61 protein-coding genes and 1 riboswitch (2 of these 62 running past the window's edge) are annotated in these 57,671 nt (G+C 34.6%); of the genes, 33 read left to right on the top strand and 28 right to left on the bottom strand.

Translation table 11 applies throughout. The annotated features are described in order from the left end of the window. The 5 genes from pruA to ABC346_RS15830 form a co-directional block, all read left to right on the top strand. A protein-coding gene (gene pruA / locus ABC346_RS15850; RefSeq protein WP_413235768.1) for an L-glutamate gamma-semialdehyde dehydrogenase crosses the window boundary here: on the top strand, positions 1-761 show its 3' end. Its footprint begins 787 nt before the window's first position; the window shows 761 of its 1,548 coding nt (coding positions 788-1,548); its start codon lies beyond the left edge, outside the window; the stop codon is at positions 759-761. Between the two features lie 88 nt (positions 762-849). Further along, complete coding sequence (locus ABC346_RS15845) at positions 850-1,848, top strand: proline dehydrogenase family protein (RefSeq protein ID WP_413235767.1); 999 nt, start codon at positions 850-852, stop codon at positions 1,846-1,848. 213 nt (positions 1,849-2,061) lie between these two features. Beyond that, on the top strand, positions 2,062-3,549 hold the full coding sequence (gene putP, locus ABC346_RS15840) for a sodium/proline symporter PutP (RefSeq protein ID WP_413235766.1): 1,488 nt from the start codon (positions 2,062-2,064) through the stop codon (positions 3,547-3,549). A gap of 361 nt (positions 3,550-3,910) precedes the next feature. After that, positions 3,911-4,948 (top strand): lactonase family protein, encoded by a 1,038-nt coding sequence (locus ABC346_RS15835; protein ID WP_413235765.1) that lies wholly within the window; start codon positions 3,911-3,913, stop codon positions 4,946-4,948. Positions 4,949-5,228: 280 nt separating this feature from the next. Next, a complete protein-coding gene (locus tag ABC346_RS15830; protein WP_413235764.1) occupies positions 5,229-6,836 on the top strand; it encodes a M20/M25/M40 family metallo-hydrolase in 1,608 nt (535 codons plus the stop codon). 261 nt (positions 6,837-7,097) lie between these two features. Here ABC346_RS15830 and ABC346_RS15825 read toward each other — a convergent pair whose 3' ends face one another. Beyond that, entirely contained in the window at positions 7,098-8,471 is a 1,374-nt protein-coding gene (locus ABC346_RS15825; protein WP_413235763.1) for an FAD-binding oxidoreductase, read from the bottom strand. A gap of 124 nt (positions 8,472-8,595) precedes the next feature. Between ABC346_RS15825 and ABC346_RS15820 the strand changes: the two genes are divergently transcribed. Further along, positions 8,596-8,814 carry a twin-arginine translocase TatA/TatE family subunit gene (locus ABC346_RS15820; RefSeq protein WP_011065764.1) on the top strand — a complete coding sequence of 73 codons (219 nt, stop codon included), beginning with the start codon at positions 8,596-8,598 and terminating at the stop codon, positions 8,812-8,814. A gap of 209 nt (positions 8,815-9,023) precedes the next feature. On the opposite strand, the gene ABC346_RS15815 is transcribed toward ABC346_RS15820, so the two are convergent. From ABC346_RS15815 to ABC346_RS15800, 4 genes are all read right to left on the bottom strand, one after another. Continuing rightward, a complete protein-coding gene (locus tag ABC346_RS15815) occupies positions 9,024-10,709 on the bottom strand; it encodes an EAL domain-containing protein (RefSeq protein ID WP_413235762.1) in 1,686 nt (561 codons plus the stop codon). A 303-nt stretch (positions 10,710-11,012) separates the two neighbouring features. After that, on the bottom strand, positions 11,013-11,621 hold the full coding sequence (locus ABC346_RS15810; protein ID WP_413235761.1) for a peptidylprolyl isomerase: 609 nt from the start codon (positions 11,619-11,621) through the stop codon (positions 11,013-11,015). A gap of 180 nt (positions 11,622-11,801) precedes the next feature. Then, a complete protein-coding gene (locus tag ABC346_RS15805; RefSeq protein ID WP_413235760.1) occupies positions 11,802-13,052 on the bottom strand; it encodes a DNA polymerase IV in 1,251 nt (416 codons plus the stop codon). Positions 13,053-13,228: 176 nt separating this feature from the next. Continuing rightward, positions 13,229-13,327, bottom strand: a complete 99-nt coding sequence (locus ABC346_RS15800) for a YjcZ family sporulation protein (RefSeq protein ID WP_413235759.1) — start codon at positions 13,325-13,327, stop codon at positions 13,229-13,231. A 230-nt stretch (positions 13,328-13,557) separates the two neighbouring features. Here ABC346_RS15800 and dacB point away from each other — a divergent pair, with 230 nt between their 5' ends. The 5 genes from dacB (at position 13,558) to ABC346_RS15775 (ending at position 19,290) form a co-directional block, all read left to right on the top strand. Next, positions 13,558-14,928, top strand: a complete 1,371-nt coding sequence (gene dacB, locus ABC346_RS15795) for a D-alanyl-D-alanine carboxypeptidase/D-alanyl-D-alanine endopeptidase (RefSeq protein ID WP_413235758.1) — start codon at positions 13,558-13,560, stop codon at positions 14,926-14,928. Between the two features lie 129 nt (positions 14,929-15,057). Next, positions 15,058-15,465 (top strand): Spx/MgsR family RNA polymerase-binding regulatory protein, encoded by a 408-nt coding sequence (locus ABC346_RS15790; RefSeq protein WP_413235757.1) that lies wholly within the window; start codon positions 15,058-15,060, stop codon positions 15,463-15,465. Positions 15,466-15,966: 501 nt separating this feature from the next. Next, complete coding sequence (locus ABC346_RS15785) at positions 15,967-16,656, top strand: hypothetical protein (protein WP_413235756.1); 690 nt, start codon at positions 15,967-15,969, stop codon at positions 16,654-16,656. A 191-nt stretch (positions 16,657-16,847) separates the two neighbouring features. After that, complete coding sequence (locus tag ABC346_RS15780; RefSeq protein ID WP_413235755.1) at positions 16,848-18,056, top strand: NAD(P)/FAD-dependent oxidoreductase; 1,209 nt, start codon at positions 16,848-16,850, stop codon at positions 18,054-18,056. Positions 18,057-18,393: 337 nt separating this feature from the next. Continuing rightward, positions 18,394-19,290, top strand: coding sequence for a VanW family protein (locus ABC346_RS15775; RefSeq protein WP_413235754.1), 897 nt, complete (start codon positions 18,394-18,396; stop codon positions 19,288-19,290). A gap of 71 nt (positions 19,291-19,361) precedes the next feature. Here the strand turns inward: ABC346_RS15775 and ABC346_RS15770 are convergent, their stop codons facing one another. Next, the gene (locus ABC346_RS15770; protein ID WP_413235753.1) at positions 19,362-19,898 is read right to left on the bottom strand and encodes a YceI family protein; all 537 of its coding nucleotides are present in this window, start codon (positions 19,896-19,898) and stop codon (positions 19,362-19,364) included. Between the two features lie 244 nt (positions 19,899-20,142). Here ABC346_RS15770 and ABC346_RS15765 point away from each other — a divergent pair, with 244 nt between their 5' ends. The 8 genes from ABC346_RS15765 to ABC346_RS15730 all read left to right on the top strand — a co-directional run bounded on the left by ABC346_RS15765 (position 20,143) and on the right by ABC346_RS15730 (position 29,166). Beyond that, positions 20,143-20,382, top strand: a complete 240-nt coding sequence (locus ABC346_RS15765; RefSeq protein WP_413235752.1) for a phage holin — start codon at positions 20,143-20,145, stop codon at positions 20,380-20,382. Positions 20,383-20,640: 258 nt separating this feature from the next. Further along, complete coding sequence (locus ABC346_RS15760) at positions 20,641-22,419, top strand: M3 family oligoendopeptidase (RefSeq protein WP_413235751.1); 1,779 nt, start codon at positions 20,641-20,643, stop codon at positions 22,417-22,419. 59 nt (positions 22,420-22,478) lie between these two features. Beyond that, positions 22,479-22,582, top strand: a riboswitch (TPP riboswitch). A gap of 123 nt (positions 22,583-22,705) precedes the next feature. Beyond that, positions 22,706-23,275 (top strand): energy-coupled thiamine transporter ThiT, encoded by a 570-nt coding sequence (gene thiT / locus ABC346_RS15755; RefSeq protein ID WP_413235750.1) that lies wholly within the window; start codon positions 22,706-22,708, stop codon positions 23,273-23,275. A gap of 136 nt (positions 23,276-23,411) precedes the next feature. After that, complete coding sequence (locus ABC346_RS15750) at positions 23,412-24,824, top strand: hypothetical protein (RefSeq protein ID WP_413235749.1); 1,413 nt, start codon at positions 23,412-23,414, stop codon at positions 24,822-24,824. Between the two features lie 309 nt (positions 24,825-25,133). Further along, positions 25,134-26,867: a carbon starvation CstA family protein gene (locus ABC346_RS15745; protein WP_413235748.1), complete on the top strand. Its 1,734-nt coding sequence runs from the start codon at positions 25,134-25,136 to the stop codon at positions 26,865-26,867. Positions 26,868-26,969: 102 nt separating this feature from the next. Continuing rightward, on the top strand, positions 26,970-27,227 hold the full coding sequence (locus ABC346_RS15740; RefSeq protein ID WP_017796495.1) for a cory-CC-star protein: 258 nt from the start codon (positions 26,970-26,972) through the stop codon (positions 27,225-27,227). Between the two features lie 21 nt (positions 27,228-27,248). Beyond that, positions 27,249-28,172: an ArsA family ATPase gene (locus tag ABC346_RS15735; RefSeq protein WP_413235747.1), complete on the top strand. Its 924-nt coding sequence runs from the start codon at positions 27,249-27,251 to the stop codon at positions 28,170-28,172. 13 nt (positions 28,173-28,185) lie between these two features. Then, positions 28,186-29,166, top strand: a complete 981-nt coding sequence (locus tag ABC346_RS15730) for a zinc-binding dehydrogenase (protein WP_413235746.1) — start codon at positions 28,186-28,188, stop codon at positions 29,164-29,166. A 224-nt stretch (positions 29,167-29,390) separates the two neighbouring features. Here ABC346_RS15730 and ABC346_RS15725 read toward each other — a convergent pair whose 3' ends face one another. The 7 genes from ABC346_RS15725 to ABC346_RS15695 form a co-directional block, all read right to left on the bottom strand. Beyond that, the gene (locus tag ABC346_RS15725; protein WP_413235745.1) at positions 29,391-30,248 is read right to left on the bottom strand and encodes a DUF421 domain-containing protein; all 858 of its coding nucleotides are present in this window, start codon (positions 30,246-30,248) and stop codon (positions 29,391-29,393) included. Between the two features lie 11 nt (positions 30,249-30,259). Beyond that, positions 30,260-30,463: a DUF1657 domain-containing protein gene (locus ABC346_RS15720; protein ID WP_413235744.1), complete on the bottom strand. Its 204-nt coding sequence runs from the start codon at positions 30,461-30,463 to the stop codon at positions 30,260-30,262. A 13-nt stretch (positions 30,464-30,476) separates the two neighbouring features. After that, the gene (gene spoVAE / locus ABC346_RS15715) at positions 30,477-30,827 is read right to left on the bottom strand and encodes a stage V sporulation protein AE (RefSeq protein ID WP_413235743.1); all 351 of its coding nucleotides are present in this window, start codon (positions 30,825-30,827) and stop codon (positions 30,477-30,479) included. Beyond that, positions 30,824-31,840 (bottom strand): stage V sporulation protein AD, encoded by a 1,017-nt coding sequence (gene spoVAD, locus ABC346_RS15710; RefSeq protein WP_413235742.1) that lies wholly within the window; start codon positions 31,838-31,840, stop codon positions 30,824-30,826. Before spoVAD ends, spoVAE begins: the two co-directional genes overlap by 4 nt. After that, positions 31,840-32,319 carry a stage V sporulation protein AC gene (gene spoVAC, locus ABC346_RS15705; protein ID WP_413235741.1) on the bottom strand — a complete coding sequence of 160 codons (480 nt, stop codon included), beginning with the start codon at positions 32,317-32,319 and terminating at the stop codon, positions 31,840-31,842. Before spoVAC ends, spoVAD begins: the two co-directional genes overlap by 1 nt. Positions 32,320-32,335: 16 nt before the next feature. Next, positions 32,336-32,800 (bottom strand): YhcN/YlaJ family sporulation lipoprotein, encoded by a 465-nt coding sequence (locus ABC346_RS15700; protein WP_413235740.1) that lies wholly within the window; start codon positions 32,798-32,800, stop codon positions 32,336-32,338. 230 nt (positions 32,801-33,030) lie between these two features. Beyond that, the gene (locus ABC346_RS15695; protein WP_413235739.1) at positions 33,031-33,234 is read right to left on the bottom strand and encodes a DUF1657 domain-containing protein; all 204 of its coding nucleotides are present in this window, start codon (positions 33,232-33,234) and stop codon (positions 33,031-33,033) included. Between the two features lie 151 nt (positions 33,235-33,385). Between ABC346_RS15695 and ABC346_RS15690 the strand changes: the two genes are divergently transcribed. Beyond that, positions 33,386-33,820, top strand: a complete 435-nt coding sequence (locus tag ABC346_RS15690) for a hypothetical protein (RefSeq protein ID WP_413235738.1) — start codon at positions 33,386-33,388, stop codon at positions 33,818-33,820. A 154-nt stretch (positions 33,821-33,974) separates the two neighbouring features. Here the strand turns inward: ABC346_RS15690 and nfsA are convergent, their stop codons facing one another. Together nfsA and ABC346_RS15680 are read right to left on the bottom strand one after the other, a co-directional pair. Next, positions 33,975-34,724, bottom strand: a complete 750-nt coding sequence (gene nfsA, locus ABC346_RS15685) for an oxygen-insensitive NADPH nitroreductase (protein WP_413235737.1) — start codon at positions 34,722-34,724, stop codon at positions 33,975-33,977. Between the two features lie 23 nt (positions 34,725-34,747). Then, complete coding sequence (locus ABC346_RS15680; protein ID WP_413235736.1) at positions 34,748-35,485, bottom strand: hypothetical protein; 738 nt, start codon at positions 35,483-35,485, stop codon at positions 34,748-34,750. Between the two features lie 169 nt (positions 35,486-35,654). On the opposite strand from ABC346_RS15680, the gene ABC346_RS15675 reads away from it, so the two are divergent. Then, positions 35,655-36,056 carry a YwpF-like family protein gene (locus tag ABC346_RS15675; RefSeq protein WP_413235735.1) on the top strand — a complete coding sequence of 134 codons (402 nt, stop codon included), beginning with the start codon at positions 35,655-35,657 and terminating at the stop codon, positions 36,054-36,056. Positions 36,057-36,083: 27 nt separating this feature from the next. After that, positions 36,084-37,448 (top strand): TrkH family potassium uptake protein, encoded by a 1,365-nt coding sequence (locus ABC346_RS15670; RefSeq protein WP_413235734.1) that lies wholly within the window; start codon positions 36,084-36,086, stop codon positions 37,446-37,448. A 157-nt stretch (positions 37,449-37,605) separates the two neighbouring features. Here the strand turns inward: ABC346_RS15670 and ABC346_RS15665 are convergent, their stop codons facing one another. The 3 genes from ABC346_RS15665 to ABC346_RS15655 all read right to left on the bottom strand — a co-directional run bounded on the left by ABC346_RS15665 (position 37,606) and on the right by ABC346_RS15655 (position 39,808). Next, a complete protein-coding gene (locus tag ABC346_RS15665) occupies positions 37,606-37,722 on the bottom strand; it encodes a YjcZ family sporulation protein (protein WP_413235733.1) in 117 nt (38 codons plus the stop codon). Between the two features lie 318 nt (positions 37,723-38,040). Further along, the gene (gene lepB / locus ABC346_RS15660) at positions 38,041-38,565 is read right to left on the bottom strand and encodes a signal peptidase I (RefSeq protein WP_413235732.1); all 525 of its coding nucleotides are present in this window, start codon (positions 38,563-38,565) and stop codon (positions 38,041-38,043) included. Between the two features lie 91 nt (positions 38,566-38,656). Further along, positions 38,657-39,808: an aminotransferase A gene (locus ABC346_RS15655; protein WP_413235731.1), complete on the bottom strand. Its 1,152-nt coding sequence runs from the start codon at positions 39,806-39,808 to the stop codon at positions 38,657-38,659. A 119-nt stretch (positions 39,809-39,927) separates the two neighbouring features. Here ABC346_RS15655 and ABC346_RS15650 point away from each other — a divergent pair, with 119 nt between their 5' ends. After that, a complete protein-coding gene (locus ABC346_RS15650; protein ID WP_413235730.1) occupies positions 39,928-40,104 on the top strand; it encodes an FbpB family small basic protein in 177 nt (58 codons plus the stop codon). Here ABC346_RS15650 and ABC346_RS15645 read toward each other — a convergent pair. Next, a complete protein-coding gene (locus ABC346_RS15645) occupies positions 40,101-40,997 on the bottom strand; it encodes a DMT family transporter (RefSeq protein WP_413235729.1) in 897 nt (298 codons plus the stop codon). The genes ABC346_RS15650 and ABC346_RS15645 overlap by 4 nt on opposite strands. 110 nt (positions 40,998-41,107) lie before the next feature. Here ABC346_RS15645 and ABC346_RS15640 point away from each other — a divergent pair, with 110 nt between their 5' ends. Further along, positions 41,108-41,437, top strand: coding sequence for a hypothetical protein (locus ABC346_RS15640; protein ID WP_413235728.1), 330 nt, complete (start codon positions 41,108-41,110; stop codon positions 41,435-41,437). A gap of 22 nt (positions 41,438-41,459) precedes the next feature. Here the strand turns inward: ABC346_RS15640 and ABC346_RS15635 are convergent, their stop codons facing one another. The 6 genes from ABC346_RS15635 to ABC346_RS15610 all read right to left on the bottom strand — a co-directional run bounded on the left by ABC346_RS15635 (position 41,460) and on the right by ABC346_RS15610 (position 45,495). Continuing rightward, positions 41,460-41,675: a hypothetical protein gene (locus ABC346_RS15635; RefSeq protein WP_413235727.1), complete on the bottom strand. Its 216-nt coding sequence runs from the start codon at positions 41,673-41,675 to the stop codon at positions 41,460-41,462. 52 nt (positions 41,676-41,727) lie between these two features. Then, the gene (locus ABC346_RS15630; protein ID WP_413235726.1) at positions 41,728-42,198 is read right to left on the bottom strand and encodes a YkyB family protein; all 471 of its coding nucleotides are present in this window, start codon (positions 42,196-42,198) and stop codon (positions 41,728-41,730) included. 199 nt (positions 42,199-42,397) lie between these two features. Then, positions 42,398-42,970: an SCO family protein gene (locus ABC346_RS15625; RefSeq protein WP_413235725.1), complete on the bottom strand. Its 573-nt coding sequence runs from the start codon at positions 42,968-42,970 to the stop codon at positions 42,398-42,400. Between the two features lie 259 nt (positions 42,971-43,229). Continuing rightward, complete coding sequence (locus ABC346_RS15620) at positions 43,230-44,087, bottom strand: metallophosphoesterase (protein ID WP_413235724.1); 858 nt, start codon at positions 44,085-44,087, stop codon at positions 43,230-43,232. 182 nt (positions 44,088-44,269) lie between these two features. Continuing rightward, positions 44,270-45,172 (bottom strand): cation diffusion facilitator family transporter, encoded by a 903-nt coding sequence (locus tag ABC346_RS15615; RefSeq protein WP_413235723.1) that lies wholly within the window; start codon positions 45,170-45,172, stop codon positions 44,270-44,272. A 2-nt stretch (positions 45,173-45,174) separates the two neighbouring features. Beyond that, entirely contained in the window at positions 45,175-45,495 is a 321-nt protein-coding gene (locus ABC346_RS15610; RefSeq protein WP_413235722.1) for an ArsR/SmtB family transcription factor, read from the bottom strand. Positions 45,496-45,665: 170 nt separating this feature from the next. Between ABC346_RS15610 and cbpB the strand changes: the two genes are divergently transcribed. The 8 genes from cbpB to ABC346_RS15570 all read left to right on the top strand — a co-directional run bounded on the left by cbpB (position 45,666) and on the right by ABC346_RS15570 (position 53,649). Further along, positions 45,666-46,115, top strand: coding sequence for a cyclic-di-AMP-binding protein CbpB (gene cbpB, locus ABC346_RS15605; protein WP_413236565.1), 450 nt, complete (start codon positions 45,666-45,668; stop codon positions 46,113-46,115). Between the two features lie 127 nt (positions 46,116-46,242). Continuing rightward, positions 46,243-46,953 (top strand): 2,3,4,5-tetrahydropyridine-2,6-dicarboxylate N-acetyltransferase, encoded by a 711-nt coding sequence (dapD, locus tag ABC346_RS15600; protein WP_413235721.1) that lies wholly within the window; start codon positions 46,243-46,245, stop codon positions 46,951-46,953. A 15-nt stretch (positions 46,954-46,968) separates the two neighbouring features. After that, positions 46,969-48,081, top strand: coding sequence for an N-acetyldiaminopimelate deacetylase (locus tag ABC346_RS15595; protein WP_413235720.1), 1,113 nt, complete (start codon positions 46,969-46,971; stop codon positions 48,079-48,081). A 66-nt stretch (positions 48,082-48,147) separates the two neighbouring features. Beyond that, positions 48,148-48,390 carry a YkuS family protein gene (locus ABC346_RS15590; protein WP_413235719.1) on the top strand — a complete coding sequence of 81 codons (243 nt, stop codon included), beginning with the start codon at positions 48,148-48,150 and terminating at the stop codon, positions 48,388-48,390. Positions 48,391-48,534: 144 nt separating this feature from the next. Further along, positions 48,535-48,963 carry a TlpA family protein disulfide reductase gene (locus tag ABC346_RS15585; protein WP_413235718.1) on the top strand — a complete coding sequence of 143 codons (429 nt, stop codon included), beginning with the start codon at positions 48,535-48,537 and terminating at the stop codon, positions 48,961-48,963. Positions 48,964-49,300: 337 nt separating this feature from the next. After that, positions 49,301-51,049, top strand: a complete 1,749-nt coding sequence (locus ABC346_RS15580) for an ABC transporter ATP-binding protein (protein WP_413235717.1) — start codon at positions 49,301-49,303, stop codon at positions 51,047-51,049. Between the two features lie 11 nt (positions 51,050-51,060). Continuing rightward, positions 51,061-52,893, top strand: coding sequence for an ABC transporter ATP-binding protein (locus ABC346_RS15575; RefSeq protein ID WP_413235716.1), 1,833 nt, complete (start codon positions 51,061-51,063; stop codon positions 52,891-52,893). A gap of 93 nt (positions 52,894-52,986) precedes the next feature. Next, a complete protein-coding gene (locus tag ABC346_RS15570; protein ID WP_413235715.1) occupies positions 52,987-53,649 on the top strand; it encodes a potassium channel family protein in 663 nt (220 codons plus the stop codon). Positions 53,650-53,727: 78 nt separating this feature from the next. Here the strand turns inward: ABC346_RS15570 and rnjA are convergent, their stop codons facing one another. From rnjA to def, 3 genes are all read right to left on the bottom strand, one after another. Beyond that, on the bottom strand, positions 53,728-55,395 hold the full coding sequence (rnjA, locus tag ABC346_RS15565; protein ID WP_413235714.1) for a ribonuclease J1: 1,668 nt from the start codon (positions 55,393-55,395) through the stop codon (positions 53,728-53,730). A gap of 3 nt (positions 55,396-55,398) precedes the next feature. After that, positions 55,399-55,614, bottom strand: a complete 216-nt coding sequence (locus tag ABC346_RS15560; RefSeq protein ID WP_413235713.1) for a DNA-dependent RNA polymerase subunit epsilon — start codon at positions 55,612-55,614, stop codon at positions 55,399-55,401. Between the two features lie 621 nt (positions 55,615-56,235). Beyond that, a complete protein-coding gene (def, locus tag ABC346_RS15555; protein ID WP_413235712.1) occupies positions 56,236-56,787 on the bottom strand; it encodes a peptide deformylase in 552 nt (183 codons plus the stop codon). A 238-nt stretch (positions 56,788-57,025) separates the two neighbouring features. Between def and ABC346_RS15550 the strand changes: the two genes are divergently transcribed. Continuing rightward, positions 57,026-57,671 carry the 5' portion of a YkyA family protein gene (locus ABC346_RS15550; protein ID WP_413235711.1) on the top strand. 38 nt of this gene lie beyond the right edge of the window, so the window shows 646 of its 684 coding nt (coding positions 1-646); its start codon is at positions 57,026-57,028; its stop codon lies beyond the right edge, outside the window.

Here is a 57,671-nt window from a genome sequence, read left to right as displayed (position 1 = left end):
GAGTCCGTATCTTTGAACGTGCAACAAAAATTCAAGATGGCCAAACTCATTTAAAACGTGTTGTAGCTGAAATGGGAGGAAAAGACACGATTATCGTTGACGAGTCCGCCGATTTAGACTTAGCTGCAGAATCAATTGTTCATTCTGCATTTGGATTTTCCGGTCAGAAATGTTCTGCATGTTCTCGTGCAGTCATCCACGAGTCTGTTTATGATGAGGTAATAGAAAAATCAGTAGAATTAGCAAAAACACTTACAGTCGGTAATCCAACAGAAGATAATGTGTACATGGCTTCGGTCGTTAATCAAAAACAATTTGATAAAATAAAGGATTATATTGAAGTCGGAAAACAAGAAGGGGAGCTTGTTTTTGGAGGAGAAACGGATGACAGTAAAGGATTCTTTGTACATCCAACCATCTTCAAAGATTTAGATCCGCAAGCACGTATTATGCAAGAAGAGATTTTTGGTCCTGTGGTTGCTTTTACGAAAGCGAAGGATTTTGATGAATTACTGGATATTGCAAATAACACAGAATATGGTTTGACTGGTGCAGTTATTTCAAATAACCGCGAAAATCTTAATCGAGCGCAAACAGAATTTCTTGTAGGGAATTTATACTTTAACCGTGGTTGTACTGCAGCAATTGTAGGATATCAACCATTTGGTGGATTTAAAATGTCGGGAACAGACTCAAAAGCTGGTGGCCCAGATTACCTTCAGCATTTCTTAAATGCAAAAGTTGTAACTGAACGATTTTAATTAAGGGAGAGGTTGGGGCATGAATGGATACATTATGTCCCAGTCTCGTAAAATTAGCTGTTAGTTTCTTACGTAAGGGGATAGAAGGATGGCAAATCTAACACGAGATTTCTTTATCGGTTTATCAAATAATAAATTGCTGAATACAAACGCTAAAAAATATGGATTTCGTTTAGGTGCAGAGAAATTTGTCGCAGGAACTAATTTTGACAGTATTATCGGAATAATTAGAGATTTGAATAGTAAAGGAATATCTTGTACACTAGATAACCTCGGTGAGTTTGTGACAGAAAAATCAGAAGCAATGGAAGCAAGAGATGATATCATCGACATGCTTTATAAGATTCATGAGCAACGATTAGATTGCCATGTTTCTGTTAAATTAACCCAGCTGGGTTTGGACATTGATGAAGATTTTTGTTTAAATAATATGCGTGCGATTTTAAAAGTTGCAAACCGTTTCGAGATATTTATTAATATTGACATGGAGAAACATATCCATTATGGTGAGACATTGGAGACTCTAAATGAGCTCCAAAAAGAGTATGACAACGTCGGTACGGTAATACAATCATATTTGTATAGTGCAGAGGACGATTTAGCCGCTTTAGAGGATGTACGAATACGTCTTGTCAAAGGTGCCTACAAAGAAGATGCGTCCATTGCTTATTCATTAAAAGAAGATATTGATCGTAATTTTATGGAACTTGCTAAAAAAAGGCTGTTAGGTAATACATTTACTTCCATTGCTACTCATGATCATAATATCATTGAAGAAATAAAATCTTTTGTTGATGAGCATAATATTTCTAGAGATCTTTTTGAGTTTCAAATGCTTTATGGTTTTCGAACTGAAATGCATGAGGAACTGGCACAGTCAGGATACAATTTTTGTACGTATATTCCTTTTGGAAGCGATTGGTTTGGTTATTTCATGCGGAGGCTTGCTGAGCGACCGCAGAATATTAACTTGGTTTTAAAAGATGTTTTTTATACGAAAGAGAATAAGCTAAAAAAAGAACCAGTTATAGCTGGTGTGGCAGCTCTATCGTTATTGATGTTTGTAAATAAAAAAAGGAAAAAATAAATTTAAGGACAATTGTATTGTTACCGAAGGGATTGCCCTAAAGTCTCTGGTATTTCCCTTCCCTTCTTATATTCCTTCCTGTCTCAGCCTTTTTCCATCTTTAAGACAACATGTAATAACAAATCAACATTGGATGATTAGTACCGTAAGTACCACAAATTCCAAGTGTGAAAGCTTGTTATATATATTATCAAAAGACGAAAGGGAGATAGGATGTCTGAATTTACGTATCAATTTATTGCTATCGGATTATACTTTTTAGCGATGATAGCTATAGGACTGTATTCATATCGGAAAACGTCGAACTTAGACGATTATATGCTTGGAGGTAGAAGCTTAGGCCCTGTTACATCTGCATTAAGTGCGGGTGCATCTGATATGTCGCAATGGTTATTAATGGGGCTTCCAGGTGCAATCTATTTATCTGGTTTAGCAGAAGGTTGGATTGCGATAGGTTTAGCAATTGGAGCATGGTTGAATTGGTTAATTGTAGCACCAAGATTACGTACGTATACGGAAGTATCTAATAACTCGATTACAATTCCAAGTTATTTAGATAATCGATTTAAAAATAATTCCAAGATATTAAGAATTGTTTCAGGTGCAGTTATTCTTATTTATTTCACATTTTATGTATCATCAGGAATGGTGGCCGGAGGAGTTTTTTTTGAGAGCTCATTTGAATTTAATTATCATTTAGGTCTTATTATCGTAGCCGCTATTACAATTTTATATACCTTGCTAGGGGGATTCTTAGCTGTAAGTATTACTGATGTTGTGCAAGGGACGATGATGTTCTTGGCTCTAATTCTTGTGCCCACAATGGCAATTTTCCATTTAGGCGGAGTTGGAGAGACAGTAAATTTAATTCAAGATGTTAATCCAGATTTCTTAAGCTTTTTCGCAGCAGCGACTACAACAGGAATTATTTCTTCGCTTGCATGGGGGCTTGGTTACTTTGGACAACCACATATTATCGTTCGTTTCATGGCTATTAAATCAGTAAAAGAGACCACATCCGCACGTCGTATTGGAATTAGCTGGATGGTGATTTCTCTGATTGGTGCTGTACTAACTGCATTAGTTGGTGTGGCATTTTTCCATGCTAATCCGGAATTTAATTTAGCAGATCCAGAAGCTGTATTTCTAGTTCTAGGTCAGATTCTATTCCATCCATTTATTGCTGGAATATTATTAGCCGCAGTAATTGCAGCTATAATGAGTACTGTTTCTTCTCAGTTACTTGTAACTTCTTCTGCATTAGTAGAGGATATATATAAAGCAGTGTTTAAATCAGATGCGTCGGATAAGACGTATGTGATGTTGAGTAGAGCAGCTGTTCTTTTAATTTCAATTATTGCAATGTTATTTGCTTGGCAAAAAAATGATACGATATTAGGTCTTGTTTCATTTGCATGGGCAGGATTTGGTGCTGCATTTGGTCCAGTCATATTATTATCATTATTCTGGAGAAAGACAACTGGCTCTGGTGCATTATGGGGAATGATCGTAGGTGCAATTACGGTATTCGTATGGGGTTATTCTCCATTAACCGACTATCTTTATGAACTTGTCCCTGGTTTTATACTAAGTACGATTGTGATTGTCGTAGTAAGCTTATTAACGTATAAACCTAATCCAAAAGTGGAGAAAGAATTCGATGAAACAGTTAAACGATTAAAAGAGCATAAAAATAGTTAAAACTAAATTTGGCTAGAAGTAATATAAAAAAGCACTCTTAAGATTAGTACATCTAATGTTAAGAGTGCTTTTTTAATTCCAGATGGGCATTGATATGGGGCTTAGTGAAAGTGGATAACTGGAGGTTGACTGCAGGTAAATGTTTGATTCTGTTCAAGTGCCTTTAGCATGCGCTTATAGTACTGACATGCTATTGTGGGGGAAGAACGAAAAAAATCCACAGTTTTTGATTTTTTTTGTTTTTTTTAAGGAGGGAAGAACAATTACTAGAATATTCTAAGAAAAAAGGTTACGATGAATATACAAATTCTAACGGAAATAATTTTTTATGTTTTTTATGATGTTATAGGAGGTATTCGAAATGGCAGTTGAAAAAACGTTTCTTGGATTTGCAGGTACATACACAAGAGAAACAAGCGAAGGGATTTATCGATTTTCCCTAAATATAGATACAAAACAACTGGAACAAGTTGAAGTAGCAGCAAGAGTTGATAATCCAACTTATCTAACTATTTCCGATGATAAAAAATACCTTTATTCTGTTGCCCAAGAGGAAAGTATGGGTGGAGTGAAATCATTTCAAATTCATCCAGAAAAAAGGGATTTATCATTAATTAATGGTCAACTTGTAGAAGGCGCTCCACCATGTCATCTTGACGCACATGGTGAAATATTGGTTACTGGTAATTATCATAAAGGGGATATAGGAGTACATCTTTTAAATAATGTTCAAGTAGAACAAGGAAACTTTTTAAAGCATGAAGGTAATGGCCCTCATAAAAGACAAGAAAAGCCACATGTCCACTATACAGGATTTACACCAGATGGAAGATATGTGGTGGTAGCAGATCTAGGTACAGATGAACTTGTCACTTATCGTATAAAGGGTGACTCTTTATCTCATGTTAGTACATTACATGTAACACCAGGAAGCGGGCCACGCCATATTGCCTTTCATCCAAACAAGTCCGTAGCATATTTATTAACGGAATTAAGTTCAGAAGTAATTATTCTTGATTATGATAAAGAAACCGGACAATTTAATGAAAAACAAACAATTAAAGCAATTCCTGAATCTTTTAACGATACGAATGATGCGAGTGCGATTCATATTTCTTCAGATGGTAGATTTTTATATACAGGAAATAGAGGACATAATAGTATAGCGGTATTTTCTGTTGATGATCGTTCAGGAGAGTTAACTCTAGTAGAAATTACGCCATCGGGAGGAGAATGGCCACGAGACTTCGTGTTGGATCCAACAGAACAATTTCTTATTGCATCTAATCAACATAGTGGAAATATTGTTTTATTTCAACGTGATACTGCAACGGGGAAATTATCTCCAGCAAATAGCGAAATCGAAGTACCTGAAGTAGTGTGTGTAAAATTTTTATAGCTTAATCATTAAAAAGCAGAGATTTTTATAAAAATCTCTGCTTTTTTAGAAGGTAAAATAATGGAAGAATAACGAATTTATGTACAACATAATGTGCTAGATGACTTTTCACATATATGATAAACAGGATTAGTTGGGAGTAAAGTGCTGAGTAAATTTCCGATTCTGTACAACTAACCTTAAAAATTCTATTGTTGTTATCTTCTGAAAAAATATGTAAATCAGTCTTTTACCTGCTATAATTATTATTATAGAAACAAGGGGAAATGGGGGATTTTACATGACGACATTACAATGGAATAGCCCTAGTCAATTAAGGACTTTACTAAATGAATTAGTAGGTTGGAAAAGTATTACGTTGTCTGAAGGGGAACGTCAATTTCCAATGAAACTTTATGCGAAGTTACAAGATTTAGATTATTTCCACCAGAATCCAGATCGCTTATCTTTGCATGACGCAGATGAACGTAGAAAATTACTAACCGCTGTTTATAAGCATCCAGATGCCACACAAACGATTTGCCTGATTAGTCATTTTGACACTGTTAATACAGAAGAGTACGGAACTATGGAACCGCTTGCTACACAACCGGAAGAACTTACTAAATTATATATGGAAAATAAGGAAGAGTTACCATTTGAGATTCATCAAGATTTGGAATCGGAAGCATTTTTATTTGGTCGCGGAACCATGGATATGAAGATGGGGCTAGTTATGCATATGAGTTTAATCGAGCAGGCGAGTATAGAAGAGTGGCCAATTAACCTTGTGCTATTAACGGTTCCAGATGAAGAAGTGAATTCATCTGGGATGCGTTATGCAGTACCAGTGTTGGTTGAGTTACAGAAAAAATTTGGTTTTACATATACATTATTTTTAAATAGTGAGCCGACGTTTCGACAAGAGCCAACGGATAATTCGCATTATATTTATACTGGTACTATTGGAAAAGTACTAGCAGCTGCTTTATTTTATGGTAAGGAGACACATGCCGGGGAGCCGTTAAGTGGTATGACATCGCCTTATATGGCTTCATATCTGACGCAAGAAATGGAATGGAATCCAAAATTTAAAGAAACGGTACGAGGAGAGTCTACACCGCTTCCGGTCACGTTACAACAAACCGATTTGCGTTTGCGTTATTCCACGCAGACCCCATACCGCTCTTCTGCACTTTATAATTTATTTCTGATGGAACGAAGTACTTCAGAAGCTTTTGATTTATTTGAGGAAGTAGCAACCGAAGCTGCAAACAAGTGTACAGAAGCCTATAATGAAGTTTGCAGGCAACAAGTAGTACCACCGATAGGGAAGGTGAAAGTAATTCGCTTTAAGGATTTATTAGAATATGCCAATGATAAACTAGGTGAATCTGTCATTCAAGAGATTAAAGCCGACATTTATTATAATGACGAATGGGACGATAGAGAAAAATCGCTTCGAATTACCGATCAATTAATGATTCGTTGTCAAGAATTGGCTCCAGCTATGATTATCTTATTTGCACCACCGTATTATCCTGCAGTGAATTCTTCGGATAACGGGTTAGTAAAAGAATGTACGACTTTTTTAACTAAAAAAGCAAAAGAGGATTTCCAGTTAGATATTAAACAGATTCATTACTTAAATGGTATCTGTGATTTAAGTTATGTGAACTATTCAGAGGATTTATCTGGATGGGAAGCGTATGAACATAATACACCAGTCTGGGGAGATACGTATCATCTCCCGTTTGATGAGATGAGTCAGCTTAAGGCACCGGTAATTAATGTTGGTCCCTTTGGGTATGATGCACATAAGCGGACGGAAAGATTACACATTGTTAATGCGTTTGAACAATTTCCAATGATGATCAGAGAATTAGTAGGATATATTTCAAAGAAATAATGAATGGCAGAATTGGATAAGCAACATCGAACAATAACATAGAGGTATTAGTTTTCTAGATATCCTAAGTTAAGATATTTTTTGTTTTTTGAATTAGAACTCTGCTTAATTTTTACAGCAGATAAAAAATGTGAGCGACTCCGAAAAGGGCATAAGTCCAACGCTTAACTTTGGAAAATATTTTCAAGTTAAGCTGAGGCATGCCTTTAGTAAAGCGGCTCACATTTTTGCTTGTTCTTAATTTTGATTCAATATCTTGTTTTAAAATATTTTATTCGGATTCATAATTTTGTTTGGATCGAGAGCTTGTTTTAATTGTCTCATTACAGTCAAAGCCTCTCCATGTTCTTGTTGCTGATACTTTTTCTTACCAGTCCCAACTCCATGCTCACCGGTACAGGTTCCGCCTCGTTCTAAAGCATAAGCCACAACTTTTTCATTTAGTTCTTGAGCGTATTGGGCTTCTTGCTCGTCATGTTGATCAAACATTAGGACAATATGGAAATTCCCATCACCGACATGCCCTGTAATGCCGCCTGGGAGTCCGTAGATGTCTAACAATTGTCTAGCATGTGATATCGCATCAGCTAGATAAGAAATTGGTAGGCAAACATCAGTGATCATCATTTTTCTACCTTTATAACCATGCACATATGCATATGCTAGATTATGTCTAGCTTCCCAAAGTTGGTTTCTAGCTGCAGTGTCAGACTCAAAGGTGATATTTGTACAATCAAAATCTTCAAATATTTGTTTTGTGAATGTCTTATCTTCTGCAAGACCAGACTTATTCCCATGAAATTCAATAAATAAGGTTGGTTCTTTCGAAAGATCTAACTCGCTATATTGATTGACTTGTAAAATAGAATCTTCATCGACTATCTCTATTCGGGCTATAGGTATTCCTGCTTGAAGTACGGAAACTACTGCTTCAATAGCTTGATGAACGGTAGGGAAGGTAGCTCTCCCAGCAGCGATATGTTCTGGAATGCCAAAAACTTTTAACGTAAGTTCGGTGATGCATCCTAATGTTCCTTCCGAACCAATAAATAATCCATTTAAATGATATCCAGAAGAAGATTTTGCCGCTTTTGTACCTGTTTGAATGGTAGTACCGTTAGCAAGGACCACTTCCATTGTTCTTACATTATCTCGCATTGTCCCATATTTTACGGTTAGAGTACCACTGGCATTTGTAGCTGCCATTCCTCCAAGTGTCGCATCAGCTCCTGGATCAACAGGAAAGAATAAACCATATTTTTTCAGTTCCTTCTCTAGCTGCGTACGGGTAACACCAGGTTGTACACGTACAATTAAATCTTCAGGATTGATCTCTATGATGTTGTTCATTAACGAGAAATCTACCGAAATTCCTGGATCATTTGGAATTACATGTCCTTCCAAACTAGATCCGACACCAAAAGGATAGATTGGTACTCCGTATTGTGAGCAACATGTCGTTATGTGTTGGATATCTAATGTATTCTGAGGGAATACGACAGCTAATGGCTTATGAGGTATGTGGTAAGATTCGTCTTTACTATGTTGCTCTAACAGCGTTTCGTTTTGCGTGATTTGTGATGCTTCTAAGTATTTGCTCAATTCTTCTAACAAGGAAGTAATGGTTGTTTCCATGTTGATCCACTCCTTTTTGGTAGTTATAAAATTCTATGCCCGACTATTTAATTGTATTGCATGTAAGTGGTTTAAAAATATTCAAAAAAGGTTTATAATATGGACAGGATGGAGGTGATATCCTATGGGTATCGCAAATATAGGTATACCAGGTCTAATACTAATCATTGTTATCGCTTTAATTATTTTTGGACCTAAAAAGTTACCTGAAATTGGAAAAGCTGCTGGACAAACGCTACGTGAGTTTAAATCTTCTGCGAATAGTATGATGGATGAAGAAGAACAGAAAGATAAAAAAAACGAAAAGCAGTTAAATCAATCTTCTTCCAATAATAATAAATAGTGAAAAAAGACGCTTAACAGTGATGATACTAAGCGTCTTTTTAATTGAAGATTGAATAACCATTGTATGTATTTAAACCCACATGTAACGAATAGCAAGCCTTCACTTCAAGACGACCCATATTCTGTTCAAGGGTCTTTAAATCTTACCCTTGGGTACTAACATGCAGTGAGGGAAGAATAAAATCCCTACTGAATGTTAGTTTCACTTTATGATGATTGTTGAAGCAGCATGGTCATTATTTCATTTGGTTGAACAGGTTTACTAAAGAAATATCCTTGTCCTTCATGACATTGTTGACTTTTCAAGTATTCGAGTTGTTTTTCACTTTCTATTCCCTCAGCAATAATTCGAAAATGCAAGTTTTTCCCCATATTAATGATTGTATTTGTGATAATTTCTCCATCGCGATCAAGGTCATCGATAAACGACTTATCAATTTTTAATGTATCAATAGGAAGCTGTTTCAGGTAACTCAATGATGAATAGCCTGTTCCGAAATCATCGATAGATACATGCATTCCTAAGCTTTTTAATTCTAAAATTGTCATCATAGAACTTTCTAAATTAAGAATGGTACCTTCTGTTATTTCAATCTCGAGATATGAGGCATCTAGCATTGTTTTATTTAGAATTTCTTTCACATCTTGCACAAAGTACTTATCTTTAAATTGTATTGGAGATACATTCACGGAAATACGTTGCATAAGTAACCCTTTTTCTTGCCATGATTTCATTCTTCTACAAACATTTTCAAGTACCCATTTTCCGACTGGGATAATCATTCCGGATTCCTCTAATTTTGGTATGAACTCACCTGGCGAAATAAAACCAAGTTCTCGATTATTCCATCGTAATAACGCTTCTGCACCAACTACTTTATGACTTTTTAAATTAATAATTGGTTGATACATGATGCTAAATTCTTCGCGAGCTAAAGCTTCCTTTAATTCTAAACCTACCAAATAACCACGTTCTAGAGGTTTTTTCTGCTGATGAGTATGTATACAATACCGATTTCCGCCATTCTTTTTTGCGATATCCATTGCTTTTCTCGCTTGTTTGATGCAAGTATCTATTCCATCATATTTAGAATGTCCGTCCGTATAATTTGTTTTGTAGGGAAAACTAATCCCAATGCTAACAGTTAATGAAATTTGTCTATCTTGTATTTTATATGGGATGCGTAATTTATTAACGATACGTTCTGCTTTCGCCATGCATTCTTCTTGGTCTAATTTTTCTTTTACGATTACAACAAACTCATCTCCATCTTTACGAAAAAGAAAGTTTTCTTTCGTTTGGAAATTTTGCAATCGTTCTGCTACCATCGTAATTACTTTATCTGCAATTCGTTTACCGAACGTTTCATTAATTTGCTTGAATCGGTCTAAAGAAATATATAATATGGCCTTTACATCGTTTATATTAATTTTTTGATCATCTACCCAATGATAGAGTTGATTCTGATTCGGTAATTTCGTTAAATAATCCGTATATGCAATCCCTTCGATATATTGCTCATGATGTTTTCGTGCAGTGATGTCGTAGTAAGTCGTCACCATTTTTTCGAGATTTCCAAATTGGTCATAGTAAGGTACCATTGCTGCATCAAACCAACAAGTGGTATCGTCCTTCGTTTGGATTTGAATTTCTTCTTTCCAAATAGCTTCTTTATTGTGTTCTTTTACTATATGTAAGTGGGTAGGGGACTTTAGTAATCTATTAAAAGGTTTATCAAATAAGTCTTCTTCTGTGTAATTTAGTCGCTTGCAAAAAGAATCATTCGCATAAATTAAAATCCCATTCATATCTATGATGGAAAACATGGTTGTCTGATCTATTGCGGACTGTACCTTACTATCAGTTAAAAAATGTTTTCTATTTTCATTCATGAAGAATACCTCGCTTATGTATATGTACACTCTATTTTACTAGATTTGATTCTGCATAGCTATGGGAATTGACGAAAAATATGAAATATTTTCATGTTTAGGTTAAAATATTATTCTAATTGAATCATTAATAGGGCAGTGGGAAAGATTATTAACGCATGATTTTTGCGAAGGAAATGGAATGGAGAATTACGGGATTTGAATGAAAAAGGTTCAATCCTATGAGAAAAGCACGAGCTGAAGATTCGTGCGGAAAAGAGGCTTTCTTTTCCGAGTTAGCTAAAGCCGTGCCTATGGATATATTTATTCTGTTTTTTCTGGCTCTCCGTAGTCCTGTCCTTTGGTATCTACAGTGATTTGTTTAATGGTTGGTACTTTTTCTCCAGAAGTCCCTTGTTCTACAATGTTATCTACGGTTTCCATGCCCTCAGTGACTTTTCCAAAACCTGCATAATCTTCATCTAGATGGTCTGCTTTGTCTAGAACAATAAAAAATTGTGACCCTGCAGAATCAGGATGTTGGCTTCTAGCCATTGAAAGTACACCGCGTTCGTGGACTAAATTATTTTCAAATCCATTCGAAGTGAATTCCCCAGGGATAGAGTATTCAGGTCCTCCAGTTCCATTTCCTTCAGGATCGCCACCTTGGATAACAAACTCGGGGACAATTCGGTGAAAAGTTAATCCATCATAAAACCCATCTTCAATTAGAGAAATAAAATTAGTTACTGTGTTAGGAGCAATATCAGGATAAAGTTCCACGGTAATAGTTTGTCCATTTTCCATTGTAATTGTAGCTATCGGGTTTTCGTCCGATTGAGTTTCTACGCTCGGTGTCTCTTCGGTATCAGAGCATGCTGATAAAAGAAGAGTAATCATTAGCATTAGTATAAATAAATATCTTTGCTGCATTTTAGATCTCCTTTGTTTTTAATCACGGTGAGTAATTGTCCATAAAATCCCCGCTCTAAGACTTAGAAAGAAGTCGAAACAGACGCTAACACTTTGATAAGTCTCACTTTTATTATCATTATAGCATGGATTTTTAAATGACAGGAATTTAGAGTGTGGGCTTTGGTATAGTAGGTTATATTAAGCGTAGTGCCCACCAATTTTTTTGCTTCGTTCTATAGTGATCCCAGCTTTGGTATAACTTGATGCACGAAGGATGGCAGTGGATCCATATTTATCACGAATTGCATCCATGACATATCCAATATCATTTTTCTTCGTACGATCCTCAAATAAATCCAGCTGTGTCTCTTGTTTGTCTCTAAGGTTGGTTAATGTTACATATACATGACGAACCATACTTTTACCATCGTAAAATTTATTAAATAGCTGCATGCAAATATCATAAACATCTAATGTAATATTTGTTGGAAGGTCGATGGATTGTGATCGAGAAAATCCGCCGCCGGTCTCTTTTGAATAAGAAATTCCTAAATGAATGGTTCTACCTGATTTATTTGCTGTACGAGCTCTTCGGCATACTTCTTCGCAGAGGTCGAGGATGCAGTAAGGAATATCTTCTTTCGTGTAATCACGTAATAAAGATATACCATGGCCAAAGCCCTTTTGTTCTTGTTTCGAAAAATCTCCGAAGACAGGACTTAAATCAATCCCCCATGCATGCCAATAAAGTTGTTCTCCCATTACTCCAAATCGTTTTTTTAAATGGTCAAGACTATAATTGGCGAGTTGGCCTAGCGTAATAATTCCCATTCGATTCAAATTTTTCTTCATTCGTCTTCCTATTCCCCATATAGATTCAATCGGATGTGGCCAAAGTTTTTTTTCCACATCTTCATACGTACATTCTGCAATTCCTTGTTTTTTGGCATGAAGATCCATGACAACTTTTGCTAAAAATTTATTATCTCCAATTCCAATGGAACAAGTAATGCCAAAGGAATCTAGAATATCGGCTTTTATTTTTTCCGCAATTTCTTTGCGGGTCCCAAATAAGTGTTGTAAACCGTTGACTGTAATCCATACTTCGTCTACAGAATAAGGGTGAATAGCCTCTATAGGTGCATATTGCTGCAGTAAATCAGTAATTTGTAAAGACATGTGTATATAATCTGCCATATGAGCAGGGATAATATAAATTTCTGGGTCATTTGGTAATTCGAAAAAACGACTTACATTACTTATTCCGTAGCGTCGCTTTAACTCAGGAGAAGCGGCGAGTACAATACTGCCTGATCGATTTGGATCGCCAACAACAGCAAGCATTACTTTCATCGGATCTAATCCTAGTTTGACTGCTTCTACACTCGCATAGAATGAGCGCATGTCGATACATAGAACATCATTACGAGGATATGTGGAATAATCCATTATTATCACCCTTTCATAAGAACGTATGTTCTATTATATGTAGAACAGTGAAAAATAACAATGGAAATTTGTTACAGGAAAATAACAGCAATAAAAAAAGGATGCAGGAAGCACCCTTCAATCCGATACATACGAGAGGAGGAAAGAATTTTTATCATGAAGAGGGGTTCTAATTACTAGTAGTTCCAGTAAGAGCCGCCGACTATGATAAGCAAAATAAATAACACTACTAAAAAAGCAAAGCCAAATTCACCACGTTTTTCATATTCGCTCATACTACCACCTCCTACGATATATGGCTATTATATGTGCGGAAATAAAGAACAGGGAGGGCCATTAACTAGTCAAAGGCATAAAAATTACAAGAAATACGGTGACCTCTGTTCAGCAATGTAAGAACTGCCGCACACATATGTTTAAGATTAAAAAGGAATCTCGTTGGGTTCTGTAGAAATAAAAATATAATATAAGGAAATGGTTTCATTTGAGAACAGGAGTGGGATTAATGAAAGAACTTCAAACATATATCAATAAACAAGAAAAATGGGCAGGAGGGATACTTGGTCTTAGTGTTCGTTCTGCAGACACGGGGGATATTTATCTGAGTCATAATGGAGATATACGTCTTCACCCGGCTTCAAATCTGAAGATCCTAACTGCTGTGGCTGCTTTACGAATATTGGGACCGGACTATAGATTCTCGACGGAGATAAGATTGGACGGAAAACTTGTCGATGATGTCTGGGAAGGAGATGTCTATATTGTTGGGAAAGGCGACCCTACATTGCAACTCAAAGATTATCAGAAATTCGCCGCTACCCTTCACAATTATGGTATAAGAACAATTACCGGTAGTATTTACGGAGATGATACATGGTACGATGACAAACGTTTATCGGAAGATTTAATTTGGACGGATGAACAATATTATTATGGAGCGGAAGTATCAGCATTAACAATATCTCCTGATAAAGATTATGATACTGGATCTGTAAAGATTATCATTCAACCCGGTCAATTGGGGGAATCACCTCAATATCAACTGTATCCTAACACATCTTATATTACTTTAGAGAACCATGCAGTTACAGTAGCTCAAGCTGAAGAAGAAGAGTTGTGTATTACTAGAGAACATGGGGGTAACCGTATTTATATAAGAGGAAATATCGGTATTGATCATGAAGTAAGGCAAGAATGGATGGCTGTATGGAAAGTTACGGATTATGTAATGGATATATTTATTGAAACATTAAACGAAATGGGAATAACGATAAAAGGAAAACCTAAATCAGGAAAATCTGTTCCAAACGAGACAATGTGCATACATAAACATTCTTCTCCAACATTAGCAGAGATCTTAGTTCCATTTATGAAACTAAGTAATAATGGGATTGGAGAAATGCTTGTAAAAGAAATGGGGCGTTTTGTATATGAAGAAGCTACATGGGATGCAGGATTAAAGGTAGTAAGAGAACAAATTCAAACCTATGGAGTAAATATGGAGACCGTGCAAATTAAGGACGGTTCAGGAATTTCGCACAGTAATTTGTTACCAGCAAATGAGTTGTCCAAATTATTATATCGAATTCAACCGGAAGAATGGTTTCCTTTGTTGTTAGATACTCTACCTGTAGCAGGCGAACAAAATAGAATGGTGGGTGGGACTTTACGAGAACGAATGAAAGGACTATCTGTTAAAGCGAAAACCGGAACAATAGAAGGAGTTAGTACTTTATCTGGGTATATCAATATGGAGACCAAGCAAAGAGTAATCTTCTCGATTTTGTTGAATAATTTAATCGATGAAGAAATAGGTAAAGAGATTGAAGATGAAATAGTCGCTTATTTACATACACAGGATATTGCAAAGGTATAGCGATTAAAAAATATTATAGAAATAATTTTCCATTACTTTACCATAGTTTTACCACATTTCAGTGATAAGGTATAGATGTAGGATACTAGATATCCTTTTTAGAATGTCAAAAAAATAAGGAGAATGAACATGACAGTCAATATATACGGAGCATCTTGTTCATCAACCAGAAAAGCTCGACAATGGTTTAAAAAACACGGAATAGCTTATAAAGAAAGAAATATATTAAGACAACCTTTAACAATTAATGAATTACAGGAAATTTTACGAATGACGGTAGAAGGTACAGATGAGATTATCTCTACACGTTCGAAAATATTTAAGGAACTTAATTTAAATTTAGACGAATTACCATTACAAACATTATTAGAATTAATACACGAACACCCTCGATTATTAAAAAGTCCGATATTAATGGATGAAAAACGTTTTCAAGTAGGTTACCATGAAGACGATATACGACAATTTCTTCCAAGAAAGACAAGGGAACATTTATGGTTGCAGTGGAAACTAGATCTAGGGCTAGTAAAAGGATAATAATAAATAAAAAAGGATGAAGAATCGTAGAAGCGGTTTTTCATCCTTTTTTATGGTGTAGGAAATTATAAAATATTGCAGCTGTGGATAAACTTACTAAATTAAAGCCACGTCCAGCTCCATCGCCCATCACCTATTGTCCTTCCGGAGCCCTCCTTACGATAAGTCAACATCGATTCGCATACGCTTATCGTGTTTCCTTTATCTCATACGGTCCCGTCCAGGACATACGGTGATAAACGGGCGCTTGCGCTTTTGTTCTGGTGTTAAAAGGGAAACGGATGCTTTATCTCTTTAACAAAATTTCCATTGAAGAGGTCGAATCTGAAAAAAGATTTGAAAAAAATAGCGAATTAGGCGTACAATGGTAAAGAGTGCAACTAGATATTTACATATAGTCTAAAATAGGAGCGGAAAGATGTGAGGAATAAAAAATTACTCTTTGTAAATCTCGGAATCCTTTTTGCCCTTATGATCGTTGTTATTATTGGGGTTTCAAGAATGAATACAACAACAGATGAAGAACAGCCAGCTGTTAGCAAAAGTAAACAAGAGAATCAATCCACGCAAATATCCGGACTATCTCAATTAAGTAAAAAAGTTGTCTTTTCGGGAAAAGAGATATATAAGCCACGTAATTTATTAGAACGAGGAGATAACGGATCATTCGTGTTAACCTCTGGAAATGTAGAAGAAGCGCCATCAGAAGGTGAAGAAATAGAAGTGCCGACAGATACACAAAATAGTAATTGGGGTCAAACTGAAGAACAAGTTACCATTACAACAAGCCATTCCACTAGTTCTAGTAATGAAAGTAACCATTCGGGCTCTAATAATGTGGGGAAAACAACGTCTTCTTCTAATAACGCTGAGAAAAAAGATAAAGGTACCAAACCGAAGAACAATGACTCGAATACGGGTACTGATAAAGGTAAGGGCGAAGGAGAAGAAAAGAAAGAAGACAAGGAAAAAACTGAAGAAAAACCAGATAAAGGAAATGAACAACCAAAAGACGAGCAAGGTGGCGGAAATGGACCTAGTGACCCAAACCCGGGTAATCCTCCTGAAGATGGAGATGATGGTAATGGAGAAGGTGAGGAGCCGAATCCAGAAGAGCCTCCTAAAGAAAAAGATCCTGATGACCGGGAAAAAGATCCGAAACCTAGTCCTCAATCTTCTAGTACAGAATAATATATGAAAGTCGAATTAAACGATATTTACAATATTGGCAAGGAAAATTAGCCTATTTGAAAAAAGTTTGATATTATATTTTTATGGAGTAATAAGTTTCTATACGTTTGTAGAATGAATTGCTATAGATGATAGCGCTTATACTACTTTTATGACATTTATAGAATGATGGAAAGGAATGAAAATGATTTATGAGTAAGCCTAAAGTTGTTGTACTTGGAGCTGGCTATGCAGGACTTGTTGCAACAAGACGTTTAACACAAAAATTATCAGCAGAAGAAGCTGAAATTGTACTTATTAACAAACATAATTATCATTACGAGAGCACTTGGTTACATGAAGTAGCAGCAGGTACGATTAATCCGAACCAAGCACGTTTCATGTTAACTGATGCTGTTAATCCGAAGCGCGTTCGTTTAATCTATGACACTGTAATTGAGGTGAATCGTGACGAACAACGTGTTATTTTAGATAACAGTGAAGTGAGCTATGATTACTTAGTTTTTGCGTTAGGATTTGTTTCTAACACATTTGGAATCCCAGGAATGGATGAGCATGCATTTGCAATTACTGATATTGATTCTAGTCGTCATATTGCAGAACATATTGAGTATCAGTTTGCTCAGTATTCCACAGATGAGAATAAAAATGATGATCAACTAACTATTTTGGTTGGTGGCGGTGGATTCACTGGTATTGAATTTGTTGGTGAATTAGCTGATAAGGTTCCAGAACTATGTCAAAAATATGATATTGACCGCAGTAAGGCAAGAATTATTAATGTTGAAGCTGCACCTTCTATCCTACCGGTATTTGATGACGATTTAGTATCTTATGCGAAAAAAGCGTTAGAAGATCGTGGAGTAGAATTCCGCATTGGAGCGCCAATTAAAGAGTGTACGGAAGAAGGATTTATCGTTGGTGATGATAAGGAATTAATTAAAGCTGGTACGGTTGTATGGACTGGTGGAGTAACTGGTAACCCTGTTCTTGCTAAATCTGGATATGAATTATTTAAAGGTAAAGTTAATGTAGGTCCAGATCTTCGTCCTGAAGGGGAAGAAAACGTATTTATCCTAGGTGATTGCTCTTGGACATTGGATCAGGAGACTGGTCGTCCATACCCACCGACTGGGCAATTAGCTACACAAGAAGGTGCTCAAGTAGCAGAAAATATTGCAGCACTTATTCGCAATCAACCAATCCAAGAATTTGTTTACAGTAATAAAGGTACTGTAGCTTCTCTTGGATTATCAGATGGTATTGGTAATGTATTAAACGGTAACAAACTTCGAGGGAAAGCTGCGGCTGCAATGAAAAAAGTTGTAGACGACCGTTCACTATTCCTTGTAGGTGGACCGAAAGTGTTACTGAAGAAAGGTAAATTCCGTCCTTTTTAATTGTTAAAAGGCTCTATAATAAAATCAAATAATGATAAAAAGCTCCATAGGGAGGTAAGGTTAAATATGAGAAAATTATTTTGCTATATTTTACTTGTCGTGACAGCTTTAGTAGGGTATAGAGCTGCAAGTGAGTATTTAGAAGACAATCGTGATTTTAGATAAAATAATGAGGCTTAATAGGATGGCATTTCCTGTTAAGCCTTTTTAATATCCCGTTTGTATTGATGACGAGGAAGAACGAATCTCAATACTGAATGAAGTTTCACTTTATGGCTTTCATTATTTTTACATATAACATGACGGAAATCGCATACTACATTTGAGGTGGTATGGAATGAAGATGTATTGTTCGATTTTTTTCATTTGTTTTATAATTATGTTTCCAACGGTAACAAATGCTGGAATTATTGAACTGTATATTGATAAAAATGAACGTGGAAATTTGGATTTAAATCAATATCAGCTTTTAGGAAATGAAGGATTTTTGGATTTGCAAAAATTAAATTCATTTATGGATGAATTACAAAAAGAAGTGTACACAGAGCCAAAAGATGCTTACTATGATCCAACTGGACAAATTAAGATGGAAAAAGTAGGTTATACCCTTGATCGTGAAAAATTCTTAGAGCTTATTTACCAAGCTTATTACACGAAAAATACTGACAAAATAGCAGTCCCGAAACGCCCTATTCATTCTAGAGTTAATCATGCCCTTTTACAGGAAATTAGCCAAAAACAAATTGGATTTTATACAACTACATTTCGTGAGAGTAATACACAGCGAGCAAATAATATTAAATTAGCTACAGAGTCTATAAATAATACAGTATTATTCCCAGGAGAAGTCTTCTCATTTAATGATACTGTCGGGGAACGTACAAGAGAAAGGGGATACCAAAAAGCCCCTGTAATTATCAAAGGAGAATTAGACGAAGATATTGGTGGAGGGATATGTCAAGTATCTTCAACATTATTTAATGCGGTTGATTTAAAGGGAATACAAATAACAGAAAGGTACGCACATAGTAAACAAGTTCCTTACGTTCCGCCTGGAAGAGATGCGACGGTAAGCTGGTGGGGACCAGACTTTGCATTTAAAAATTTATATAATGAACCATTATTGATTCGGGCAAGGTCAGCAAAAGGAAGGCTGTCTATTTTTGTTTATTCTTCTGAGAATATTGACCTCTTTAAAAAAGAATCCATGGATCTACAGTCAAAAAATAATTAAGAATAAAAACCACATGAATGCAGGTATGAACCTAATCATGTGGTTTTTCTGTGATTATTTTAAAAGTTGCTTTATTCAGCTTTGTGAAGTTCTAACTCAAAGTTAATAGTTACATCTTCTCCAACAAGTACACCGCCAGTTTCCACAGCAGCATTCCATGTAAGTCCAAACTCCTTACGGTTAATTTTAGTGGAGCCACTGAAACCAGCCACTGTAGAACCGCTCATTGGGTCTTTGCTTTGACCTTCAAATGAAACAGCTAATGTTACTGGTTTTGTATTTCCTTTTAATGTTAAGTCACCAGTAACATCATAATTAGAATCAGACGTTTTCTTAATATCTGTTGCTACAAAAGTAATCTTTGGATAAGTTTCAGCGTCAAAAAAGTCAGCAGAGCGTAAATGATCATCGCGGTCTTTATTACGTGTATTGACGCTTGTAGTATCAATTACAAATTCAATTTTTGCATCTGTTAAGTCTTCAACATCAGCCTCGATAGTAGCTTCAAACTGATCAAATGTACCTTTCGCTTTTGAGATCATCATGTGTTTTACAGAAAAACCAACTTCACTATGTGCTTGGTCAACATTCCAACTTGTTTTTGCCATTCTAAACATCCTCCTAGATAATGAGTAATTTATACTTACTTACTTTATGTTACTAAGTGTAAAATAATTAATTGTTAAAGTCAAGTATCTTTAATTAAAAATATATTGGCTTGATTAGTACCTAATTTTTAGTATATTTCCCTATAACTACTAAAATAAACACGCTTACTGGTATGGTAGCCGTTACAAAAACATCGGGATTTGAAAATAATGGAATATAAGGTTTACAAGGGGGTTATTAAAAATGGACAAAGGTACACTTATTAGTATCATTGCAGTAATTGTTGCAGCAGTCAACCAAGTATTTGTATTATTAGGAAAATCCCCGATGCCAATTGATAGTGGACTAATAGAACAGTTCCTATCTGCAGTATTCACCGTAATAACCGCTTTAATTGCTTGGATTAGAAATAAAAGGTCAAACTCTGAGATTGAGAAAGCACATCGAAGAAACCAGGCAAAGAAAAAGAAAAAATCGAAATAAGTGATGCTGCAACAAAATGGTTGGAACAAAACAAAAAGTTTATCTCGATAGGCGAATGATTATTAAAAATAGTGCAAGAAGCATAGACTTCTGTAGAAAGAATGCCAAAGAGTAGAATTTTTCTACACGAAGCTCATCAGCTTCCTTCAGAAATTTCTATTGAGTATAGACGTTTGTTCCAACTTTTTTTATGCCCATTTTCAAAACTTTCGTTATAATAAGAAGATAATAGTTTTTTAATAAAGAAGGAGAGATTTGATGTCAGTTGCATTAACACCAGTCTGGGATTTGGATACTATATTCTCAGGAGGAAGTCATTCTAAGGAATACCAGGAGCATGTTCAACAGGTGAGAGAAGATATAATATTACTTTCACAACATGTTATACAGATTGATTTGTCTTCTATAAATGTAGATGAATGGGTCAGTATTTTTAAAAATTTAGAGAAACTACAAAAAGAATTTCGTGAGGCATCTGCTTTTGTTAGTTGTGTTCATGCACAAAATGTTAAAGATGAGCAAGCAAATCTTCTTGTTGCAGAGCGGAGTGAATTATTAGCAGAAATGGAAGGGCTAACGACATTAATTGACCAAAAAGTAGCTGGAGTCCCAGAAAGAGAATGGAAGGAATTAATAAGCTCACCTGAATTAAAAGAATTGGAATTTGTGTTAAATGAAAAAAGAGAAGCAGCACAAAAACAATTATCTCAAGAAGTGGAAATGTTAAAAAACGATCTTTCTGTTGATGGATATCATGCTTGGAATCAAATGTATAGTACGATTGTTGGCAAAATGAATGTTGAACTTGAAGAAGATGGAGAAATAAAGGCGTACTCAGTTGGACAGGCTGCAAATAAAGTAAATCATCCAGAACGTGAAAACAGAAAGTATGTATTTGATCAAATATCTAAAACGTGGAAAAAAGAAGCAGATTTAATCAGCCAAACATTAAATCATCTGGCAGGGTTTCGACTACAAACCTACAAGCATTACGGATGGGATAATGTTCTAAAAGAACCGTTAGAGAAAAATCGTATGAAACAAGAAACACTCGATGCAATGTGGGGAGCAATAGAAAGAAATAAACAGTATTTTGTAAAATACTTAGATAAGAAAGCTGAATTACTGGAGCTAGATAAATTAACTGTTTATGACATTGGTGCTCCGATTGGCAAAGCGGAGGAAAAGAAAAGTTATTCAGAAGGTGCTGCATTTATCGTTAATCATTTTGCGAAATTTAGTCCTAAAATGGCAGACTTTGCTCAAATGGCTTTTGAAAAAAATTGGATAGAAGCAGAAGATCGACCAGGAAAACGTCCTGGAGGTTTTTGTACAAGTTTTCCAAACAGTGAGCAAACAAGAATTTTTATGACTTATTCTGGAACGTCTTCTAATATCGCGACGTTGGCTCATGAACTCGGACATGCTTATCACCAACATGTAATGAACGATGTTAATGGATTAAATCAAAGATATGCTATGAATGTAGCGGAAACAGCATCTACCTTTGCAGAAATGATAGTTGCAGATGCATCTGTACAATCTGCAGCAACAAAAGAAGAAAAGAGATCCCAACTCGAATTGAAAATTCAGCGTAGTATTGCATTTTTTATGAATATACATTCCAGATTTTTGTTTGAGACACGTTTTTATGAAGAAAGAAAAAAAGGTATGGTATCGACAGAACGCTTAAATCAATTGATGGTAGAAGCACAGAAAGAAGCATACTGCGATAAGCTTGATGAATACGATCCAAATTTCTGGGCTTCAAAAATGCACTTTCATATAACTGGAGTACCTTTTTATAACTTCCCGTATACATTCGGATATTTATTTAGTCTGGGAATCTATAAACATGCCCAAGAACAAGGCGGGAATTTTGAAGATGATTATATAGCTTTACTAAGGGATACCGGAAGAATGTCTGTAGAGGAATTGGCACAAAAACATTTACATGTTGATTTGACGAAATCCGATTTTTGGGAAGAGGCAATTTCCTTATGTGTGGAAGATGTTGAGACATTTCTTCAATTATAAACTATTGTATAAATAACCAGATTAACGTACAATAAAATATAGCAAAAAAGTAAATAGAAAAAGCCTGCAAGGGGAGCCATATGGCTGAGAGTGGACATTGATTGTTCTGACCCTTTGAACCTGTTAGTTAGTACTAGCGTAGGGATTGTAGTCTTTTTGATGGATAGTAGTAATGTGTGAGCGGAGCAAAGACTGTATGACGCAGTCCCATCAAGAAGCTTCCCCTTGGCATTACTTTTTTGTTGTGTAAATAAACGATTTCTGACCGTAAAGGAGAGAGTAGATAATGACAACAAAAAAGACGTTATTTTTAGTTGAGGTTGCTGTATTTTCGGCGCTTGCACTATTACTAGATTTAATTCCATTGCAAATAAAACTATGGCCACAAGGTGGATCAATCGATTTTGCTATGATTCCAATATTTATTGTTGCATTCCGTTGGGGGCTAAAAGGTGGCTTATTATCAGGGTTTCTATGGGGTATGTTACAAATTGCTGTAGGTACTGCATTTGTATTGGTGCCATTGCAAGGATTCATTGATTACGCCATTGCATTTACTGTCATTGGTCTAGCGGGAGTTGTAGCAAAATCAGTACAAAAAAATGTACGAGAAAATAAGATCAAATCATACTTATTCTTAATTACTCTAGGAGTATTTATCGGCTCATTTGCACGATTTATTGCACATTATATTGCTGGGGTTGTATTCTTTGAATCTGCCGTAGAAGGTCAACCAGTATGGCTATATTCTCTCTTATATAACGGCTCGTATATGTTACCTTCTTTTATACTGAGTGCATTAGCAGTATTCTTTTTATTTCATAAGCAACCAAAAACATTACTTCATACAAAGTAGGCAATTTGCTCACACAAACAAAAGTCTGAGGACCAAGAGTTCTCAGACTTTTGTTATTAAGTGAAGAAGGTTACAGTAGCGAAAATTCTTCTGTTTGCATAGGTTATAGTACATTCAAGGAGAGGAAGAATGTAAGATGACATTAACCCTGGCGCACTTCATTTATGGGGTGTTTACACTCGTAATTATCATCACAATGATTTTCAGGAAAGGGATTGTACTGCCGACCTTGTTAGGAACTTTTATATTGTCATGGGTATTTAATGGCAGTATCGTTTCAGGATTTACAGCAATCTTTCATGCAAATCTAGTTGCCGCACAAGAATTATTTAGTATATTTTTGATTATTACGTTTATGCTTGCCTTATTACATTCCTTAAAAGACCTTGGAGCAGATGTACGAATGATACAGCCAATACAAAGAGTAATGGTAAATGGCCACGTATCATTTTTTGTATTAATAGGGGTAACCTATGTAATTTCACTATTCTTCTGGCCGACTCCAGCAGTGCCGTTAATTTGTGCATTATTGGTTCCTGCTGCAATTAGAGCGGGGTTACCGGCAATGGTAGCCGCAGTTGCTATTGCAATTGCCGGTCAAGGAATGGCATTATCATCTGATTATATCGTTCAAGTTGCTCCAAATCTATCGGCAACTGCTGCAAATTTAGATACAAGTATCGTTGCGGATCGTTCACTTATTCTCTCATTAGTTGCCGGCGGAGTTGCCATTGCAATTGCATATATACTTTATCGCAAGCATATTCGCTCGAAAAATGATCCGGAAAACGAAAGGGAGCTAAAACAACTGCAACAGTCGGAGCATTCTGTACACCAGCCTAAAACGAAACAGTTGCAAACATGGAGTAAACTATTTGCGATTATTGTACCAATTGCTCTGTTAGCTGTAGTCGTGTATATGATGTACGGTAAATTTATTGCCAATACAGAATTAGTAGGTGGTGATGGGGCTGCTTTTGTTGGTGGAGTTGCAGTAATATTGTTATTGCTTTCAACAATTGCGTTTGGAAAACAAAACGCACTAGATTATGTAGGAAGTCATATTACAAATGGTTTTGTATTTGCTTTTAAGGCTATGGGGCCAGTTATACCTATTGCTGGTTTCTTCTTTCTTGGTAGTCCGGAGTTTTCAGGTAGAATATTAGGTGTAGAAGAAGGGCCTGCCTTACTATTTGATATTGTTGCTTCCATTCAACAATATTTACCAGAAAGCTCATTTTTAGTTGCTTTCAGTGTATTAATCATTGGAATTATTACTGGGTTAGACGGTTCTGGTTTTTCAGGATTGCCTTTAACGGGCGCTTTAGCCGCTTCGCTTCAGACAAGTGGAGTGGATGCAGCTACACTGGCTAGTATTGGTCAACTAGGAGCTATATGGACAGGTGGCGGCACCATTGTTGCTTGGTCGTCATTAATTGCAATAGCAGGTTTTTGTGGAGTATCTGTAATGGATTTGGTCCGAAAGAATTTCATTCCAGTAATAGTCGGATTGATTATAGCAACAATCGTAGGAGTTATCTTCTTATAGAATTGTGATACGACAATAAAATTACGATGTCTTTACTTGTTTCGTAACTTCAATTTCATTAATAATTGAAGATTACTGAACGTGTAAAGGCATTTTTTATTGAAATAATGTAAAAATAGGTTATACAAATTTGTCGAATATGTTAGAATAATTCTAATAATAGAATAACAGAGGTGATGACAATTGATATTTTGAAATTTGCAAGTAGATAGTACATAAAAAAACTAGTTCGAAATAGTATGGTTGTACTAAATAAAAGCGCTTACACATAAGTTGATACAAATAATGGTTTTAAGGGGAGGTATACAATTGAATGCTATTGTTGTTGCTTTAATCGGTATTATTATTTTTATATTGGGCTATCGTTATTATTCAAAGTTTGTAGCAGAAAAGATTTTTCGATTAGACCCAAACTATGTCACTCCCGCGCATCGCTATAAGGACGGTGTTGATTATGTTCCGACAAATAAGTTTGTTCTTTGGGGACATCATTTTACCTCAGTAGCAGGTGCTGCGCCAATACTTGGTCCTGCGATTGCAATTTACTGGGGGTGGTTACCTGCATTTCTATGGGTAGTCTTAGGTACGGTATTTGCTGCAGGTGTTCATGATTTTGGAACATTAGCATTATCTGTCCGGAATAAAGGATATTCCGTTGGTACGATTGCAGATAAGTTAATTGGTAGAAGGGGAAAGCTATTATTTTTATTTATAATATTAATATTAGTTTTAATGGTAAATGCAGTATTTGCATGGGTGATTTCCAATTTATTTATTAGTTATCCATCTAGTGTTTTGCCAGTGTTTATTCAAATACCTCTAGCAATTTGGATTGGATATGCTGCTTATAAACGAAGTAAAAAAATGTTAGTTCCTTCACTTGTTGCGCTTGCTGTTATGTATTTAACAGCAATTTTAGCAAGTAGATTTGATTTTTTACAAATTGATCTTGTCCGTTTTATGGGAGGAGAAGATGGAGCTGGGTTATTTGGATTAGGAAGTGTATCCACAGCATTTTTAATTTGGATTGTCATTCTAATGGTATATGTTTATATTGCTTCGACATTGCCAGTATGGAAATTATTACAACCAAGAGATTTTATTAATTCGCATCAATTGGTAGTTGGGTTAGGTATTCTCTATTTAGGTCTAATTTTCACCAATCCTAGTATTACAGCGCCACCAATTAATGAGAGTCCAGATAAAAGTCTATTACCATTACTATTTATCACCATAGCATGTGGAGCTATCTCCGGTTTCCATGGATTGGTATCATCAGGAACATCATCGAAACAATTAAATAAAGAAACGGATGCAAGATTTGTAGGCTACTTTGGAGCTGTAGGTGAAGGAGTACTCGCTCTTGTATCTATACTTGCGGTTGGTACGTTATTTGCGAATACAGATGCATTTTCTCAAGCATACGCTTCATTTTCAGACGCCAACGCGATAGGATTAGGTAATTTTATTGAAGGTGCGGCTAATCTAGCACAAGGATTATGGATCCCGACTGATATAGCTACAACAATAGTATCGATTATTGTTGTTAGTTTTGCAGCAACAACATTAGATACATCCGTACGTCTTATGCGTTATATCATCGCAGAATTAGGAATTGAATATAAGATTAAACCATTAACAAAAACACATGTTGCTACCTCGGTTGCAGTGTTGTCCAGTACAGCTCTAGTATTGATTCCAGAAGGACCGAACGGATTTGGATCTGGTGGTTATCTCATATGGCCATTATTTGGGACTGCCAATCAACTTTTAGCAGCAATAAGTTTATTCCTTATTTCGATTTGGTTAAAACGTAGAGGAAGTAACTATCTTGTTACACTCATCCCGATGATTTTTGTTATATTCATGACCTTGTTTGCGATGTTCCAACAAGTATTCTTTGAGTGGTCTTGGTTTGGAACTGGATCTAATATGTTATTGTTTGTATTAGGAGCAATCATTTTTGTATTTGCAATTTGGATAGCTTTCACCGCCTTTCATGAATTAACGAAAAAACAAGATGATCCATTCGATATAGAGTAACGTTGATGATACTGCCTCAAAAACTGGAACAATAATTACGTGTTGTACTGGTTTGAGGCAGTATTTTCATTTTTTCTGTAGAAGAAAGGAGCGCTCATAATGATGTTGGAAAAAATCAAAAAACTAATTTATTATTACGAGGAAGTCATTAGTTTGCCGCATCGACAAGAAGTAGCTAGAGAATTACGAAATGAGGATGATTTCTTCTTGTTATTACTTTATTCGGAGATGCTAGGAATTCCGAATCCAGTATACTACTATACGTTGGAGTTGTACCCTTACATTATTGAAGATTTTCATGACTGGCATTTGCGAATGGGAATGGATAAATCTCCATTAAGTGGTATTCGTTGTTGCTAATAGAAGAAAGGGGAATTTGGAATGGAAGTGTTACACAAACGCATCATTTTTGTAGGAGGGAAGGGTGGAGTAGGTAAGTCTAGTTCTGCTGCTGCAATCGCTTGGAAGTTAGCAAAAGAGGGTAATAAAACATTACTTATATCCACTGACCCTGCACATAATGTAGGGGATATATTTCAAACCACAATAGGTGGAAAAATAAAGAAATTAGCTGATTCCCTTTATGGTCTGGAGATTGACCCTGAAATAGAGACAGATACTTATATCCGATCCGTGAAAGAAAATATCCAAGGAGTGGTTCATGTCGGGATGATTGATGAGGTTAACCGACAGTTGGATACGGCAAAAGCTTCTCCTGGTGCAGACGAGGCTGCTTTATTTGATAAATTAATCTCCATCATTTTGGAAGAAGGTAACCAGTTTGATAAACTAATATTTGATACTGCTCCAACTGGACATACGATTCGTTTGTTAACACTACCGGAATTAATGGGGATTTGGATAGAAGGATTATTAAAAAAGCGAAAGAAAACAAATGATAACTATTCTCAATTACTAAATGACGGAGCGCCTGTAGAAGATCCGATATATGATGTTTTACATGAGAGACAGCTGCGCTTTTCTAAAGCAAGAGAAATCTTACTCGATCAACAACAGACAGGATTTTTATTCGTATTAAATCCGGAAAGACTTCCTATACTGGAAACAAAAAAAGCGATTGATTTGTTAGGACAGTACCATCTCCTTGTTGATACTGTAATTATAAATAAAGTATTACCTGAAAATGTAGATGGCTCTTTCTATAAAAGAAGAAAAGAACACGAACAACAGTACATGGAATTAATTAATGAATATTTTCAAAGTCAAAATAAACTTACAATCCCATTATTTACCGAAGATATAACAACTATGGAGCAATTGGAGAAAATGAATAACTTTTTGTAGAAAGGATGATTTGATGCGAGGATTAGTACACGAACTTGATCAGGTTACAATCAAAAATATGGACGAGCCAACACCAGCTTCACATGAAGTTGTAATTAAATTAAAGGCAGCAGGCTTAAATCGAAGAGACTTGGCAATTCCGAAACGTAGAGGCGATAATCAAGAAGCGTTAATTCTTGGTTCTGATGGAGCCGGAGTGATCGAGTCTATCGGAGATAAAGTTCAGAATGTACAAGTTGGAGATGAAGTAATGATTAACCCGTCATTACGATGGAAGCAAAATAGTGATGCTCCCCCGAAAGAATTTGACATTTTAGGGATGCCCGATCACGGAACAATAGCTGAGAAAATAGTGATTGCTTCAGACCAAGTAGAACCAAAGCCAGCGTACATGACTTGGGAAGAAGCAGCAGTGTTTTCATTAGCAGCAATTACTGGTTATCGAGCAATCTTTACGAAAGGTAAGTTACAACCTGGTGAGACTGTATTTATACCAGGTGCAGGAAGTGGAGTTGCATCATTTTTAATGCATTTTGCCAAAAATCATGGTGCTCGAGTAATTACTACATCTCGTAGTAAAGAAAAACAAGAAAAAGCAAAACATTTAGGAGCGGACGTTGTACTTGATACTTCGGATGATTGGGAAAGAGCTTTAAAGGATGAAACCATAGATATAGTTATTGACAGTGTAGGAAAGGCCACTTTTCATCGTTCTTTAGCTGTACTAAAAAAAGGTGGAAGATTTGTTACATTCGGGGCAACTACGGAAGATGTAATTGAATTTGATTTACGTTCATTCTTCTATGGACAATACCAACTAATAGGTACTACGATGGGATGTCAAGAAGAGTTAGAGGCTGCATTGAATCATTTCATTAAATTTGAAACCCGTCCGGTTGTAGATAAAGTATATAAATTAGAAGAGAGCTTAGATGCTTTAGCGTATTTAAAAGAAGGCAAACAATTTGGGAAAGTAGCGATACGTATTTCTTAGAACCATGATATGTAACTAACAGAAGATGAAATTAGAGTAATCGTAAGAAATATACGGAGAACCTTTGGGATAAAGGCATAGGTGAGCCCCCGATGTATGAGCAACCGGTGGCTCTCCAGTTGCCTTTGGATAAGCGGAGTTGATAAAACCAATCCATTCGGATTTATATTTTGGGTGAATACTTTTAACTTACCCTTACCCATTAATCTTAGGATATTTATATTCTAATTTAAATGTGGTTCTAAAATATTTTTCACTTTGTTCATTTTTTCACTACAAGCTTGATAGACAGATTTGGAAGTAGGGTTATCTGTTGCTAAGGCAAAAAGTTCTAAATCTGCTTGCGATTTTTTGATTGTTGCTAATAATAAAGCGGATTGATTTGGAGTTGCTACTGCCAGATGATCGTCATAAAGATCAACATACAATTGGCCTTGGTGGTCTACTTGGCCTAAGAATACATTTTCTAGTGCTATATTTTGCTTTTCTAATTCTGTATGAAGCCATTCTGGATTTAAAGCAGCATTTGCTAGTGGTTCTAGCATAATATTTCCATCCATAATTACTGTTTGCGGTTCTTTATCAGGTGCTACGGTTATCCCTAAATCTTTAGCTGTTAAAGGACGGTTTTCTTTTTTAGGAAGAATATTAAATGTACCAGAAGGCTCAAGTACAGCAAATTCTACATCGGATGCTAAAAAAACATTATTATCCCTTAGTTTTTCCATCAATTCATCGGTAGAGTATCCTTCTTTTTTTAAATTATCCTCCATAATCTTCCCATCTTGGATGAAAACAGTACTCTTTCCCTCTGTAAAATCACGAACTCGTTTACTTTTTAACGAGAACTTTTCTATTCCAAAGGGCACAATAAACCAGATAAACATCGCAAGTAGTGCATAGTAAAAGTTCGTACTTGGATCCATTGTATGGACAGCGGCTATTCCTCCTAGCACAATACCTGTAATGGTCTCAAAAACATTTAATTGTGATATTTGTTTTGTCCCAAGCCACTTGACTAAAAGAAAAAGAATAATAATCAAAGTGAGGGACCGAAATATTACAATTGTCCATTCTGGCATATGACATCCTCCTAAGATTTATACTGTGGTTCCTCTTTTGTCAATTTTATTACTTGATTATTCATATCATTTTTTACTTCAGCTAGAAGTATATTCGCTTGTTCAATAGCTGTTTGCAGTTCAGTATTTCGAGTGGTCTCATGAAGAGACTCTAGAGCTCCTTCAATACTTTTTATGGAAGCGTAACAGCTTTTTACTTGTGATCCTACAGTCATCAAATGACAGCTCCTATCCTTTAGGCTTAAATATTAATGCTCCAATTACTCCAAAAATAATTGCTGCAGATATACCAGCACTCGTAACTTCAAACATTCCTGTTACTACTCCAATCAATCCATGTTTCTCAGCCTCTTGCATTGCTCCATGCACAAGGGAATTACCAAAGCTAGTAATTGGAACAGTCGCTCCAGCTCCCGCAAAATCAATTAATGGCTCATACAATCCGAGTCCATCGAGTACTGCACCGCTAACGACTAAAGTAGTTAGTGTATGTGCAGGAGAAAGTTTAAATACATCGAACATTATTTGGCCAATCACGCAGATGAGGCCGCCGACAACAAAAGCCCAGAAAAAAATCATTCGTTATCCCTCCCTGATTCAATAGATACTGCATGAGCAATACAAGGAATAGGATCCTTTTGGTTCACCGATAATGGAGAATGAAGCGAACCAGTGGCTACCATTAAAATACGTTTTAGTTTACCTTCTGCCATTTGCTTTAGAAAGTGTCCGTAAGTCACGATAGCTGAACAAGCGGGACCACTTGCACCAGCTAAGACTGGCTGACCCTCGCGATAAATGGTTAAGCCACAATCTACATATTGATCGGGATTAATATTAATATTTCTTTCATGCATATAATCTAACGAAACTTCTCTACCAATATGACCAAGATCTCCAGTAATAATTAAATCATAATAAGAAGGATCAATATTTTTATCTTGTAGATGTGCCTCAATTGTATCAGCGGCTGCTGCAGCCATTGCTCCACCCATATTAAATGGGTCGGTCATCCCCATATCTACAATTTTTCCAATCGTCGCAGATGTAACATACGGCCCATTTCCTTGTTTTGCTACTAACGCACAACCAGCGCCTGTTACTGTCCACTGAGCAGTAGGAGGCTTTTGTCCGCCATATTCTGTTGGGTAACGAAATTGTTTCTCCGCTGCAGCATTATGGCTTGAAGCACCAGTTAAAATATAATTTGCACCACCTGAATTAATAATTGTTGCTGCAAGAGCTAAGCTTTCCATAGATGTTGCACAAGCACTAAATACTCCCAAATATGGAATACCTACTGTTTTAGCAGCAAAGCTAGTGGGAGTAATTTGATTAATTAAATCACCACCGATAAAAAATCCGACATTTTCTTTCTCAATAGAGGATTTCTTAATCGCTATTTGACATGCTTCTTCCAACATTTTCTGTTGTGCTTTTTCGAAGGAATCTTGATTGATCCACATATCTTCGTGTAAGGTGTCAAAGGCTTCCGGAATATTCCCGTTAGCCTCAAAAGGTCCTCCAACTGTCCCAGTGGTTATAATTGATGGTTTATTGATGAACTGCCACGTACGGTGTCCGGTTAACATTACAATCCACCCCATTGAATAAGAATAGTTTTAATTAATGCAACGACAAATGCTGAGAATACACCATATACAATTACTGGTCCTGCTAGCTTTAACATATTGCCACCGACACCTAAAATAAATCCCTCTGTGCGATGTTCAATAGCAGCTGAAATTACTGCATTACCAAATCCAGTAACAGGAACCGCAGACCCAGCTCCAGCAAATTGCCCAATTCGATCGTAAACTCCAAACCCTGTTAAAAGCATGGTTATAAAGATTAAAGTTGCTGTAGTAGGATTACCAACTGTTTGTTCAGTAAAATTAAATTGATATAAATAGAAAGTCGAAATACATTGACCTATAAGACAAATCAAGCCACCAATAAGAAATGCTTTGATACAATTTTTTAATATCGGACGTTTTTCCTCTCTTTTTTGTTGGAAATCCTGATACTTTTGCTGTTCAGGAGGTAGATTCTTTTTTTTATTATTTGTCATTTAATTCACTCTTTCTTTAAGTTTGTTCTCTAGCTAGGTGAATAATTCTATCTATTTCTTGATTGATCTGATGATTAGTTATTGTATTTTCTTTGATTTTCTTTTCAATATCTCGAGTTTCAATCAGGATTTTCTTGTCTGTCGAGATTTCAACATGTTCACCTTTAAATTCTTGTTCCAACATCTTTTGGTATTGTTTACGCTTCTTGGCAAGCATAAAACGTTCATGATGTTCAATATTAACCGTGACAAGTAAGGTATGTTTCGTATTAACAGCATGTACCTCTGTAACTTCTTCATATTGAGAAAGTAGTTTTTTGGCCTTGTTAGAAGGTTGCTGCGTAATGATGTTGGAATTAGTATTTATTTGCTCGATAGATGGATTATTACTGGAATTCTGTGAATTCTGACCTGTATCCTGATTACATGCTGATAATATAAATAAACATATAATAGCTATCCATAGAATCGTTTTCCTCATTTTAAGATACCTCACTTTTGTGTATGTACGAGATAAGGACAAAGAGAAATTAATCAAAAGAATTCAAACAAAGAAAAATGATGAACAATGGAATGTGCTATGTATAGGGAATAATCCTCTCCTAGGGGAGAGGTTCTTATATACGTGACACCTTGCCACTTCACACTTTAGACTATAAATGGTCTCCTTTTGAGTTAATCTCTTCTTTGTTATGTCCCAATCTCTATAAATTATTGACGATATTGTGGTTCTTCTTGTTCAATTTGTTGCATACGTGGCTCCACACTATCTAAAATAGCTTGTGTTTGTTGTGCCGCTTGCTGATAAATTTGTTGTGCTTGTTTGTTTTCGGTTTGTAAGGCAAATTGTTCAAAACTTGCTTGTGCGCTTTTTAATCCAGCGATTGTTTGTTTTACTTGTGTTCCAATAGTCACATTACCTCATCCTTTCTTGCTGATATACATATTTATTTTGTAAACACACTTCCTTTTTTATTCTTTTAATACGTTTCCATTTAATGACAGAAAAATAAGTGAAACTTTTCTCTTAGGTAAGTCGTCTAATATTATAGGGAGAGTAGGTAAAATGCAGAAATGGATTCGATGGGGTATTTGTCTTATATTAATTATAGGAATAGTGGTTTTTTTAATCGTTGATAAAGAAAAAGTTGTATTAGGGAAAACGTCTACAGTTTCCTTTGAAGACAACTTTTTATTACATATACGTACTCAGGAGACAGATGATGGAGTTCAAGTACAAAACTCGATACAGTATATAGGAGATCCTACAGTGATTGTGGAACATAAAAACCCTTTAATATCTGTATCGTATGATGGTAAACATTCATTCGAGGGAGAAACAGTTCAAAGACAGATGAGTAATGGAAGTATTTATTATCAACCTAAGACAGATTTGGATTTCCCTGGAGATAATGAGTACATTCAAATTAAGGTGAAATGCAGAGTTGATGGAGAGAATATAGAGTTTGAATATATGGAAAAAATTGAATTTGAGACATAAAAAAGACCGGGGCTGTTTTAGTTTTCTTAAAACAACTCCGGTTTTTGGTTATCTTGCATTAACGGACAGTAATACTCGCACTTCAAGATCATGAGTCTTTAGCAAAAGGCATAGGCGGGGGAGAACGAAAAAATTATTGAATGTTAGTTTTACTTTATTTTCTATTCATATGTTTTTCTTGCACAAAAGAGCTAACATCCATACGAGTTGGGATTGCAAATTTCCTTTTCATTTGCTTGGACCATGTATCGATTTTATTATTTGAAGAACGACTTGCATAATAATTCGTTAGTGTGTCATCATATTTTTGGATGTAACTTTTCTGATCCTCAAATGGTTTGTACGTGTTTTCATGATATATAGCTTCCATTGGCAGGCGCGGTTTGATATCTGGTTGATGATCAGGATGTCCAATTGCTAATCCGAATAATGGGATAACATGTTGAGGTAACTGTAATAAATCATTAAATTTACGTATATTATTACGCAAACTACCTAAGTAGCATATTCCCAATCCCATTGATTCAGCTGCTATTGTTGCATTTTGTGAGGCTAGGGTAGCATCAATAACAGAAACCATGAATTGTTCCGTACTTTCCAAATTATTTAGGTAGTCAGGATTTTCATCTATATTTTCTTCTAGTTGATGTATCCGATGAAGATCTGCACAAAATAGTAATAAATGTGCATTTGTTTTTACATGCTTATGTCCAGAAATTTCATACAAATTTTGTTTCAATGTGCTATCAGTAACTCCAATAATTGTATAAGCCATTACATTACTGGATGTGGACGCACATTGAGCAGATTCAATAATTTCTTTTATTTGAAGTTCAGTTAGTGGTTCATTTGTGAATTTTCGAATCGATCGATGATTTTTAAGCGTTTCAATTATTTTATTCATATCGTAATACCTCCAAGTCACTTTTATTCGTTTTTTGATATTACCATGGTGTGATTCTCGTAGTTTTTTTCTTCAGATTCATTCCAGGAACGATATGATTGGAGTGTTAATTTGTCCAATTTTGGAGACTGTACACTGATTTCTTGATCACTTATCCAATCTATTCCTATAATTGGTCGTGTATATTCTATTATCGTATCATCGTTTTCTGGCATAATCAAAGAAACAACACTCCACTCTGTTAAACCAATAGAAACTAAATGTGATAGCGGAATATCCTGCGTCTCTCTTACAAATTGAAAAATAATATATTGGTTATTAGGGGACACATAGTAATTTGAATATTTAGCAACATCAGCTAATAATATTGCAGCATTACTCTCATCATGATTAAAAATAAGATAAGAACATCTTTCATCAATACAAGAAAATTCAAGCAAATATACTTGTTGGTCCTCAATCGGAAGACGTTTCATATTCATATGTTTAATTGCTTCTTCTCTGTTTTCTGCCCCTTGTAAATAATAATCGAGTATAGGAACTCTATTTAGATTAATAGTTAGTTGTTCGTCTTCTAAAAAGAACTCAATAAATTGATCGACTTCTTCATCCTTTTCATTTACTTCCTCAATAAGTACGGGATCCTTTACATCTTCAGCAGATTCTACTTTTTTAATAATAGTATCATTATTATTGGAACATGCAGCTAATCCAAATAAGAAAATTAAGCATATAAAAAATGAACGCGATATGTAATTCATAAGACTTTTCTCCTCAGACAATTAGTATATAATTCCTATTATATATCATTTTGTGTTACTTTTCTGTAAATAATAAAAATTGGATAATATGAATTATTTTTACCATAGAGTAATTTTTTTGGTACACTCGATAATAAGAGATTAAAATGTTAGTCAGGATGGTGATAAAGTGAAGACGTTCAAACTACGCAAGCTTGAAATACTTGAACACGATAAACAAATGGATCCGTATGAAATAAATTTATTAGATGGATTAATTATTAATAGAGAAGACGAACATGATCAATGGCTAGTAGAAGCTTATATTGATAAAACCTATGAAGATTATTTCCTGAAGAAACAAAATCAAGAGATAATGATACAAGCCACTATTACAAAGGATACTAATGAACCTGCGACTTTTATTACCAAGATAGATTCAATTAATAATATTGGTGATCGAATTAATGTATTATTGTTAGGAAAGATTATTGATAAAAGAAAGAGTATAGTGGAGGAATTATTAACAACTTTAGTCAAAGAAGGCTACGAGGGCAACGACCTTATCCGTAAATTTAAAAAAAGTTTCTAATCATTATGCTTATATAGGAGAAAATATATGTTAAGGAATAAATACAAACGTAATGTACTGAATCAATTATCACCAGTACAATTACTATTACTGTTTTATGGTATCGCAGTCGTTTTTTCTACGATACTTCTATCTTTACCAATAGCTCACAAACCGGATGTAGATATACCATTTATTGATATCATGTTTACAGCTGTCAGTGCAATTAGTGTAACGGGATTAAGTACAATAACAATAGTGGATAGCTTTAGTACAACCGGTATTATCTTTTTAGCAATCATCATGCAACTTGGTGCGGTTGGTATAATGGCGATTGGAACATTAATATGGCTAGTATTAGGAAAAAGAATCGGTTTCAAAGAACGTAGCATGATAATGACTGATCAAAATCAAACGCACTTTGATGGTATGGTAAGGTTAATCAAAGGAATTATTTATGTATTGTTAATCATTGAATTGATAGGATTTTTAATCTTAGGAACCTACTTTTTGCAATATTTCCCTACTGCTAAAGAAGCATATATACAAGGTTTTTTCGGGACAATTAGTGCGATTTCTAATGGTGGTTTTGATATAACTGGACAATCATTGATACTGTTTAAGGATGATTATTTTGTACAGTTTATTAATATCTTACTGATTATATTTGGAGCAATTGGTTTTCCGGTATTAATTGAATTAAAAGAATACCTATTTCGTAAAAGAACGGAAAAAAATTTATTTCACTTTAGCTTATTTACAAAAGTTACTACAACTACTTTCTTTCTGTTAATTGTTGTCGGTTCTCTTGGAATTTACCTCTTAGATATGAATGCTTTCTTTAAAGGAATGGCATGGCATGAAAGTTTATTTTATGCGTTTTTCCAATCCGTGACAACTAGAAGTGGTGGTTTGGCAACAATGGATGTTAGTTTACTCACTGAAACCAATCAATTATTTATGTCTGGGTTAATGTTTATTGGTGCTTCGCCAAGTAGTGCCGGAGGTGGAATACGTACTACAACATTTGCTTTAGCTATTATCTTTGTCTTTACATATATTAGAGGAGGGAATAATGTACGGATTTTTAATCGAGAAATATATAACGAAGATTTAATAAAAGCAGTTTCAATTACATTATTTGCTATTGCATTGGTTATTTTTTCAACATTAATTTTAACTGCTTTAGAGCCATTCTCATTAGAAGAAATTATATTTGAGGTTACTTCCGCTTTTGGAACAGTCGGACTATCATTAGGTATTACAAGTGAATTGTCAAATATAAGTAAGTTACTCATAATGTTACTAATGTTTATAGGACGGATTGGAATTGTTACATTTTTACTTATTTTTAAGCGGAAAAAGAAGAAAGCGAAATACCATTACCCGAAAGAAAGAATTATAATTGGTTAGGTGAATCAATTTCAAAGTCAGAGGTTGTGAATTGGTGTAAGAACCGCTTCATAAATATACTCCACTTATCCAAATTAATTGCTTTAGGTTTCATACATTCAAAACAAAATGGCTTGTGCATTTTGTTCAGCACAAGCCATTGTTTCATTTAATAAACTTAGCAGTAAAATGCAGCGCCTACAATTACCAACAAGATAAAAAGCACTACAATTAATGCAAAACCATTACCGTAGCCACCACCGCCACAGCCATATCCTCCGTATCCATAGCCCATGCTTTTTCACCTCCCGATGTTACATTAATACTGTATGCAGATATGGTAAATGTGTATAGACGTTTGTACTGGGTATGAAAAAAACCTTTTATAAAAAGGTGAGAAAAATGTTTATTTTCAAATGGTTTATTGGTAATATGGAAGTAACGGGATATACTACATTTATACGATTGTACATAGCAAGGAAAGGGGTGCCTTTTTAATGGAACTATTATTTGGTGTTGTGTGTTTTGGAATTATTGTACTAAATATCGGGTACTGCTTAATGGATAACGAATAATAAAAAGACAGATTCGAAATTTAAACGAATCTGTCTTTTTAATTTGTTCTGCCAAGTTCATTAAAAGGATAAATAATTAATTCTGATCTACCTATGATGTCTTCTTTTGGTATATATCCAAGTCCATTTCTACTGTCTTTACTGATGATTCTATTATCACCCATAACAAAATAATTTTCTTCAGGAATGATGATTGGTCCAAAATTGCTTGTAGCATATAATGCTTCTTTGGATAGGAAGGATTGAGTGTACGCATCACCATCAATGTATAATTGATGATCCCTTATTTCTATTTCTTCCCCCGGTAATCCAATAATACGTTTTACATAATTCTTTGGAGGTTGTTGAATGATTACAACATCTCCTCGGTCAGGTTCATCAAGCATATAGACAATTTTATTAAATATAACTCTTTCACCGTTCTCAAGTGTAGGAGACATGCTTTCACCCTCAACAATAGAAGTTGCAAATATAAACGTTCGCAAAAAAAGGGCAATAATAATTGCTAATACAATTGCTTTTATGCCACTGACCCATTCATTTTTATCCTTTTTGTTAGTCACAGTGGACCATCCTCCGATGATATAGGTTATGTTAATCGTAGCATAATTTATATTATTTTTCGAGATGAATTATTTATAAATTTCTCAACATTTACTGGTTTAGATACTTTTCTAATCGATCTAGTCCTTTATTTAATACATCTTCATGGTATGCATAAGATAATCGCATGAAGCCTTCTCCATATTGTGAAAAACTACTTCCAGGTACAAGCGCTACTTTTGCATGTTTAACTAGGCTCAATCCGAATTCAAATGAGTTTTGATCTTTCATTGGGAAACGAGGAAACATGTAAAATGCACCTTCAGGTAGTTGAACATCAACACCCATTGAAGTTAGTCGATCATACACTAAATCTCTCCTATTCTTATACGTATCTTTTATAAGCTGTAGATGATTATCGTTAGAATTGAAAGCTTCTAAAGCAGCGTATTGACTTATCGATGAAGCACAAGAAACATTATATTGATGAACTTTTAACATATGTTTAGACAACCAACTTGGTGCTAATGCGTATCCAATACGATAACCGGTCATGGAATGTGACTTTGACAAGCCGTTAATAACAATTGTTTGATTTCTCATTTCAGGGTATGAAGCTATAGATCTATGGGATTGTTCAAAAATAATTTCACTATAAATCTCATCGGAAAGTATAAAAATCTCTTTATCTTTTAATACGGAGACAATTTCATCTAGCTCCTTCTTTGTATAGGCCGCACCAGTTGGGTTGGAAGGAGAAGGAATAATAATACATTTTGTATTGTCCGTTATTATTTCTTCTAGTTGGTGTTTTGTTACTTTAAAATTGGTGTTTGTTGTGTCAATATGTATAGGTGTTGCACGTGCAAGCGTAATTAATGGTTCATAACCAGGATAAATTGGTGCTGGTAAGATTACTTCATCACCAGGCTCTAAAATCGTTCGAAGAGTAATATCAATGGCCTCTGAAGCTCCTGAAGTTACGATGATTTCAGATTCTGGATGATATGAAATCTGATAACTAGATTCATAATAGTTAGCAATAGCTTTACGTAATTGAATAACACCAGCATTTGCAGTATAAGTTGTTTGATTATTTTTAATCGCATTTACAGAAGCTTGTTTAATTGAATTAGGAGTATAAAAGTCAGGTTGACCAATGGTTAATGAAACTACGTCCTCTTCATTAGAAACTAGGTTAAAAAACTTTCTGATTCCCGATATTTCAATACGTTGTACTTGTTGGTTTAATAGATGTTCCATTTAATTCACCATGCCTTTTTCATATTTGAGGAAAATTTTAATAAAATGTTCAAATAATTTAGATTTATAATATATTTTTCGGGTATAATAATACTAACAGATAATTAGGAGGATTACTTATGCGACCTAAAGCGTTAGATTTTGAACAATTAGTCATTCAAAATAAACAAGAATTATTGAATGATGAAGAAAGTATAACACAAATCGAGCTACGATTAGAAAATAAACAAGAAGCAATTGTTCTTGCTGAAAGACAAAAAAATCAAGAGAAAATTACTGCAGGGGACCCTATTTAGGTTCCCTGTTCTTTTACCTGTTGTTTATTGGAAAATTGCATGATTAGAACAGCTCCAATAATCGCAAACATACCTATAAATTGTATAATCGAGAATGGTTCCATAAAAACAACAATACCTATAAAAGTAGCTACAATAGGTTCAATAGTTGATAATATAGACGCTTTCGAAGCCTCTACAAATTGTAAACCATATGTATATAATATATAGGCAAGAGCTGTAGGCAGAAAACCAAGTCCGATAGCAAGAAGAAGAGGAGTAGGGTCCATAAGTAAGGGTAACTTCTCTTGGTATGGGAAAAATGGAATCAATGCAACAGCTGCAACGATAAAGGTAAAGGTTGTAACGCTTAAACTTGAATATTTTTGAAGCGCATATTTACTAAATATACTATAAAGTGCATACCCTAATCCTGAACCGAGTCCGAATAGTATTCCCGATATATGTATATTCTGCAAGCTTGAGCCAGTAATGCCAGCAACAAGACAAGTTCCAATTAGTGTACTAAATAAGGCAATAATTTTATATAAAGACATTTCTTCTTTAAACAACAGCCAGGACAGTATAGTAACAAAAGCTGGCGCTGTATAGAGCAAAGAAGTCGCAACAGGAATAGTTGTTAATTCTATCGCAGTAAACATACAATAATTAAAGAAAATAATACTTAAAATACCAGTACCTATAAAATATTTTAGATCAGACCAAGCTTTTAATTTTAATTGATTTCTATTGGTTATTAATAAGAATGGGACTAAAATTATTGCAGTCGACCATGCTCGTAATATTACAATTTCCATTGGAGTGAACCCAAATTCACTCAGTTGTTTTACATACCAGCTAATCGTTCCCCAAAGCCCTGCCCCTATAACTATCAGAATTATATATCGATTCAATGTTAATGTCCCCCTTGATGATCATAAAACGAAATGAATAATAACAATATGTATATCTCTTCAATATATGTCAATAATGCAAGATAAACTATAAATATAGGAAGATGATTATGGTGTTACAGGATATTATTACATTTGGAAACATAGGTATTGATGAACTATATGTTTATGTAATTCTCTTTATCCTATTTTGTATACTTATTTATTACTTTATCAGACCGTTATCTCGTTGGGCAATAAATAGAAAGATGAATCGATTAATTTCTTATGTAGTAGTTACACTCTTATTAGTAATATTCATATTAATCGTGACAAATTATGTTGGTAGTTTTCAGCTGAATAGAGCTTTAAAGGTTGGTTTACAGATTAGTGCTTTTTTTGGGTTTTGTCTCATGATTATTTCCCCAATAGTACGTTTCTTACAAAAACCAGCAAAATAACCAAAGGAACAATATCCTTTGGTTATTTTGTATTTTGATGGGTATGCAGTTGTTCTGTAGTGTTTTCCAACCATTCATATACTGGATGGAAATATTCATTAGGTGTTTTTAAACTATCTGGAGCTGCGTTCATCACAAGTTGTTTTTCTGTTTCAGATAATTTCTCAAATTTGTCTTTTAGTACATGCGTTTGCTCGGCATATTTGTGTAATTCATAAATGAAGTCTTGAAGTTCCATGTCTTCATTCCTCCTTTATGTTCTATACCCATAAGAAGAATGAATAAACATCTTAAAAACGTTTTGATTTAGTTGGTGGCCACTCCATTTTACCTAAAGAAGAAGGAGTATAATAATTTGATTGATATCTTCTAGTGTGAGAAGAATTCTTTTTTTCTGGCTTCCAACCAATATATTGATATACTAGTCTTTTTGCTTGAGAAAGTGGCATCTTTGTATGTGGATTTCTATAAGTTTGATCTAATGAACCCAAATGTTCCAAAGACTTAAAATCTTCCTTCGTTGGAGGGATATGAAAGAAGTAGTGGTCTACTTTTACCAGTAATGTAGAATGTTGGCTACTAAGTTTTGGATGGTCGGAAAAATGTAAACCAATTTTTCTGGCTTTTTTTTCTTTTAATAATTGATGGATAGCTTTCTTTTTAATTTGGTATAAGTGTTTTGGCTCTGAAGCGGTTTTCGCGTGTTTATTTATAGAAAATAATGCTTGTGCAAGTTTATGCACGGATACATCATCGGACATTTTTCTTTCTCCTCCCAATAAGAAAAGATATACTATATCCTAACGCAACGCTTGTCCATTTTCAATAACTTGTAGTAAAAACAGTTTAAAAATATCGTTTTTAGAAAAAATAGCTGAGGAAAAGCGTATACTTTAATAAATTAGAGAAGATCCTATCAAAAATAAGAATGATGGGATCTTCTCGGGATTTTTATTTCAATTATTTTACCTTATCTAGATCTTGTACAATTGTTTCCATACTCTGTTCTTCTATTCCGTTGTAATTTTTAATTACTTCACCTTCAGGACTAACTAGAAAAAATGAGGTGCCATGAGTCACTTGATCTGTGCCTTCAGGAGGAGCTTGTACAAAGTTTTTAAATGATTTTATCGATAATTCTCGAATTGTTTCAAAATCGTAGCCTGTTAATAATGACCAATTATCAAAGCTAGCATCGTAATTTTGTGCATATTCTTTTAAAACTTCTGGGGAATCATTTTCGGGATCTACACTAAATGAAATTAATTGCACATCTAAGTTTTCAGATTCAATCATTCCTTGTAGCTGTGACATATTATAGGTCATTGGCATACAAACAGTCGTACAATTTGTAAAGATAAAGTTGGCAACCCACCATTCGCCTTCAAGGTCGGATAGTGAAACAGCTTGATTGTCTTGATTGATAAATTGGAAATCAGCAACTTCTTCTGACATCGTTGATTCAATATTATAATCTTCACTACAGCCTACAAGAATCACGCTTAATAAAAGTAATAATATTAAGTTTCTCATTTTTATAAATTCCCTTTCAATACTATTTTATGGTAATTGTATCATGTAAACAAATATAGTGTGATGAACGATTTATGACATTTATATAAAATAGGCAATAATGCTAAAATTTCAATACGAACAGGTTAATTAACAAAAAATCAATGGGAGTAAACTTCTTCTGTAGATGTCTGATTTTGTTTGAAGGCTTCATTGTGATTTAATTGTGGATTATACAAATATTCAGCGGAAGAACAATACTCCCCACTGAATATTAGTTTCAACTTAATTCTTCTGACTTTAATTTATACATGTGAAGTTCTGGCTTACATAAAAATCGATATGGAAGCCTAGTAGTACCAATCCCACTGTTAACGTATAAGGAGAAATTTTGATGAATCTCATATTTACCTTGTACATATTTTTCAGCGTATGGGGGAGTATAAAGATCCCCGATAAAAGGAAACCGAACCTGACCACCATGACTATGTCCAGATAGTTGAACTTGGACAGGGTAGTTTTTTGTAATATCAGCAAAATCTGGTTCGTGAGATAATAGAATTGTAAAATCATTTTCTTGTTGGTTTTCTAAAGCTGTTTTTAAGTCAGGTTTACCTAACATAACATCATCAATACCTGCAAGAGTAAAATAACTACCATCTTTACTTATTGGAACAGATTCATTTTGTAATAATATAAAATCTCCAGCTTCCATAATATCTTTAACAATTTCCGTACCATAACCACCATGATCATGATTCCCGTAAATCCAATATTTACCATATTCTGCTTTCATTGATTGCAGAATTTCTACAATTTCCTGATCCCAATAGTATTGATTTGGTTTATCAACTAAGTCGCCACTAAAAAGAATCAGATCTGGTTGAAGCTGATTTATTTTCATAGCTAGCTCTTTAAACTGGTCTAATTCATAATGGAAACCGATATGTGTATCGGAGAATTGGATAATTTTAAAGTTATGAAAGGCAGTTGGAATATTAGGGAAGTGGATGGGTTCTTCTGTGACTTTTAATAGACTTGGCTCTATATCTCGTGCATAAAAGTATGTTCCGCCGCTAAGTCCAATCAAAGTTATTAAACTCCCGAAAGAGCGTTTTATAAAAGTTCTTCGGTTCATCTATCTCATGCCTCTCTTAATAAACAGATGTACAAAGTATAGCATGAATATATACAAATTTTAATTATAAAATAAATTGTTTTTGTTGAATTGAAAGTAAACATGAGAAAAAGCTGAAAAAACCTACAAGAGTTAATAATTGGTATAATACCATGTAGTTTCTTTCAGCTTATTATAATATTTTACGAATGGTCACAAGATTCACAAGCGGAGATGTTAATTCCTTCTATCTGAATGGTGCTATGCGATATATAGAATGAATCTTGAAGTAAGGTTGTTGCTTTCTGTAATAATTGATCCCTATTTGTTTGATCTGTCACTCGTAAATGACAACTCATAGATGGAAATTCGGAAGTAATAGACCAGACATGAATGTCGTGTACGTCTTCTACTCCTGGCAGTGACAAAAGACTTCTCTTCATTTCCTCGATATTAATATTAGACGGCTTTCCTTCCATTAAAATATGCAACGAATCTTTTGTAATACGAACACCCGATATAATAATTAATATAGCCACGATGACACTCGCTATTGGATCAGCAATATGCCAATTAAATAGTAATATGAATGCGCCCGCTGCAAGTGCCCCGACAGAACCTAATAAATCGCCCATTACATGGAGTAGCGCGCTTTTTAAATTTAGGTTTTCTTCTGTATTTCCTCTCATTAACAGCCAGGCAACCAGTATATTAACACACAAACCGATAAAAGCAATGATCATCATCGTTCCACTAACTTCAGGAGGTTCAACAAATCGTCGGATTGCTTCAATAAAAATAAAAATCGAAATCAAGATAAGGGTGACCCCATTAATAAACGCTGCAATTATCTCAAATCGTTTATAACCAAATGTTTTATTAGCGGTGATTCTTTTTTCTCCGATTTTAAATGCAAGGAGGGTTAACCCTAATGCAGCTGCATCACTTAACATATGCCCTGCATCAGACAATAAAGCAAGACTATTTGTGAGTATGCCTCCTAGAGCCTCCACAATCATAAAAGAAAATATAATAATAAAGCTCCAGAATAGAACTTTTTTATTCGTTGTGTGGTGATGATGGGAATGATCATGATTGTGTTCCATTATTATTCCTCCTTATTCGTGTGCTTCATATGTTCAATAGCTTGTTCTAACAATTTAATAACATGCTCGTCATCAGGAGAATAAAAATACATATTTTTTTCTCTCCGCTTCTTAACTAATCGTAATTGTCGCAGATATTTTAATTGATGAGAAATTGCCGATTGAGTTAAATCTAAATGTCGTACAATCTCATTGACTGAGCACTCTTGTTGAAATAGTAAATGCAAAATACGGATACGTGTCGGATCAGATAAAGCTTTAAATATCTGTGATATATGTTCAATCGAGTTCTCTTCTAAATAGTTAATAGACAATGGATTCATCCCTTTACAATATGATCATATGCTCATATTGTAAAACGTGTGTAAGGAATTTGCAAAAGATAAAACGATATTAAGGTGTCATTTATATTTATATGGTAAAATATAGTTGGAGTGTTTTGATGAATAAATGGATTAGTATTGCAAGATGTAATATGAAAGGGGCGAGTGTATTGAGTACGATTCAGGAAACCCAGTTATCTGACTTGTTTATTAGTGATTATTTTGTTCCGTCAGAAAAAGTTGCCCATGTACAGTTAAATAATCCATTAGAGCATGCTTTGTTAGTACTAGTTAAATCGGGGTATGCAGCGGTACCGGTTCTTGATTCCTCGTATAAATTTGTAGGGATTATAGGAAAAACAGTCATTTTAAATGAAACATTAGGTTTAGAGAAATTTGAAATGGAAAGACTTGCTGAAATGAAGGTCGAAGAAGTAATGAATACAGATGTACCAACTTTGACACGAGACCATACAATACTAGATGGATTAAATGCTGTAATCAATCATGCGTTTATATGTATTGTGGATAGTGAAGGTTATTTTGACGGGATACTGACAAGAAGGGCAATCTTGAAACAAGTAAAGAAAAACATATATATTAATGCTTACAAAAAATAACAGCTTCTATTATGGAGGCTGTTTATTTTTTTTATCTAAAACAAAAAATCTACATAGTCTGAGTTGCGACATAACTTACCGTCTGCTAAAGTAATAAAGAGATTATTATATTGGAGGAATAGAAATAATGATGGATGCTAATGAAATTATACAATTTATATCAGATAGTAAAAAAAGTACACCGGTTAAGGTATATGTAAAGGGTGAATTAGACAAGCTTTCAGAGTCTAATACAATAAAAACGTTTGTTGATTCTAAAAGCGGAACCTTATTTGGTGAGTGGAAAGATATTCAAGCTTACTTAGAAGAAAATAAAGCATTAATTGAAGACTATGTCATTGAAAATGATCGTAGAAATTCAGCTATTCCTATGCTTGATATGAAAAATATCAATGCTCGAATTGAACCTGGAGCAATCATTCGTGACCAAGTTGAAATCGGTGATGGTGCTGTTATTATGATGGGCGCTTCGATTAATATAGGTTCGGTTATAGGTGAAGGAACGATGATTGATATGAACGCAGTATTAGGCGGTAGAGCAACAGTAGGGAAGAATTGTCATATTGGAGCAGGTTCCGTTCTTGCAGGTGTAATTGAGCCACCTTCTGCTAAGCCAGTAATCGTTGAAGATGATGTTGTTATCGGGGCTAACGTAGTTGTTTTAGAAGGAATTACCGTTGGAAAAGGATCCATTGTTGCAGCTGGATCAATCGTGACAAAGGATGTTGCACCTAACACACTTGTTGGTGGTACACCAGCAAAAGTACTAAAGGAAATTGATGAACAAACAAAGTCTAAAACAGAAATCAAACAAGAACTTCGTAAATTAGATAATTAAGGTTGCGTTGTTAAGATGTTACAATTACAACAAATTCGAAGGGATTTACATCAAATACCAGAATTAGGATTTCAAGAATTTAAAACGCAATCGTATCTTTTGGAACGAATTAATGAAATTGCTACAGATGATGTTGAGATAAAACAATGGAGAACCGGAATCCTTGTCTACGTTCATGGTAAATCTCCAACTAGAAAAATAGGATTTCGTGCAGATATAGACGGGTTGCCAATTTTAGAGCAAACCAATCTACCTTATGCATCATTGCATGAAGGACGGATGCATGCTTGCGGACATGATTTACACATGACGATTGCGCTAGGGACGATGGAGAAAATCATTCAAGATCCAATTGATGATGATGTTATTTTTGTGTTCCAACCGGCAGAAGAAGGTCCTGGTGGTGCAAAGCCAATGCTGCAATCAGAGGAATTTCAACAATGGAAACCAGATATGATTTTTGCATTGCATATTTCTCCTGAACTTCCTATAGGAACCGTTTCTTCTAAAGCCGGTTTATTATTTGCAAATACAAGCGAATTATTTATCGATTTTGAAGGCGTAGGTGGGCATGCCGCTTATCCTCATTTGACAAAGGATATGACGGTTGCTGCCAGTAATTTTGTTGTTCAATTACAACAAATAGTATCCAGAGGTCTTAATCCACTTGATGGGTCTGTAATAACCATAGGAAAGATGGAAAGTGGATATGTCCAAAATGCTATTGCAGAAACGGCTCGTTTAGAAGGAACAATAAGATCTACGGACGCAGAAGCAATAGATATGATTAAGCATAAATTAAACCGTTTAATGAAAGGTTTTGAAATTAGCTATGATTGTTCTATAAACGTAGACTATGGCGCTAATTATTACCAAGTAATAAACGATACTACTTATGTGCAGCAGTTTGAAGATGTTATAAATAGTAAACAAAACATTATATATCAGCAAGCTAGTGCCGCAATGACCGGTGAAGACTTTGGTGATATGTTGAAAGAAATTCCTGGTTTTATGTTTTGGTTAGGGGTAGATTCTTCTTATGGATTGCATAATGCTAGATTAAATCCAAATGAAGATGCAATCGAAGTAGGAGTTAATGCTGTAATTTCAATGATTCGATCTTTTTAATGAATAATATGTGGATGCATTAGAGAAGCTAATTCTTAGAAGTATATTTTCTAGGAGGTTAATGAAATGGCTCGAATTGCAGTAGAATCTACCTTAACAGATGTAAAGCAAGCTTTATCTGAAATGGGACATGATGTAGTAGATCTTCGTACAGAACAAGATGCATCAAATTGTGATTGTTGTATTGTATCTGGTCAAGATAATAATGTTATGGGGATACAAACAACGAGTATTGCTGGTCCTGTAATCAATGCTGATGGTCAAAGTGCCAATCAAATTTGTGATATGGTAGACCAAAAGTTATCTTAATAAAATGTAATTAAAAAAAACTTGTGGAGAATAATTTTTCCACAAGTTTTTTATTTTGGGAATTTAAATACAGTTATTTGTGTCAGAGTAGCAATTACTTACATATATAAGAAAAGACTATATTCCAAGAGGTGAATAATATATATGCGAATTAATGATACTTTGCCAGAAGATCTTCATAGACAAGGAAAATGGTATCAAGGTCGTTCTGTTCAATTAGGGAAGCCGCTATTAATTGTATTCTGGTCGGTTAGCTGTGATAGTTGTTCCGTTGCAATGAGGCAATTATCTAAACTACAAAACAACTTTAGTGATACTCAAATACTCCTTATTCATACACCACTAGTTGATGAAGACAATGATTTAAATATAATACGTAATAAGTCTTCACAATTTAATGTAATTGCATCAAAAATTGCAGATATGGATGATAATTTAAGCCAATTATTTCGGGTGAAATATGTACCTGCATTTTATTTATTTGATCAGGAAAGGAAACTTCGTTTTAGTCAGTCAGGAAAAAGTAATACATCGTTACTCGAAAACAAAATAGCAAGATTATACAGGAGATAAAGTGTAATAAAACAACTTTATAAAATTGACTCAATTTATCAACCTAAGATTTAATCTCCATTTGATTAGAATATAAGAAGCAGATGAAACTGTAAGGTTCGGATGGGAACAAGTTGAACGTAAATATAGACTTAAAAACTCTTCTTTACATTCTTATGTTCCTTGTTAGATGCTTACACTCCATCTGCTTTTTTGTTGTACATAATTTGTATGCTTATCTAACTTCATAAAATAGTGTGTAAAAAAATAATTTTAAAAAAATTTAAAAATATAGTGGATATTTATTTCGGAAACCGTTATATTAATAATTACGGAAAAAGTGAAAGGAGGAATAAATTTGGAAACATTTAAGAAACTAAAACATTTTTATTGGCCCTATAAAAAGTATTTTATATGGTCTATATTATTTATGTTAATTGTTACTTCGATTACGGTAGTATATCCAATTATGCTACAGGTTACGATTGATGATGTGGTACTTCAGTCACGTTATGAATTAATTCCATGGATCTGCGGACTTTTCTTAGGGTTAATGGTTATCAAAGGTTTCTCTACATTTTCATTTCAATACTTAGGCGATCTATTCGGTATGACTTCTGTCTATAAGTTAAGAGAATCTCTTTATGATAAGTTACAAACTTTAGCATTTAAGTATTATGATAATGCTAAAACTGGAGATATTATGTCGCGGTTAACTGCTGATGTAGAAGGATTTAGGTTTTTTCTTTCAGTTGGATTTGCAGAGTTGTTACGAATTATATCACTTATAGTAATTAGTTTATCTATTATGTTTTATTACTCTGTTCCATTAGCACTTGTAACAATGGCAGCTATGCCTTTTTTATCAATCGTTGTCTTTCAGTTTGATAAACGCGTTCATCCAGCTTTTCGTAATGTAAGAAAATCTTTTGGGCAATTAAATACGAGAGTTCAAGAGAATATAAGTGGGATGAATACTGTCAAATCATTATCTAGAGAAGACTTTGAAATAGGAAGGTTTTCTAATAGTAATGATAATTATCGACAGAAGTACTTATTTACTTCGAAACTGTGGGCAAGATTCTTTCCGATGATGGAGTTTATTGGTAATGTATCTGCAGTTGTTCTATTAGCTTATGGTGGATACTTAGTTATTAATGATTCCATGAATCCAGGAGAATTGGTCGCTTTTTTTAGTTTAGTATGGTATATCATGGGACCATTAATGAATTTAGGATTTATTATTAACCAATTTTCTCAAGCGAAAGCATCAGGAGAGCGATTGTTAGAAATATTAGAAGCGAATGAAGATATTGTCGAGAAGGAATCAGCAATAGAAGGAACTGTAAAGGGACATGTGCAATTTAATGATGTCACACTTACTTATATTAAGGACGATGATGAAGCATTAAAGAATATTAGTTTTGATGCTCCTCCGGGAAAAACTATTGGTTTAATTGGATCAACTGGTTCTGGAAAAACAAGTATTACTCAATTAATTACTCGGTTTTACGAGCCAGAACAGGGAGAAGTTTTACTTGATGGGCGTCCAGTCAGTGACTACAAACTAAAGACGCTTAGGAGTCAGATCGGGTTTGTATTACAAGAGCCGTTTCTTTTTTCTACAACGATTCGAGAAAATATATCTTATGGAAACCCTGAGGTCACTGAAGATCAAATAGTTCAAGCAGCAAAAATGGCTCAAGCACATGATTTTATAATGGAACTTCCGAATGGGTATGACACGCTTCTTGGAGAAAGAGGTATGGGATTATCTGGTGGTCAAAAACAAAGAATAGCAATTGCGCGTGCCATTTGTATCGACCCAAGCATACTTATTCTCGATGATGCAACATCTGCAGTAGATATGCAAACGGAATTTAACATTCAAAAAGCATTACGTGAAGTAATGAAGAATCGTACTTCATTTATTATAGCTCACCGTATTTCTTCATTAAAACACGCAGATGAAATTTTAGTATTAGAAGACGGAGAAATTGTAGAGCGTGGTACACATGATTATCTCGTAAACAATAATGGTCCGTATGAACGTATATTTAAGATTCAATACCAAGATCGAGAAGAAATCTTGAGTACGGTAAAATAGGAGGTGGACAGATGGCCAAAAATAAGGAAAAACAAAAGTCGGAAAGTAAACATCTACAACGGTTTCATTATACAATTGATCAAGCAATTGAAAAACCATTTAACTGGCAACAAATGTGGAGACTATTACAATTTCTAAAACCGTATTCAAAGACCTATTTACCTGGAGCGGTTCTAGCAATGATGGTTTCAACAGCAATCCGCTTAGCTATACCAATTTTAATTGGTAAAGTAGCCTTTGATGTTGCAATTGCAAATAAAGACACTACGTTATTAACGTATTTAGTAATTGGAATTGCAATTCTTTATGGTATAAGTTTTGTCGCGAATACATTTCGAATTAAATGGGTGAATATCTTAGGTCAAAATGTTATTTATGATTTACGACAAAAACTCTTTTCCCATGTTCAACGATTATCACACCGATTTTTTGATAGTCGTTCAGCTGGTTCCATTTTGGTTCGAATTCTCAACGATATTAATTCCCTGCAGGAACTATTTACAAATGGGATTATTAACTTATTAATGGATCTATTTATGTTAACGGGAATTTTAGTTATCTTGTTTGTATTAAGTCCACCACTTGCTTTAGCAGTAATTATTGTTATTCCATTAATGTTTTTGATATCTACGACATTACGTCGTAAAATACGCCGATCATGGCAGGTAGTAAGACTACATCAATCGAGAATGAACTCACACTTAAATGAAGGTATTCAAGGGATGCGTATCACTCAATCTTTTTCACAAGAAAAAGAGAATGCCGAGTTCTTTGATGGTGTAAATACTGGATTCTTTCAGAGTTTTCGCGATGCTGCTAAGAAGAGTGCATTGTTTCGTCCACTCGTAGATATTTGTGATGCTGCAGGTACAATTATACTTATTTCTTATGGAGCCTATTTAATATTGAATGAAACAATAACAGTTGGTACATTTGTTTCTTTTGCTTTTTTCCTTGGAATGTTTTGGGAACCTATATCACGTCTCGGGCAGATGTATAATCAGCTCTTAATGGCGATGGCATCATCCGAGAGAATTTTTGAATTCCTTGATGAGCGTCCTAATGTAGCAGAAAAGAACAATGCTTATAACATCGAAGAAATGCATGGAGAAATCGAGTTCGATGATGTTGAATTTTCCTATAATAAAGATAGAATTGCGTTGAAAAAACTTTCAATTCATATTAACGCGGGGGAAACAATTGCTTTAGTTGGTCATACAGGGAGCGGTAAGTCTACAATTGCAAATCTAATAAGCAGATTTTATGATCCTACATCTGGAGCAGTAAAAATTGACGGAAGAGATTTACGTGATGTTACGATTGATAGTCTGCGCCAAAAAATTAGTGTCGTATTACAAGATACATTTATTTTCTCGGGAACAATCATGGAAAATATACGTTTTGGAAGACCGACTGCAACAGATGAAGAAGTAATCGATGCTGCTAAGGTAGTAGGGGCGGATGATTTTATTCAGCGTCTTGCAGATGGATATCAAACAGAAGTGGAAGAGCGAGGGAATATACTTTCAGCTGGAGAAAGACAGTTATTATCTTTTGCAAGGGCACTGTTAGCAAATCCTAGTATTATTATTCTAGATGAAGCAACTGCCAGTATCGATACAGAATCTGAAGTGAAGATACAAAAAGCATTAAAACGATTATTAAAAGGTAGAACTTCTATCATTATTGCACATAGGCTTTCTACAATTCGAGAAGCAGATAATATTTTTGTTCTTGAACAAGGAGAAGTTTTGGAACAAGGAAATCATCAATCTTTATTGCAACAAAAAGGAAAATATTATGAACTTGTGAAGTCACAGTTTACCATGTTAGACGCAATGTAGAGTAAATGGAGGGGCAATTGTAAAATTAGTTGCTCCTTTTTTTATGTACTAGTATGATAGATGTAGTTTTAGTTTTTAATTGGAGGCTATATAATGAATAAAGATTTTGCTGTAATTGGATTAGGTCGTTTTGGCGGTAGTATTTGTCGTGAGCTTAGTAGAGAAGGAATGCATGTTTTAGCGATTGATTCAGATGAAGAAAGAATTAATGAATATAAGAATATAGCCTATCATACAGTGCTAGCTGACTCAACCGATGAAGATGCGCTAAAAGAAATAGGTATTAGTAATTTTGATCACGTAGTCGTAGCAATAGGGGAAAACATCCAAGCGAGTATACTAACAGCTGTAATTTTAACGGATATGGGAGTAAATAAAATTACCGTTAAAGCACAAAATGATTACCATGAAAAGATTTTAAATAAAATAGGTGTACATCAGGTTGTCCATCCAGAAAGAGATATGGGAAAGCGATTAGCTCATAATTTTATTTCAAGCAACATCTTGGATTATCTAGAATTATCGGATGATCATAGTATTGTTGAGGTTAAAGCAGGGGAAAGAATGATTGGAAAGAGTTTGATTGAACTCGATATCCGAGCTAATTTTGGTTGCAATATTGTTGCAATTAAAAAGGGACATGATATTAATGTATCTCCAAGTGCTGAACAAGCACTACAAGAAGGGGACGTACTAATTGTTATTGGGTCGGATAAAGATATCACAAGGTTCGAAAGAGAGCTTGTGATTGATTAACAGTCTCTCCGCATAAAAAAAGAAAAAGAACTATCTTCTGTGGGGTAATTAAACCTTCCAGAAGATAGTTCTTTTTAGTTAAACCTCCATGATAATTGGAAGTACCATTGGACGTCTTTTTGTTTTTTCATATAAGAATGGAGCAATTGTATCGGTAATTTCATTTTTAATTTCTGACCATTGTGTTGTTTTGCGTTCCATTACTTTTTCTAAATGATTGGATACTAATTTCTGAGCTTGATTAATTAAGTCTTCAGATTCTCTCATATATACGAAGCCTCGAGAGATAATATCTGGACCAGAAGCAATCTTGAAGTCGCTCATGTTAATGCTGACTACAACAATAACTAATCCTTCTTCAGATAAGATGCGACGATCTCTTAGAACGATATTTCCTATATCACCAATTCCACTACCATCTACGTAAACAGAACCAGAAGGGATTTTTCCAGCGATAGCAGCATGATCCTTGCTTAGGGCAAGAACATCACCATTATCCATTACAAAAGAATTTTCAGCCTCTACGTCACAAAGTTCTCCTAATTTAACATGTTCTTTTAACATACGGTATTCTCCGTGTATTGGCATGAAAAATTTCGGGCGAATTAAACGAAGCATTAGTTTTTGCTCTTCTTGACTTCCATGACCAGAGGTATGAATGTTACTCAACTTACCATGGATAACATCTGCACCTGCTCGATATAGTTTATTAATGGTTCTGCTCACGCTGACAGTATTCCCTGGGATTGGAGAGGAAGAGAATACTACAGTGTCTCCTGGAATTAATTGAATTTGTCTATGCGTACCATTCGCAATACGAGATAGTGCCGCCATTGTTTCACCTTGGGAACCAGTACAGAGGATCGTTACTTCGTTAGCTGGAAAACGATTGATCTGGTTACCTTCAATAAATGTATCCTTCGGAGCTTGGATATAACCTAATTCCAAACCAATATTAATAGCAGATTCCATACTTCTACCAAATACAGCTACTTTACGATTGTACTTAACAGCTGCTTCCACAACTTGTTGTAAACGATAAATGTTAGAAGCAAATGTTGCGAAGATCAATCTGCCATCGACTCTGCTGAAAATATCGTGAATACTTTCTCCAACGACACGCTCAGACATTGTAAATCCAGGTACTTCACTATTTGTACTATCTGAAAGAAGGCATAATACACCTTCAGAACCAATCTCTGCCATTTTTGCAAGGTTAGCCGGTTCACCAACAGGTGTGAAATCAAACTTGAAATCACCAGTATGAACAATGTTACCTGGTGGTGTTTTGACTACGACTCCATAAGAATCGGGAATACTATGTGTCGTACGGAAAAAGCTAACGGATGTTTTTCGGAATTTAATAATATCATCTTCTTGGATTGTAATTAGTTTTGCATTTCTCAGTAAGCCATGCTCTTCTAATTTATTGCGAATTAGTCCAATTGCTAATGGACCTGCGTAAATTGGCACATTAATCTCACGCAGTAAAAATGGAATACCACCAATGTGGTCTTCGTGACCATGGGTAATGATTAACCCTTTTATCTTATCTTCGTTTTGTACTAAATACGTATAATCAGGGATAACATAGTCAATTCCTAAAAGTTCATCTTCAGGAAATTTAATCCCAGCATCAATTAAAATAATTTCATCTTGAAATTGAATGGCATACGTATTTTTGCCGATTTCGCCTAGTCCGCCTAGTGCGAAAACAGCTGCTTGATCATTTTTAACAAATTTCATGAGCTAGAGGTTCTCCATTTCTAATTTTCCTGTGTCTTTTTCATATTGGAGGTGTGCCTCATCCAACGGTTGAACAAATTCAATATTATAGTTATGGTCACTATCACTTATTTTTTTACGGACTTCACGTATAGTTTCAGCTTCTACGTATAAGCTTTTTGTACGTTCTCTTACTGGAACTTCTTCTGGAAGTTCCTGATATAAAACTTTAAAAATCATTTAATCTCTCCTAACTAATAAAAAGTAATATAATTTTATCTCTATGATATTACATTCCGATATATAGGTAAGTTTCCGTGGGCTTACCTAGTTTTGATAAATGGCTAATTGCAGTGATTGGTAATTCATAAAATAGCTTTATCTAAAAGTAGTTGGTACACGTCCTTCTTTGCCTAAAAAATCTTTAAACCGTTTCTTCAGCTTTTCTTTTAGGCGCTTCAGCATGAGGACTCACGTCTCCTTCCAATATTTTATGAAAAGCAACATTAACCCTCTACCGTCCAATCCTCTTATCTATAGTATAGTACGAAATCGTAAATAATTAAATAAAAATCCATAAATTATAAAAAAATAGTTTCGTTATTTAACCATCTTTTTAGTATGATTTACCAAAGTAACAATTCTATACCTGCGATGTATATGATAATTACAAGCTGGTATTCAATGTTTACAATCTAAGTATGTAACATATAATAAACTTGAGAAATACGGTTTTAGTTCGATATACGCAATTGCCCAATTTATCCTGCATGTAGCTGAGTAGTAAAACCCCCCACTTCAAAACTATGGAGATTAGCCAAAAGGATAGGTGGGGGATTAACTTCCGTGAAATATCGGATTCTATTCAATTGCAGAAGAATTCTCAGGGATGTTAAATGGATTTTCTTTATTGATTCGATCGAAAAACATAATGCCATTAATATGATCAATCTCATGTTGAAATACAACTGCCGGATATCCTTTTAGCCGTAATTTAACTGGCTGGTCATTAATATCGGTTGCTTTAATAGTAATCCTTGCATGGCGAGGAACATAGCCTTCTACCGGACGATCAACGGATAAACAACCTTCTCCACTTGATAAATAAGATTGTTCTACTGAATGGCTGATTATTTTAGGGTTAACTAATCCCATACTATATAATTTTCCATCTATATCTTCGAAATGGATAGCGATAATCTGTTTTTCAATACCTAATTGAGGAGCTGCTATACCCACACCAGCTCGCAATCCGTATTTCTCTGCTATTTCTTCATCTTGACTATTTTTCAAAAATTGAATCATATCTTCAAGTAATTGCTTATCATCTTTTGATAATGGAACTTCTACAACTTCTGCATTTTTCGTTAAAGATGGGTGGCCTTCACGAACAATATCCTTCATTGTAATCATGATACTAACTCCTTTTCATGTGTAAATTAAGTTATTAATGGGTATTCATATATAATGATAATGAAAGTTACTTCATTTTTATACCTCTATCATTTTAACATAATCATATTCATTCCTTCATAGAATATACATATGATAGAGGTAATTAAGGGAATTATTTACTTTTTCATCTGATTATTTATGGTATAATTTATAAAATACTGTAAACAACGAAACAGAGACATAGGAGGAGTTATTAGTGTTTAAGAGGGGTTTGCTAACGGTATTATCAATTCTATTTATTCTAGTTATTACAGGCTGTAACAATGAAACTACTGAGGAAACAATACATAGTCATTTAGAAGAGGCTGTTGCATTAGAAGAGGATTTTGAAAATCAACAGCAAGAGATTACAGAACTAGAAGAAAAAGAACAAGAGATATACAATCAAATTATTGATCTAGGAGTAGAAGAAATTGATAAAATAAAAGAATTAGCAAATGAAGCTATATCCGTTATTGAAGATAGAGAAGAAAAGATTGCTGCTGAAAAAGAAAGTATTGAAGCGTCAGAGGATGAATTTAGTAATATTGAAGAATTAATTAATGATATTGAAAATGAAGAAGCTTTAACAAATGCAGAAAATATGGTAGAAGTAATGAATCAACGCTATGAATCTTACTATACATTGAATGATGCATACATGAATTCATTAAGTCTAGAAAAGGAATTATATGAACTATTACAAAAAGAAGATTTAGAACAGGAACAATTAACGGAACAAATAAATGCTGTGAATGATAGCTATGAAAAAGTAATCGAAACAAATGACGCATTTAATGAATATACAGTTGAGTATAATGCTTTAAAGCGAGAGTTTTATGAAAGTACGGATTTAAATGTAA

This window comes from Oceanobacillus phoenicis, assembly GCF_047238145.1.
Taxonomy (GTDB): domain Bacteria; phylum Bacillota; class Bacilli; order Bacillales; family Amphibacillaceae; genus Oceanobacillus.
Note: the sequence above shows the minus strand (reverse complement) of the source record. Positions and strands in the feature narration are given on the sequence as shown.

Coding starts and splice junctions, on each gene's coding strand:
- ABC346_RS15845 (WP_413235767.1), top strand. CDS start 850: ATGGCAAATCTAACACGAGATTTCTTTATCGGTTTATCAAATAATAAA.
- putP (WP_413235766.1), top strand. CDS start 2,062: ATGTCTGAATTTACGTATCAATTTATTGCTATCGGATTATACTTTTTA.
- ABC346_RS15835 (WP_413235765.1), top strand. CDS start 3,911: ATGGCAGTTGAAAAAACGTTTCTTGGATTTGCAGGTACATACACAAGA.
- ABC346_RS15830 (WP_413235764.1), top strand. CDS start 5,229: ATGACGACATTACAATGGAATAGCCCTAGTCAATTAAGGACTTTACTA.
- ABC346_RS15825 (WP_413235763.1), bottom strand. CDS start 8,471: ATGGAAACAACCATTACTTCCTTGTTAGAAGAATTGAGCAAATACTTA.
- ABC346_RS15820 (WP_011065764.1), top strand. CDS start 8,596: ATGGGTATCGCAAATATAGGTATACCAGGTCTAATACTAATCATTGTT.
- ABC346_RS15815 (WP_413235762.1), bottom strand. CDS start 10,709: ATGAATGAAAATAGAAAACATTTTTTAACTGATAGTAAGGTACAGTCC.
- ABC346_RS15810 (WP_413235761.1), bottom strand. CDS start 11,621: ATGCAGCAAAGATATTTATTTATACTAATGCTAATGATTACTCTTCTT.
- ABC346_RS15805 (WP_413235760.1), bottom strand. CDS start 13,052: ATGGATTATTCCACATATCCTCGTAATGATGTTCTATGTATCGACATG.
- ABC346_RS15800 (WP_413235759.1), bottom strand. CDS start 13,327: ATGAGCGAATATGAAAAACGTGGTGAATTTGGCTTTGCTTTTTTAGTA.
- dacB (WP_413235758.1), top strand. CDS start 13,558: ATGAAAGAACTTCAAACATATATCAATAAACAAGAAAAATGGGCAGGA.
- ABC346_RS15790 (WP_413235757.1), top strand. CDS start 15,058: ATGACAGTCAATATATACGGAGCATCTTGTTCATCAACCAGAAAAGCT.
- ABC346_RS15785 (WP_413235756.1), top strand. CDS start 15,967: ATGAATACAACAACAGATGAAGAACAGCCAGCTGTTAGCAAAAGTAAA.
- ABC346_RS15780 (WP_413235755.1), top strand. CDS start 16,848: ATGAGTAAGCCTAAAGTTGTTGTACTTGGAGCTGGCTATGCAGGACTT.
- ABC346_RS15775 (WP_413235754.1), top strand. CDS start 18,394: ATGAAGATGTATTGTTCGATTTTTTTCATTTGTTTTATAATTATGTTT.
- ABC346_RS15770 (WP_413235753.1), bottom strand. CDS start 19,898: ATGGCAAAAACAAGTTGGAATGTTGACCAAGCACATAGTGAAGTTGGT.
- ABC346_RS15765 (WP_413235752.1), top strand. CDS start 20,143: ATGGACAAAGGTACACTTATTAGTATCATTGCAGTAATTGTTGCAGCA.
- ABC346_RS15760 (WP_413235751.1), top strand. CDS start 20,641: ATGTCAGTTGCATTAACACCAGTCTGGGATTTGGATACTATATTCTCA.
- thiT (WP_413235750.1), top strand. CDS start 22,706: ATGACAACAAAAAAGACGTTATTTTTAGTTGAGGTTGCTGTATTTTCG.
- ABC346_RS15750 (WP_413235749.1), top strand. CDS start 23,412: ATGACATTAACCCTGGCGCACTTCATTTATGGGGTGTTTACACTCGTA.
- ABC346_RS15740 (WP_017796495.1), top strand. CDS start 26,970: ATGTTGGAAAAAATCAAAAAACTAATTTATTATTACGAGGAAGTCATT.
- ABC346_RS15735 (WP_413235747.1), top strand. CDS start 27,249: ATGGAAGTGTTACACAAACGCATCATTTTTGTAGGAGGGAAGGGTGGA.
- ABC346_RS15730 (WP_413235746.1), top strand. CDS start 28,186: ATGCGAGGATTAGTACACGAACTTGATCAGGTTACAATCAAAAATATG.
- ABC346_RS15725 (WP_413235745.1), bottom strand. CDS start 30,248: ATGCCAGAATGGACAATTGTAATATTTCGGTCCCTCACTTTGATTATT.
- ABC346_RS15720 (WP_413235744.1), bottom strand. CDS start 30,463: ATGACTGTAGGATCACAAGTAAAAAGCTGTTACGCTTCCATAAAAAGT.
- spoVAE (WP_413235743.1), bottom strand. CDS start 30,827: ATGATTTTTTTCTGGGCTTTTGTTGTCGGCGGCCTCATCTGCGTGATT.
- spoVAD (WP_413235742.1), bottom strand. CDS start 31,840: ATGTTAACCGGACACCGTACGTGGCAGTTCATCAATAAACCATCAATT.
- spoVAC (WP_413235741.1), bottom strand. CDS start 32,319: ATGACAAATAATAAAAAAAAGAATCTACCTCCTGAACAGCAAAAGTAT.
- ABC346_RS15700 (WP_413235740.1), bottom strand. CDS start 32,800: ATGAGGAAAACGATTCTATGGATAGCTATTATATGTTTATTTATATTA.
- ABC346_RS15690 (WP_413235738.1), top strand. CDS start 33,386: ATGCAGAAATGGATTCGATGGGGTATTTGTCTTATATTAATTATAGGA.
- nfsA (WP_413235737.1), bottom strand. CDS start 34,724: ATGAATAAAATAATTGAAACGCTTAAAAATCATCGATCGATTCGAAAA.
- ABC346_RS15680 (WP_413235736.1), bottom strand. CDS start 35,485: ATGAATTACATATCGCGTTCATTTTTTATATGCTTAATTTTCTTATTT.
- ABC346_RS15670 (WP_413235734.1), top strand. CDS start 36,084: ATGTTAAGGAATAAATACAAACGTAATGTACTGAATCAATTATCACCA.
- ABC346_RS15665 (WP_413235733.1), bottom strand. CDS start 37,722: ATGGGCTATGGATACGGAGGATATGGCTGTGGCGGTGGTGGCTACGGT.
- ABC346_RS15655 (WP_413235731.1), bottom strand. CDS start 39,808: ATGGAACATCTATTAAACCAACAAGTACAACGTATTGAAATATCGGGA.
- ABC346_RS15650 (WP_413235730.1), top strand. CDS start 39,928: ATGCGACCTAAAGCGTTAGATTTTGAACAATTAGTCATTCAAAATAAA.
- ABC346_RS15640 (WP_413235728.1), top strand. CDS start 41,108: ATGGTGTTACAGGATATTATTACATTTGGAAACATAGGTATTGATGAA.
- ABC346_RS15635 (WP_413235727.1), bottom strand. CDS start 41,675: ATGGAACTTCAAGACTTCATTTATGAATTACACAAATATGCCGAGCAA.
- ABC346_RS15630 (WP_413235726.1), bottom strand. CDS start 42,198: ATGTCCGATGATGTATCCGTGCATAAACTTGCACAAGCATTATTTTCT.
- ABC346_RS15625 (WP_413235725.1), bottom strand. CDS start 42,970: ATGAGAAACTTAATATTATTACTTTTATTAAGCGTGATTCTTGTAGGC.
- ABC346_RS15620 (WP_413235724.1), bottom strand. CDS start 44,087: ATGAACCGAAGAACTTTTATAAAACGCTCTTTCGGGAGTTTAATAACT.
- ABC346_RS15615 (WP_413235723.1), bottom strand. CDS start 45,172: ATGGAACACAATCATGATCATTCCCATCATCACCACACAACGAATAAA.
- ABC346_RS15610 (WP_413235722.1), bottom strand. CDS start 45,495: ATGAATCCATTGTCTATTAACTATTTAGAAGAGAACTCGATTGAACAT.
- dapD (WP_413235721.1), top strand. CDS start 46,243: ATGATGGATGCTAATGAAATTATACAATTTATATCAGATAGTAAAAAA.
- ABC346_RS15595 (WP_413235720.1), top strand. CDS start 46,969: ATGTTACAATTACAACAAATTCGAAGGGATTTACATCAAATACCAGAA.
- ABC346_RS15590 (WP_413235719.1), top strand. CDS start 48,148: ATGGCTCGAATTGCAGTAGAATCTACCTTAACAGATGTAAAGCAAGCT.
- ABC346_RS15585 (WP_413235718.1), top strand. CDS start 48,535: ATGCGAATTAATGATACTTTGCCAGAAGATCTTCATAGACAAGGAAAA.
- ABC346_RS15575 (WP_413235716.1), top strand. CDS start 51,061: ATGGCCAAAAATAAGGAAAAACAAAAGTCGGAAAGTAAACATCTACAA.
- ABC346_RS15570 (WP_413235715.1), top strand. CDS start 52,987: ATGAATAAAGATTTTGCTGTAATTGGATTAGGTCGTTTTGGCGGTAGT.
- rnjA (WP_413235714.1), bottom strand. CDS start 55,395: ATGAAATTTGTTAAAAATGATCAAGCAGCTGTTTTCGCACTAGGCGGA.
- ABC346_RS15560 (WP_413235713.1), bottom strand. CDS start 55,614: ATGATTTTTAAAGTTTTATATCAGGAACTTCCAGAAGAAGTTCCAGTA.
- def (WP_413235712.1), bottom strand. CDS start 56,787: ATGATTACAATGAAGGATATTGTTCGTGAAGGCCACCCATCTTTAACG.